General features: G+C 70.3%; 57 protein-coding genes (1 of these 57 cut by a window edge). 24 read left to right on the top strand and 33 right to left on the bottom strand.

Annotated features, from left to right (window positions below; genetic code table 11):
- The first annotated feature begins 489 nt into the window (after positions 1-489).
- The 3 genes from BY998_RS15270 to BY998_RS15280 all read left to right on the top strand — a co-directional run bounded on the left by BY998_RS15270 (position 490) and on the right by BY998_RS15280 (position 2,253).
- Positions 490-744 carry a hypothetical protein gene (locus BY998_RS15270; protein WP_110352470.1) on the top strand — a complete coding sequence of 85 codons (255 nt, stop codon included), beginning with the start codon at positions 490-492 and terminating at the stop codon, positions 742-744.
- Between the two features lie 7 nt (positions 745-751).
- Positions 752-1,645, top strand: a complete 894-nt coding sequence (locus BY998_RS15275; protein WP_110352471.1) for a DNA/RNA non-specific endonuclease — start codon at positions 752-754, stop codon at positions 1,643-1,645.
- A 227-nt stretch (positions 1,646-1,872) separates the two neighbouring features.
- Complete coding sequence (locus BY998_RS15280) at positions 1,873-2,253, top strand: response regulator (protein WP_110352472.1); 381 nt, start codon at positions 1,873-1,875, stop codon at positions 2,251-2,253.
- 63 nt (positions 2,254-2,316) lie between these two features.
- On the opposite strand, the gene glpX is transcribed toward BY998_RS15280, so the two are convergent.
- Positions 2,317-3,312 carry a class II fructose-bisphosphatase gene (glpX, locus tag BY998_RS15285; protein ID WP_110352473.1) on the bottom strand — a complete coding sequence of 332 codons (996 nt, stop codon included), beginning with the start codon at positions 3,310-3,312 and terminating at the stop codon, positions 2,317-2,319.
- A gap of 119 nt (positions 3,313-3,431) precedes the next feature.
- Positions 3,432-4,769 carry a homoserine dehydrogenase gene (locus tag BY998_RS15290; RefSeq protein ID WP_110352583.1) on the bottom strand — a complete coding sequence of 446 codons (1,338 nt, stop codon included), beginning with the start codon at positions 4,767-4,769 and terminating at the stop codon, positions 3,432-3,434.
- Positions 4,770-5,121: 352 nt separating this feature from the next.
- Here BY998_RS15290 and BY998_RS15295 point away from each other — a divergent pair, with 352 nt between their 5' ends.
- Positions 5,122-5,418, top strand: coding sequence for a hypothetical protein (locus BY998_RS15295; RefSeq protein WP_110352474.1), 297 nt, complete (start codon positions 5,122-5,124; stop codon positions 5,416-5,418).
- Positions 5,419-5,458: 40 nt separating this feature from the next.
- Here the strand turns inward: BY998_RS15295 and BY998_RS15300 are convergent, their stop codons facing one another.
- The 5 genes from BY998_RS15300 to BY998_RS15320 form a co-directional block, all read right to left on the bottom strand.
- Positions 5,459-6,448, bottom strand: coding sequence for a hypothetical protein (locus BY998_RS15300; protein WP_110352475.1), 990 nt, complete (start codon positions 6,446-6,448; stop codon positions 5,459-5,461).
- 129 nt (positions 6,449-6,577) lie between these two features.
- Entirely contained in the window at positions 6,578-6,901 is a 324-nt protein-coding gene (locus BY998_RS15305) for a hypothetical protein (protein ID WP_110352584.1), read from the bottom strand.
- A 66-nt stretch (positions 6,902-6,967) separates the two neighbouring features.
- Complete coding sequence (locus BY998_RS15310; RefSeq protein WP_110352476.1) at positions 6,968-7,630, bottom strand: methyltransferase; 663 nt, start codon at positions 7,628-7,630, stop codon at positions 6,968-6,970.
- 56 nt (positions 7,631-7,686) lie between these two features.
- Positions 7,687-8,385, bottom strand: coding sequence for a DUF2625 family protein (locus BY998_RS15315; protein WP_110352477.1), 699 nt, complete (start codon positions 8,383-8,385; stop codon positions 7,687-7,689).
- A 41-nt stretch (positions 8,386-8,426) separates the two neighbouring features.
- Positions 8,427-9,575: a glycosyltransferase gene (locus BY998_RS15320; RefSeq protein WP_110352478.1), complete on the bottom strand. Its 1,149-nt coding sequence runs from the start codon at positions 9,573-9,575 to the stop codon at positions 8,427-8,429.
- A gap of 97 nt (positions 9,576-9,672) precedes the next feature.
- Here BY998_RS15320 and BY998_RS15325 point away from each other — a divergent pair, with 97 nt between their 5' ends.
- The gene (locus tag BY998_RS15325; protein WP_110352479.1) at positions 9,673-10,839 is read left to right on the top strand and encodes a DNA topoisomerase IB; all 1,167 of its coding nucleotides are present in this window, start codon (positions 9,673-9,675) and stop codon (positions 10,837-10,839) included.
- A gap of 22 nt (positions 10,840-10,861) precedes the next feature.
- Here the strand turns inward: BY998_RS15325 and BY998_RS15330 are convergent, their stop codons facing one another.
- Entirely contained in the window at positions 10,862-11,941 is a 1,080-nt protein-coding gene (locus BY998_RS15330) for a methyl-accepting chemotaxis protein (RefSeq protein ID WP_110352480.1), read from the bottom strand.
- 262 nt (positions 11,942-12,203) lie between these two features.
- Between BY998_RS15330 and BY998_RS15335 the strand changes: the two genes are divergently transcribed.
- Positions 12,204-13,619 carry a cytochrome ubiquinol oxidase subunit I gene (locus BY998_RS15335; protein ID WP_110352481.1) on the top strand — a complete coding sequence of 472 codons (1,416 nt, stop codon included), beginning with the start codon at positions 12,204-12,206 and terminating at the stop codon, positions 13,617-13,619.
- A gap of 9 nt (positions 13,620-13,628) precedes the next feature.
- On the opposite strand, the gene BY998_RS15340 is transcribed toward BY998_RS15335, so the two are convergent.
- The 4 genes from BY998_RS15340 to BY998_RS15355 all read right to left on the bottom strand — a co-directional run bounded on the left by BY998_RS15340 (position 13,629) and on the right by BY998_RS15355 (position 16,364).
- Positions 13,629-14,315 (bottom strand): response regulator transcription factor, encoded by a 687-nt coding sequence (locus BY998_RS15340; protein WP_110352482.1) that lies wholly within the window; start codon positions 14,313-14,315, stop codon positions 13,629-13,631.
- A gap of 185 nt (positions 14,316-14,500) precedes the next feature.
- Positions 14,501-15,397, bottom strand: coding sequence for a diguanylate cyclase (locus BY998_RS15345; protein WP_110352483.1), 897 nt, complete (start codon positions 15,395-15,397; stop codon positions 14,501-14,503).
- Positions 15,398-15,501: 104 nt separating this feature from the next.
- Positions 15,502-15,942: a hypothetical protein gene (locus tag BY998_RS15350; protein ID WP_110352484.1), complete on the bottom strand. Its 441-nt coding sequence runs from the start codon at positions 15,940-15,942 to the stop codon at positions 15,502-15,504.
- A 176-nt stretch (positions 15,943-16,118) separates the two neighbouring features.
- Positions 16,119-16,364, bottom strand: a complete 246-nt coding sequence (locus tag BY998_RS15355; RefSeq protein WP_110352585.1) for a hypothetical protein — start codon at positions 16,362-16,364, stop codon at positions 16,119-16,121.
- Between the two features lie 448 nt (positions 16,365-16,812).
- Between BY998_RS15355 and BY998_RS15360 the strand changes: the two genes are divergently transcribed.
- Positions 16,813-17,643: an FTR1 family protein gene (locus tag BY998_RS15360; protein ID WP_110352485.1), complete on the top strand. Its 831-nt coding sequence runs from the start codon at positions 16,813-16,815 to the stop codon at positions 17,641-17,643.
- A 90-nt stretch (positions 17,644-17,733) separates the two neighbouring features.
- On the opposite strand, the gene BY998_RS25075 is transcribed toward BY998_RS15360, so the two are convergent.
- The 6 genes from BY998_RS25075 to BY998_RS15380 form a co-directional block, all read right to left on the bottom strand.
- Positions 17,734-17,865: a hypothetical protein gene (locus BY998_RS25075; protein WP_280952914.1), complete on the bottom strand. Its 132-nt coding sequence runs from the start codon at positions 17,863-17,865 to the stop codon at positions 17,734-17,736.
- Positions 17,866-17,973: 108 nt separating this feature from the next.
- Positions 17,974-18,099 carry a hypothetical protein gene (locus tag BY998_RS25080; protein WP_280952915.1) on the bottom strand — a complete coding sequence of 42 codons (126 nt, stop codon included), beginning with the start codon at positions 18,097-18,099 and terminating at the stop codon, positions 17,974-17,976.
- 10 nt (positions 18,100-18,109) lie between these two features.
- Complete coding sequence (locus BY998_RS15365; protein WP_110352486.1) at positions 18,110-18,583, bottom strand: low molecular weight phosphatase family protein; 474 nt, start codon at positions 18,581-18,583, stop codon at positions 18,110-18,112.
- A gap of 236 nt (positions 18,584-18,819) precedes the next feature.
- Entirely contained in the window at positions 18,820-19,335 is a 516-nt protein-coding gene (locus BY998_RS15370) for a UPF0262 family protein (RefSeq protein ID WP_110352487.1), read from the bottom strand.
- 142 nt (positions 19,336-19,477) lie between these two features.
- On the bottom strand, positions 19,478-20,773 hold the full coding sequence (hisD, locus tag BY998_RS15375) for a histidinol dehydrogenase (RefSeq protein ID WP_110352488.1): 1,296 nt from the start codon (positions 20,771-20,773) through the stop codon (positions 19,478-19,480).
- Between the two features lie 28 nt (positions 20,774-20,801).
- Positions 20,802-21,260: a DUF2948 family protein gene (locus BY998_RS15380; RefSeq protein WP_110352489.1), complete on the bottom strand. Its 459-nt coding sequence runs from the start codon at positions 21,258-21,260 to the stop codon at positions 20,802-20,804.
- Positions 21,261-21,467: 207 nt separating this feature from the next.
- Between BY998_RS15380 and BY998_RS15385 the strand changes: the two genes are divergently transcribed.
- Positions 21,468-21,845, top strand: a complete 378-nt coding sequence (locus tag BY998_RS15385) for a hypothetical protein (RefSeq protein WP_110352490.1) — start codon at positions 21,468-21,470, stop codon at positions 21,843-21,845.
- A gap of 89 nt (positions 21,846-21,934) precedes the next feature.
- On the opposite strand, the gene murA is transcribed toward BY998_RS15385, so the two are convergent.
- Entirely contained in the window at positions 21,935-23,224 is a 1,290-nt protein-coding gene (gene murA, locus BY998_RS15390; RefSeq protein ID WP_110352491.1) for a UDP-N-acetylglucosamine 1-carboxyvinyltransferase, read from the bottom strand.
- A 179-nt stretch (positions 23,225-23,403) separates the two neighbouring features.
- A complete protein-coding gene (locus BY998_RS15395; RefSeq protein WP_110352492.1) occupies positions 23,404-23,586 on the bottom strand; it encodes a hypothetical protein in 183 nt (60 codons plus the stop codon).
- A gap of 510 nt (positions 23,587-24,096) precedes the next feature.
- Here BY998_RS15395 and hemA point away from each other — a divergent pair.
- From hemA to BY998_RS15410, 3 genes are all read left to right on the top strand, one after another.
- Positions 24,097-25,485 carry a 5-aminolevulinate synthase gene (gene hemA / locus BY998_RS15400; protein WP_110352493.1) on the top strand — a complete coding sequence of 463 codons (1,389 nt, stop codon included), beginning with the start codon at positions 24,097-24,099 and terminating at the stop codon, positions 25,483-25,485.
- A gap of 205 nt (positions 25,486-25,690) precedes the next feature.
- On the top strand, positions 25,691-26,050 hold the full coding sequence (locus tag BY998_RS15405; RefSeq protein ID WP_245421607.1) for a hypothetical protein: 360 nt from the start codon (positions 25,691-25,693) through the stop codon (positions 26,048-26,050).
- Positions 26,047-26,505 carry a hypothetical protein gene (locus BY998_RS15410; protein WP_110352494.1) on the top strand — a complete coding sequence of 153 codons (459 nt, stop codon included), beginning with the start codon at positions 26,047-26,049 and terminating at the stop codon, positions 26,503-26,505. Before BY998_RS15405 ends, BY998_RS15410 begins: the two co-directional genes overlap by 4 nt.
- Here the strand turns inward: BY998_RS15410 and BY998_RS15415 are convergent, their stop codons facing one another.
- Positions 26,506-27,048, bottom strand: a complete 543-nt coding sequence (locus BY998_RS15415; protein WP_110352495.1) for a DUF2059 domain-containing protein — start codon at positions 27,046-27,048, stop codon at positions 26,506-26,508.
- A 59-nt stretch (positions 27,049-27,107) separates the two neighbouring features.
- A complete protein-coding gene (locus BY998_RS15420; protein ID WP_110352496.1) occupies positions 27,108-27,851 on the bottom strand; it encodes an MBL fold metallo-hydrolase in 744 nt (247 codons plus the stop codon).
- A gap of 308 nt (positions 27,852-28,159) precedes the next feature.
- On the opposite strand from BY998_RS15420, the gene BY998_RS15425 reads away from it, so the two are divergent.
- The 3 genes from BY998_RS15425 to BY998_RS15435 all read left to right on the top strand — a co-directional run bounded on the left by BY998_RS15425 (position 28,160) and on the right by BY998_RS15435 (position 31,301).
- Positions 28,160-29,308, top strand: coding sequence for a helix-turn-helix transcriptional regulator (locus tag BY998_RS15425; protein ID WP_110352497.1), 1,149 nt, complete (start codon positions 28,160-28,162; stop codon positions 29,306-29,308).
- 178 nt (positions 29,309-29,486) lie between these two features.
- On the top strand, positions 29,487-30,869 hold the full coding sequence (locus BY998_RS15430; RefSeq protein WP_110352498.1) for a 3-deoxy-7-phosphoheptulonate synthase class II: 1,383 nt from the start codon (positions 29,487-29,489) through the stop codon (positions 30,867-30,869).
- 201 nt (positions 30,870-31,070) lie between these two features.
- Entirely contained in the window at positions 31,071-31,301 is a 231-nt protein-coding gene (locus BY998_RS15435; RefSeq protein ID WP_110352499.1) for a hypothetical protein, read from the top strand.
- Positions 31,302-31,491: 190 nt separating this feature from the next.
- On the opposite strand, the gene BY998_RS15440 is transcribed toward BY998_RS15435, so the two are convergent.
- Positions 31,492-32,463: a PAS domain-containing protein gene (locus BY998_RS15440; RefSeq protein WP_245421608.1), complete on the bottom strand. Its 972-nt coding sequence runs from the start codon at positions 32,461-32,463 to the stop codon at positions 31,492-31,494.
- A gap of 453 nt (positions 32,464-32,916) precedes the next feature.
- On the bottom strand, positions 32,917-33,462 hold the full coding sequence (locus tag BY998_RS15445; protein WP_110352501.1) for a hypothetical protein: 546 nt from the start codon (positions 33,460-33,462) through the stop codon (positions 32,917-32,919).
- Between the two features lie 329 nt (positions 33,463-33,791).
- Between BY998_RS15445 and BY998_RS15450 the strand changes: the two genes are divergently transcribed.
- Positions 33,792-34,655 (top strand): YicC/YloC family endoribonuclease, encoded by an 864-nt coding sequence (locus tag BY998_RS15450; protein WP_110352586.1) that lies wholly within the window; start codon positions 33,792-33,794, stop codon positions 34,653-34,655.
- Between the two features lie 34 nt (positions 34,656-34,689).
- Positions 34,690-35,361: a guanylate kinase gene (gene gmk / locus BY998_RS15455; RefSeq protein WP_110352502.1), complete on the top strand. Its 672-nt coding sequence runs from the start codon at positions 34,690-34,692 to the stop codon at positions 35,359-35,361.
- A 15-nt stretch (positions 35,362-35,376) separates the two neighbouring features.
- Here gmk and BY998_RS15460 read toward each other — a convergent pair whose 3' ends face one another.
- Together BY998_RS15460 and BY998_RS15465 are read right to left on the bottom strand one after the other, a co-directional pair.
- Positions 35,377-37,125 (bottom strand): ABC transporter ATP-binding protein, encoded by a 1,749-nt coding sequence (locus tag BY998_RS15460; protein WP_110352503.1) that lies wholly within the window; start codon positions 37,123-37,125, stop codon positions 35,377-35,379.
- Between the two features lie 118 nt (positions 37,126-37,243).
- A complete protein-coding gene (locus BY998_RS15465) occupies positions 37,244-38,485 on the bottom strand; it encodes an MFS transporter (RefSeq protein ID WP_110352587.1) in 1,242 nt (413 codons plus the stop codon).
- A 314-nt stretch (positions 38,486-38,799) separates the two neighbouring features.
- Here BY998_RS15465 and BY998_RS15470 point away from each other — a divergent pair, with 314 nt between their 5' ends.
- From BY998_RS15470 to BY998_RS15485, 4 genes are all read left to right on the top strand, one after another.
- A complete protein-coding gene (locus BY998_RS15470) occupies positions 38,800-39,816 on the top strand; it encodes an Hsp33 family molecular chaperone (RefSeq protein WP_110352504.1) in 1,017 nt (338 codons plus the stop codon).
- A 248-nt stretch (positions 39,817-40,064) separates the two neighbouring features.
- Positions 40,065-41,894: a phosphogluconate dehydratase gene (gene edd / locus BY998_RS15475; protein ID WP_110352505.1), complete on the top strand. Its 1,830-nt coding sequence runs from the start codon at positions 40,065-40,067 to the stop codon at positions 41,892-41,894.
- Between the two features lie 152 nt (positions 41,895-42,046).
- Positions 42,047-42,664: a bifunctional 4-hydroxy-2-oxoglutarate aldolase/2-dehydro-3-deoxy-phosphogluconate aldolase gene (gene eda, locus BY998_RS15480; protein ID WP_110352506.1), complete on the top strand. Its 618-nt coding sequence runs from the start codon at positions 42,047-42,049 to the stop codon at positions 42,662-42,664.
- A 301-nt stretch (positions 42,665-42,965) separates the two neighbouring features.
- Complete coding sequence (locus tag BY998_RS15485) at positions 42,966-45,146, top strand: TonB-dependent siderophore receptor (protein WP_110352588.1); 2,181 nt, start codon at positions 42,966-42,968, stop codon at positions 45,144-45,146.
- Positions 45,147-45,194: 48 nt separating this feature from the next.
- Here BY998_RS15485 and BY998_RS15490 read toward each other — a convergent pair whose 3' ends face one another.
- Positions 45,195-45,578 (bottom strand): DUF2794 domain-containing protein, encoded by a 384-nt coding sequence (locus tag BY998_RS15490; protein ID WP_110352589.1) that lies wholly within the window; start codon positions 45,576-45,578, stop codon positions 45,195-45,197.
- Between the two features lie 437 nt (positions 45,579-46,015).
- On the opposite strand from BY998_RS15490, the gene bluB reads away from it, so the two are divergent.
- Entirely contained in the window at positions 46,016-46,684 is a 669-nt protein-coding gene (bluB, locus tag BY998_RS15495) for a 5,6-dimethylbenzimidazole synthase (RefSeq protein WP_110352507.1), read from the top strand.
- A 173-nt stretch (positions 46,685-46,857) separates the two neighbouring features.
- Entirely contained in the window at positions 46,858-47,373 is a 516-nt protein-coding gene (locus tag BY998_RS15500) for a L,D-transpeptidase (protein WP_110352508.1), read from the top strand.
- A gap of 60 nt (positions 47,374-47,433) precedes the next feature.
- Here BY998_RS15500 and BY998_RS15505 read toward each other — a convergent pair whose 3' ends face one another.
- Positions 47,434-49,539, bottom strand: a complete 2,106-nt coding sequence (locus tag BY998_RS15505) for a carbohydrate porin (RefSeq protein ID WP_110352509.1) — start codon at positions 49,537-49,539, stop codon at positions 47,434-47,436.
- Positions 49,540-49,844: 305 nt separating this feature from the next.
- Positions 49,845-50,387, bottom strand: coding sequence for a DUF2147 domain-containing protein (locus BY998_RS15510; protein WP_110352510.1), 543 nt, complete (start codon positions 50,385-50,387; stop codon positions 49,845-49,847).
- Positions 50,388-50,702: 315 nt separating this feature from the next.
- On the opposite strand from BY998_RS15510, the gene ndk reads away from it, so the two are divergent.
- Both ndk and BY998_RS15520 read left to right on the top strand, forming a co-directional pair.
- Positions 50,703-51,125, top strand: a complete 423-nt coding sequence (gene ndk, locus BY998_RS15515) for a nucleoside-diphosphate kinase (RefSeq protein WP_110352511.1) — start codon at positions 50,703-50,705, stop codon at positions 51,123-51,125.
- 146 nt (positions 51,126-51,271) lie between these two features.
- Positions 51,272-51,655, top strand: coding sequence for a hypothetical protein (locus BY998_RS15520; RefSeq protein ID WP_110352512.1), 384 nt, complete (start codon positions 51,272-51,274; stop codon positions 51,653-51,655).
- Between the two features lie 196 nt (positions 51,656-51,851).
- On the opposite strand, the gene BY998_RS15525 is transcribed toward BY998_RS15520, so the two are convergent.
- The 4 genes from BY998_RS15525 to BY998_RS15540 form a co-directional block, all read right to left on the bottom strand.
- A complete protein-coding gene (locus BY998_RS15525) occupies positions 51,852-52,973 on the bottom strand; it encodes a M48 family metallopeptidase (RefSeq protein ID WP_110352513.1) in 1,122 nt (373 codons plus the stop codon).
- A gap of 8 nt (positions 52,974-52,981) precedes the next feature.
- A complete protein-coding gene (locus tag BY998_RS15530) occupies positions 52,982-54,271 on the bottom strand; it encodes a YjgN family protein (RefSeq protein WP_110352514.1) in 1,290 nt (429 codons plus the stop codon).
- A 340-nt stretch (positions 54,272-54,611) separates the two neighbouring features.
- A complete protein-coding gene (locus BY998_RS15535) occupies positions 54,612-54,845 on the bottom strand; it encodes a YbdD/YjiX family protein (RefSeq protein ID WP_110352515.1) in 234 nt (77 codons plus the stop codon).
- Positions 54,846-54,854: 9 nt separating this feature from the next.
- Positions 54,855-55,057, bottom strand: the 3' portion of a protein-coding gene (locus BY998_RS15540) for a carbon starvation CstA family protein (RefSeq protein ID WP_110352516.1). Its footprint extends 1,855 nt past the window's final position; the window shows 203 of its 2,058 coding nt (coding positions 1,856-2,058); the start codon falls outside the window, past its right edge; it ends in the stop codon at positions 54,855-54,857.

Consider the following 55,057-nt stretch of genomic DNA (forward strand, 5'->3'; position numbering starts at 1 on the left):
GGCGTCGGCCACCCGTCGCAGCTCGCCTTCCGGCAGAAGCCGGAGACGATCCGGCGTCTCAAGACCCTCAAGGATCGTCGTGTCCGCTAGTGCCAATGCCTTCACCCGTCTCTTTTGCGTTCCCAACGGCGGCGTGGCCCTCGCGGAGCCTCGCGCCCGAATTCCTCGAACGCGGCCCATCCCGGACTTCGCCCGCCCCCGGGAACCGCTCGCCCCGGGACGTATGAGTGTCTCTCACGGCACGAACGCGGCATCGACGCCGGTGCGACGGACGCTTCGTGAGAACCTCCGAACGCCCATCCTACCGCGAAGCGGTCACGGGATACCATGATCTCGCTGCAACAGCGGCGGAGCTTTCCGAGGATTTGCTCGCCTCGTCTGCCTTCAGAGTTAAGGCAGCGCCGCCATTTCAGGCGTGACGTGCCTCCAATTATGGATGAAGGCTGCATTGATCAACATCTCGCCCCCGATCCGAGGCCGCCACCCCCGATGCCGTTCGCCGCAAAGACCATGGTTCCGGCCCTCCTGGTGCTGGTCCTGCTCGATGGACGTGGTGTGTTCGCGGCGGACATTGATCTTGCGCGGCCCGCGAGGGCGGTCTGTCTCGAGGATGCCCGCTGCCGCCGCCCGCCCGGACCGCCGGATCGCGACATCCGCCCGCTGATCGATCCGCTCGGCCGCCCCTGCGGCTACCGCTGGCGGGAGACGCCGTCCGGTCCTCGACGCGTCCGCGTCTGCTTCTGAGGCGGCGATGGCGCGGCACCCTCTCGGCGCGCTCGCCCTAGCGGGCTTTTTCGCCGTCGCGAGCCCTCTCGCGGCCGCCGCCGAGGCCGGGTTCGGCGCATCCGCCTGCCCGAACCTGTTCGCGCAGGGCCAAGCCCCCGTCCTCACGAACCCGAAGCTGTCCGACAGGACCGTCCCACTCTGTTTCAGCGCCTTCGCGGTGCTGCATTCCGGCCTCTCGCGCACGCCGCTCTACGCGGCCGAGCGGCTGACACGCCGGAGCGTCGCCGCCGCCCGCCGGGTTGAGCGGGCCGACGCCTTCCACGAGGAGGATCGCCTGCCGGAGGACGACCGGGCGAGCCTGTCGGACTACCTGCGCAGCGGCTACGACCGCGGCCATCTGGCGCCGGCGGGCGACATGCCGAGCGAGACGGCGCAGGCCGAATCCTTCAGCCTCGCCAACATCGTGCCCCAGAACCGCACCGCCAACCGCACGCTCTGGGCGGCGATCGAGGAGAGCGTGCGGCGGCTCGCCCTCGAGCGCGGCGAGATCTTCGTCGTCACCGGTCCGGTCTTCGAGGGGGCCTCAGTCGATGCGGTCAAGGGGCGCATCCTGGTGCCGAGCCAGCTTTTCAAGGCCGTCTACGATCCGCGCACGGGCGAGGCCGGTGCCTATCTTGCGCCCAACGAGGCGGGCGGGGCGTGGCGCGTCGTCTCCCTTGCGACCCTGCGGGACAAAGCCGGGCTCGACGTGTTCCCGGACCTTCCCGAGGCGGCCAAGGCCCGGGCGATGTCCCTGCCCGAGCCCCACGAATTCTCCCGCGACGGTCGCGGCCAGGAATCGTTTGCCGATTTCCTGAGACAGCTGGCCTACGACGCCCTGCGGCGGCTCTGGCGCGAGTTGCTGCGAGCGATCTTCTGAGCGCCGACCTCTTCGGCCTCACGCCCCCTTCGCGGCGGGCGCGTCGGCGCCGCAGCCTCGCGCAAACGTGGCGCTGGCCGGCCCGGAAAGTGCGTTGGGTTGTGTCTTGGCGGTCAAACCCCATTGTCAACAACTTGAAATCTGTGAACACCGCATTCCGGACCGTGTTGAACGGATTATGCTCTCGCCCGAATCGCGCCTGTCGAGGGAGAGCGAAGGAGGGGGCGATGCTGAGTCGAACTGGGGTCCTCGCCGGCCGGAACGTCCTCGTCGTCGAGGACGAATACTTCATCGCCGACGATATGCGGCGTGCCTTCGAGGAGAGCGGGGCCCGGGTGATCGGCCCCGTGGGGACCATCGAGGATGCTCTGTCGATGATCGAGACCTCCCCGCGCATCGACGGCGCGGTGCTCGACATCAACCTGCGCGAGGTCTTGGTCTTCCCGGTCGCCGACGCGCTCCGGGCGCGCGGCGTGCCGTTCGTGTTCGCCACGGGCTATGAGGACAGCGCCGTCCCGACCCGCCTGCGGGACGCGGTCCATTGCGAGAAGCCGATCGAGCCGCTGCGCCTCGCAGAAGCGCTGTTCGGCCAGCCCGCCGCCTGCTGAAGGCGGCCGGCGCAGGAGACCTTGGTCAGCGCGGAGGGTGTGTCGGGGATTATTGCCGGGGGATCAGCCCGGCGCGCTCTCCAGACGGCGGTGCTCGCAGGCGATCCGGCGCACCGTGCCGGTGTTCGAGCGGTAGACCACCGTCTCCGTCTCGATGATGCCGGGGCGGAAGCGCACGCCCGAGAGCAAAGCCCCTGTGGTGACGCCGGTCGCCGCGACGATCACGTCGCCGCGGGCCATGTCGTGCATGTCGTATTTCCGAGCCGGATCGGTGATGCCCAGCTTGGCCGCCCGCGCCCGCTTGTCCGCGGAATCGAGGATGAGCCGGCCCTGCATCTGGCCGCCGATGCAGCGCAGCGCGCTGGCGGCGATCACGCCCTCCGGCGCGGCGCCCGTGCCCATGTAGATGTCGACGCCGGTCTCGTCGGGCTTGGTGCAGTGGATGATCGCGGCGATGTCGCCGTCCGAGATCAGGCGGATGCCCGCGCCCGTGTCGCGCACCGCGGCGATCAGGTCCATGTGGCGGGGCCGGTCGAGGATGATCGCGGTGATGCCGGAGGGCTCGACACCCTTGGCCCGGGCGAGCGAGGCGATGTTCTGGGCCGGGCTCCAGTCGAGATCGACCGTGCCGGGCGGGTAGCCGGGGCCGATCGCGATCTTCTGCATGTAGACGTCGGGGGCGGCGAGCAGGGTGCCGCGCTCGGCCAGGGCCATCACGGCGATGGCGCCCGGCATGTCCTTGGCGCAGAGCGTGGTGCCCTCCAGGGGATCGACGGCGATGTCGACCGACGGCCCCTGCCCGGTGCCGACCCGCTCGCCGATGAACAGCATCGGCGCCTCGTCGCGCTCGCCCTCGCCGATGACCACGATGCCCTCGATGGGCAGTACCATCAGTTCGGAGCGCATGGCGTCGACGGCGGCCTGATCGGCCTCCTTTTCGCGGCCCTGGCCCCGCAGCCGGGCGGCGGCGATGGCGGCGGCCTCGGTCACCCGCACCAGTTCGAGGGTCAGGCCCCGCGCCGTGGGATCGCTGAAGATCCCGGTATTGGCCACTGCCATCGCCGCTCGTCCCTCATCCTCGGGCCCGGCCTGTCCCGGCCGGTGCCGCACCGATGTCATGACAACGCCTTCCTCAAGAATACGTTGTCTCCCGCAGGTTCCGGCCGGTCTCGGCCGCGCTAGTCGCGCTCAATGCGGATGAGCTGCGGCGCTTCCGCCAGGAGGCCGTCGCGGTCGATCGCGCTGAGCGCCTTGCGGACGTTCCCCTCGGTGGCGGCGTAGGTGATGAGCACCAGCGGCACCGGCTGGCCGGACAGGCCTTGCGGATCGCTCGACGCCGCCTTGGCGGAGCGGCGCTGCACGATGCTCTCGATGGAGATGTTGGCCTCCGCCATTCGGGTGGCGACGCCCGCGGCCACGCCGGTGCGGTCATGCACGGTCAGCCGGATGTAGTAGCCGCCCTCGTGGCGCTGCATCTCGACCCGCCGCGGGGCCGCGAGGCCCGAGACCGGCCGGCCGAAGGTCGGGCGCGCGAGCCCCGGGGCCGAGGACGACAAGGCGACGTCGGCGATATCGGCCACGACCGCCGAGGCCGTGGCCTCGCCGCCCGCGCCGGGGCCGATCAGGGTCAGCTCGCCCACCGCGTCGGCATCGACGGTCACCGCGTTGGTGACGCCCATCACCTGGGCGATGGCCGAGGCCTTCGGCACCATAGTGGGATGCACCCGCTGCTCGATGCCCTCCGCGGTCGCCTGGGCGACGCCGAGGAGCTTGATGCGGTAGCCGAGCTCGTCGGCCATGGTGAGGTCGAGGGGCTGGATCGCCGAGATGCCCTCGACCGAGACGCCCTCGGCGTCGATCTCCACGCCGAAGGCGAGGCTCGTGAGGATGGCGAGCTTGTGGGCGGTGTCGAAGCCCTCGACGTCGAAGGTCGGGTCGGCCTCGGCATAGCCCAGCGCCTGCGCGTCCTTGAGGCAGGCCTCGAAGGTCAGCCCCTCCGCCTCCATGCGGCTGAGGATGTAGTTGCAGGTGCCGTTGAGGATTCCGTAGACGCGGCTGACCTCGTTGCCGGCCAGCCCCTCGCGGATCGCCTTGATGACCGGGATGCCGCCCGCGACCGAGGCCTCGTAGGCCAGCGTCACGCCGTGCTCCTCCGCCGAGCGGGCGAGCGCCGCGCCGTGATGGGCGAGCAGCGCCTTGTTGGCGGTCACGACATGCTTGCCCGCGGCGAGCGCCGCCTCGACCGCATCCTTGGCCGCGCCCTCGGAGCCGCCCATCAGCTCGACGAACACGTCGATCTCGCCCGAGCGGGCCAGGGCCACGGGATCGTCGAACCATTGCACGGAGGCGAGGTCCACGCCGCGGTTCCGGTTCCGGTCGCGCGCGGAGACGGCCGAGACGGCGATCGTGCGGCCGGTGGCGGCGGTGAGCGCCTGTGCGCGACGGGCGACCATGCGCAGGACGGAGGCACCGACCGTGCCGAGCCCCGCAATGCCGAGGCGAAGGGTCTGCGTCATGGGAATTCGCACCATGATGGAAGTTGGCGCCGGGCCCGTCCCGGCCTTCGCCGGTCGGGCGGCCGGCGCCGCTCGGGCAAAGGCTTGGCGGCGCTTTGGCGAGAGGGGCGGGGGCACGTCCGGAACGGCGCGCACTTCTGCAACGATTTGGGGCGGCTGCGCAAGGAAACGGGGCCGGGGGAGCGCTCCGTCGTCCGCCGGCCCGCGGGACGAGGAGGCGGGACTGCCGAAGATCGGCCTCAAATCGCGCGCTCAGATGGCGTCCGGTACGGCCACGCTCGGGCCGCCGGCTCCCTCCGAGAGGCGGTGCGAGCGCGAGGTCGGTCGGCAAGGCAGTCAAGGAGGTTCGACGATGCGGGCAAGCCTTCTCGGCGGGGCGATGGCGGGCGCGCTGGCGCTCGGCGCGGCGCCCGCCGCTCACGCGCGGGACGGCATCGGTGCGGGCGGTGCGGCGGCACTGGGCGTGCTCGGCGGCCTCGCCCTCGGCGGCGCGATCGCGGCCGGAAACGATCCCTACTATCCGGGCAAGCCCGTCTACCGGGCGCCACCGCCGGTCTACGTCGAGGGCCCGATCTGCCATTTCGAGCGCCGCGAGACGATCGACCCCTACGGCGACATCTACATCCGGCGCGTGCGCGTCTGCGAGTGACGCCGGGCTTTTCTTCCCCGCCAGGGTGCGGGGAGGGGCCTCAGCGCAGCTGGACGCTGTCCACCACCTGGCGGAACAACGGCAGCATCTGCTCCCGCTGGTCGGCGCGGGTGACGCCGACCGCGCGGACGTAGCCGTCCGGGGCGAAGCGGATGGTCTGCGAGACCACCACCGGCAGGCCGGACGGGATGTCGGTGGCGCGGGCCACGATCTCGTGCCAGTCGATCCCGTTCTTGCGGTAGCTCTGCGAGCGCTCGATGAAGAACTCCTTCATCGTCTGGTTCGCGTAGAGCGAGGCGCGGGCAAAGCCGTCGCGCTGCTCCTGCGGGGTGGCCTGCTGTACCGCCTGGGCGATCACCAGGATCGGCTGGCTCAGGTTGATCACCTGATCCAGCGGCCCGAGCGTCAGCAGCACGGAATTGCCGGCCAGCACCCGCACCGGGCGGAAGCCGGCGAGGTCGTCGATGCGGAAGGGCAGGGCGGCGACCTGCTCGTCGAGGCCGAGCGCCCCGCGGATGCGCAGGCCGGTGAGCATGCCCCGCATCGTCTCGTCGGTCTCGGCGCCGACCGCGGCCTGGGCGATGATGATGCCGGTGACCTCCTTGCCCCCGACGATCAGCAGCCACTTGCGGGCGGCGGGCGTCTGGCCCTGGGCCGCGGTCTGCTCGCCGGTGAAGAGCACGCCCTCGGTGCCGCCGTCGAGCGTCACCGCCTCGCGGCTCTCCACGGTCAGACCCTGCGTCTTGAGGTTCTCGTCGGTGAAGCTCTGCTTGAGCTCCGGGTAGGCGGTGGCCGGCAGCTCCACCACCGAGAGCATCGCCCCGCCGCCGATCCGCTCGAAGCCGGTGAAACGCTTCGAGATCGTCATGTCGGAAGGCGGCGTGAAGCCGAAGCGGGAGCTCGGCGGGAAAACCACCTCCTGGGCCCGGGCCGGCAGGAGAGAGTGGGGCAGGGGAACGGCCCCGGTCAGCACGCCCGCCGCGAGGAAGACCGCGGCGGCGAGCCGGCGGGGGAACAGACGCAACAGCATCACAGGTTGTCTCCGGAAGATCCTTCCCGGGCGGGATCCGGTCCGCGATGGGTCGGCCGACATCGATTTTCTGTCAAGCGCGGCAATATGCCGAGGGCGGCGGCCCGGCCCGTCCGCCCGGACGCCGCATCAGCCGCGAGTGCGGCGCTCGCGCCAGCGCCGCCACTGGCGCTCGATCCAGCGGGCCGATTTCTCCATCGGCACCTTCAGGGCGGGCACGTCCTGGGCCAGGAGCGCAAGGCCCAGTGGCAGCATCCACAGGCCGAGCACCGGCAGGATCGAGAAGATGCCGCCGAGGATCAGCAGGATCGACGCGAGGAGCCGCAGGGGAAAGCGGGAGGGCTCGCGCAGCCAGTGGATGGCCCGCTGCACCCGCTCGGGAAGCTTGCGGCAGCCGCGCTCGACCCGCTCGTCCCAGTCCTGCGCCCTGACGGGCTGTGCCCCGGCCTCCATCGTCGACTCCGAATCCGCTCTGCCCGCGTCGTTCATCGCCGACATATGGGGCGGCGAGCGCGTTTCTCATCCGGTGGGCGGGGCGAAGCGCCAGACCGAGGAGCGCTTGATCTCGGCATCCTCCAGATCGCGGGTGACGGGGACTTCGTAGCGCGCGATCGGAATGAGCCGCTCGCGGGGCAGGTAGCTGCGCCCGGGATCGCCGATCAGCACCGTGCGGCCCCGGGCGTGCAGGTCGCCGAGCCAGGCGCCGACCCGCGCGCCGAGATCGCGCTCGTAGAAGATGTCGGCCGCCAGGATGCAGGGCGCATCCGTCCCGATCAGGTCGGTGCCGACCGCCGTGATGCGGTCCGCGACGCCGTTGGCCGCCGCGTTGAGGGGAATTGCATGCAGCGCGAACGGGTCGAGATCGCTCGCGGTGACGTGGGCCGCGCCGGCTCTGGCCGCGGCGATGGCCACCAGTCCCGATCCCGAGGCGAAGTCGACCACCTGCCGCCCCGCCACGGTCGCGGGATTGTCGAGGATGTAGCGCGCGAGCGCCTGTCCCCCGGCCCAGGCGAAGGCCCAGAACGGCGGGGGCAGGCCGATCGCCTCCAGCTCGTCCTCCGTTTTCTGCCAGAGCGCCGTCGCCTCGTCGGCGACGTGCAGGACGATCTCGGGGGCGTGCGGCACCGGGCGCAGGGCCGTGTGCTCGCGGATGAAGCGGACGGGGTCCTGGGAGGGCGTCACGGGATCGACCGGGAGGGCAGTGGCATGGGAACTCGAAAGCGCGTGAGGGGCCGGGCTCAGCCGGCAAGCTCGGATTTGAGCCGCCAGATCTCCTCGACCGGGACGACGCGCCGGTCGAGGCCGCCGCGGGCCGCCTCGGCCGACCAGGCGAAGGGATAGAAGGAATAGGCCCGATCGAAGCCGGGGAGGGGGCGCTCGCCCCAGCCGCACAGTCCGGACAGGTCGGCGTAGAAGGCGCTCGTGTCGCCGAAGAAGCACCAGTGCACGAAGTCGGCATGGCCGAGTTCGAGCGGCTCCCAGTCGAGTCCGTCCGGAGGCAGGTAGAAAATCTGCCCGAGCCCATCCGGGCCGAAGCGTCCGCCGTTGAGGGCGAAGAACCCGCCCAGGACGTCGTCGGCGACGAGGAGGAAGGCGGGCGCCGTGCCGGCGCCGGCATCGAAGGCCCCGGCCTCCTCGTTCCAGCGCACGAGGGAGCGGGTGCCGTCCCCCGCCTCCGGGGGGCGGCCCGAGCCGAGCAGGCGCAGCCATCCGTCGTGCAGCGCGATCCCACCGCTCTCGTGCACGATCGCGCCGAGGGTTGAGCGCGTGGTGACCTGCAGGCGCAGCAGCGCCGCGTCGCGGTGATCCGGATCGGGGGGCAGGATGCGGCTCGGATGGGCGGCGGGGTCGGCCGCCCAGGACAGGACGAGCGGCCAAGCCGGGTCGTCGCGCGCGATGAGCCCGTCGATGCTGCGCCGTCCGGCGGACTCGGTCATCGCGAAGGGCTCCCTGTGCCGGGTTCTGTCGGGACGATGCCTTATCGCAGCAGCTCCGCGTAGAGCCCGGCCACCGTCTCGGCGACGGCGGCCTCCGTGTAGCCGCCCTCGAGGATACGCGCCCGCGCCGCCGCGCCCATGCGCGCGACCTCGGCCGGGTCGGCGGCGAGCCGGGTCAGCGCCGCGGCCAGGGCGCCGGCGTCGCCCGGCGGCACGAGCAGGCCCTCGCGGCCGTCGCGCACGAGGTCGCGGCAGCCCGGCACGTCGCTCGTCAGCAGAGCCCGCCCGGAAGCCGCCGCCTCCAGCAGCGTGCGCGGCAGACCCTCGCCGCCGCGAGAGGGCAGGGCGCCGACATGGTGGGCGGCGAAGACCGCCGCCGCGTCGCCAGTGGGGCCGTGCCAGGTGACCCCGTCGCGCGACCAGTCGCTGAGGGTCGCCTCGGGGATGGCCCGGCGGTTCGAGGGATCGGGCGCGCCGTAGAGCGAGAGTTCGACCGATGCGCCCCCGGCGCGGGCCTGCCGCACGGCCTCCACCGCGACGTCGATGCCCTTCGACCAGAGCATCCGCGCGACGATGACGACCTTGAGCGGCGCGGGCGGCGGAAGCGGGCGCGGCGCGAAGGCGTCGGGATCGACGCCCGCCCCGCCCACCAGGGTCACGGCGGTGTCGGAGGGGTCGAGGCCGAGCGCGCGGGCATCGTCCGGGTTCTCGAACAGGAAGCGGGTCTGCCGGCTCGCCAGCGGCCCCCGGATCAATCCCTTGAGCGCGAGGCGCGACAGCCGCCCGGTCGCATCCTCCCGAGCGCCGAGCAGGCCGAGGCCGGTGAGCGCGAAGACCCGGCGCGGGATGCCGGCCATCGCCGCCGCCGTGCCGCCGACCAGGATGCCGCGCAACGCGATGCAGTGGACGATGTCGGCTTTCAACGCCTTCAGGATGCCCGAGAGCTGCCCGGCCGCGTAGCCCGCCGCCATCGGGTTGAGGCTGGAGCGCTCCGCCTCGAGCGGCACCACCCGGATGCCCTCGGCCTCGATCGCGGCGCGATGCGCGCGCACCCGCGTCACCACGCTCACCGCGAGCCCCATCCGCCGGGCGGCCCGGGCCATCGGCAGGAAGTGCGAGGCGAAGAACCAGTCCTCGGTGACGACGAAGACGAGGTTCTTTCCCGCATGCGGGTCGGCTGAGGCGGTCATCGGAAGGGCATAGCACGGGCGCCCCCCGCGGGAAGGGGCCTCGCGGAACAGCACCCGCGCCCTTGAGGTTGATGCCCAACGGATAAGGGAGGGCGACATGCTGTCGGACGAGGCGGGCGCCGGCGTGGTCGATCCCCGCGAGGCCGCCCGCGAGGCGGGCCTGCGCTACGTGGACGATTCGAAGCCCGGCCTGCGGCGCAAACGCAACGGCAAGGGCTTCCGCTACATCGACACCAAGGGCGCGACGATCCGCGACCCCGGGGAGATCGAGCGGCTGAAGAGCCTCGCGGTGCCGCCGGCCTATACCGACGTGTGGATCTGTCCTTACCCCAACGGCCACATCCAGGCGACCGGCCGCGACGAGAAGGGGCGCAAGCAGTACCGCTACCATCCCCGCTTCCGCGAGGCGCGGGAGGCCTCGAAGTTCCACCGCATCATGGCCTTCGCCGCGGCTCTGCCCGGCATCCGCCGACGGATCGACGCCGACATGAGCCAGCGCGGCCTGCCGCGCGAGAAGGTGCTCGCCACCGTGGTCCACCTGTTGGAGACCACCCTGATCCGCGTCGGCAACGACGATTACGCCCGCTCGAACAAGAGCTACGGCCTCACCACCCTGCGCGACCCGCACGTGAAGATCGCGGGTTCCGAGATGCGCTTCCGCTTCAAGGGCAAGAGCGGCAAGGAATGGTCCGTCTCGGTGCGCGACCGGCGCGTGGCCAAGATCGTCAAGGCCTGCCAGGACCTGCCGGGCCAGGAGCTGTTCCAGTATCTCGACGACGCGGGCGAGCGGCGCGACGTCACCTCCTCCGACGTGAACGAGTACCTGCGCGAGATCACGGGCGAGGACTTTACGGCCAAGGATTTCCGGACCTGGGCCGGCACGGTGCTGGCGGCAGTGGCGCTGCGCGAGTTCGAAGCCTTCGACAGCGAGGCCAAGGCCAAGAAGAACCTGCGCGCGGCGATCGAATCCGTGGCCTCGCGGCTCGGCAACACGCCGACCATCTGCCGCAAGTGCTACATCCACCCGCAGATTCTCGGCTGCTACCTCGAAGGCGCCCTGCTCCTGCAGATCAAGGACGCCGTCGAGGGCGAGTTGACGGACAGCCTCGAGGAACTGCGCCCGGAAGAGGCCGCGGTGCTTAGCCTGTTGCGCGGTCGCCTCGAAGAAGCGGAGCGAGCCGCCGAGGCGCCGCGCAGGACGGGCGGTCGCAAGGGCAAGGCATCGGGCGCCAAGCGCGCGTCTGGCGGGCGTAAGGCGGCTTGAGGCGTCGCCCGCCGGCGACCGCTCAGCCCTCGGTCTGGACGATGGCGCCGTACCAGCCGAGTCCCCGGTAGGTCTCGTATCCCGGCGTGCGGTGGAAGGCGGTGACGGTTCGCGACCGGGCATCGCGCGCGACCCCGCTCGCGCGCCCGTCGAACCCCGCCGGCAGCGTCTCGCCGAGCATGCCCTTGCCGTCGGAGGCGGCGAGGATGCGGCGCTGCCCGTCCACCAGCAGCACGCGGGTGCGGGCGCGGTCCGCCTCGCTGATGCGCACGCCCTGGACGATCGCCCGCGCCTGCGGCTCCCAGTCGAAATGGACGGCGAGGACGCCGCGGGCGGAACCGCCGTTGTCGCGGATCGCGGCGGCATAGGTCGCGACCGGCGCAGCCCCGAGCCGCGGCTCGATCCGCACCTCGCCCGGCACGTAGTCGTCGCCGCGCAGCGCCAGCGCGTCCCGGAACCAGCGCTCGCCCGCGACGCTGGCGCCGCGCAGCTGCGGGTAGCGTCCGGGCCGGCCGTTGGCGAGCACGGTGCCGTCGCGTCCGCACAGCCACAGATCGAGATAGACCGTATAGGCCGACAGGATCACCCCGAGCCGGGCCGCGGCATGGTCGGCGGCCTCCCGGTCGGGCCGCTCGGCGCAGGCGATCACGGCGGCGTCGGTGGCCCACCAGCGCACGTCGCAGGTGCGTTCGTAGAGATTGCGGTCGATCAGTTCGACGGCGTTGAGGGCGAGATCGACCAGGCGCTCCCCTTGCGTCCTGGCCGCCATCGCGTCGACGCTGCGCTGCAAGTCGGCGATGCGGCTGGAGAGGCCGCTCTCCAGTTCCTGCGCCAATCCCTCGATCGCCGCGCCGATCCCGCGCACCTCCTGGGCGACGACCGAGAAGCCCCGGCCGGCCTCGCCGGCCCGGGCTGCCTCGATCCGCGCGTTGAGGGCCAGCATCTTGGCCTGCGCGGTGATCTGCTGGATGCGGCCGATCTTGTCCTGAGCGATGCGCCCGACCTCGGCGGTCAGCTCCGCGATGGTCGCCGCCCCGCATGGCGCGCCGTTCTCCGCCTCGTCTTCAGGGCTCGAAGAGAATGCCAATGCTGGTGCCGCCATGGCGATGACCCGGTCTGCGTGTGGACCATCGTTTCAGCGAGTGCGATTAACATAGGTCTAATTCGGCGCGGATTCACCCGCAGGGCGGGTGACAAAGGTCAGGTCTCCCGCCTTTCGCGAGGATCGGAGCGTGGAAGAGGCGGGGCGAGGACGCATCGTCGCGTGCGCTGGTCGGGAGAACCCGCCGCCGCCGAGCCCGGTTGACGGATTAAGCCGGGCGGCGGACCGTGCAGGGACCGGGCCGGAATCGGGAAGGCATTCCATGGAACTCGATGCCCTGATGCTCTCGCGCATCCAGTTCGGCTTCACGATGGCCTTTCACATCATCTTCCCCGCCTTCACGATCGGGCTCGCTGCCTTCCTCGTTCGGCTGGAGGCGCAGTGGCTCTGGACGGGCAACCCCATGTACCGGGTGCTCTACCGGTTCTGGGTGAAGGCTTTCGCGGTCTCCTTCGGCCTCGGCGTCGTCTCCGGCATCGTGATGAGCTACCAGCTCGGCACGAACTGGTCGGTCTATTCCGACTTCACCGGCAACGTCCTGGGACCGCTGATCCAGTACGAGGTCATCACCGCCTTCTTCCTGGAGGCGGGCTTCCTCGGGATCATGCTGTTTGGCTGGGACCGGGTCGGCGACCGGCTGCACTTCCTGTCGACCTGCATGGTCTCGCTCGGCACGCTGATCTCGGCCTTCTGGATCCTGTCGGCCAATTCGTGGATGCAGACTCCGGCGGGCTTCACCATCGAGAACGGCCGGGCGGTGGCCACGGACTGGCTCGAGGTGATCTTCAATCCCTCCTTCCCGATCCGCTACGCCCACATGGTGCTCGGCTGCTTCCTCACCACTGCCTTCGCAGTGGCCGGCATGGCGGCATGGATGATCCTGCGCGCCCGCAAGGAGCCGCCGGAGAAGGTCGCGGGCGCCCGGGTCTCGCTCTCCATGGCGCTGTGGTTCGCGGTGATCTTCACCCCGATCCAGATCTTCGTCGGCGACACCCACGGCCTGGGCGTGCTCAAGCACCAGCCGACCAAGCTCGCGGCGATCGAGGCGAACTGGGACCGGCAGGCCAACATGCCGCTGCTGCTCTTCGCGATCCCGAACATGGAGGCGGAGCGCAACGACTTCGAGATCGGGATTCCGCGGCTCGGCTCATTCATCCTCACCCACGACTTCTCGGGGGTGGTGCCGGGCCTGAAGGACGTCACGCCCGACAAGCGCCCGCCGGTCTGGCCGGTCTTCTACGCCTTCCGCGCCATGGTCGCGATCGGCATGGCCATGCTGGCCCTGAGCCTGTGGAGCCTGTGGCTGCGCCGGAAGGGCACGCTGTTCACGAACCGTGCCTTCCTCACCTGCGCCATGCTGATGACGCCCTCGGGCTTCGGCGCGGTGATCTTCGGTTGGTTCACCGCCGAGATCGGGCGCCAGCCCTACATCGTCTACGGCCACCTCAAGACGGCGGATGCCCACTCGCCGCTCACCGCCCAGGCGGTGACGACCTCGCTGATCGCCTTCATCATCGCCTACGCGATCATCTTCGGCTTCGGCAGCTACTATCTCGCCAAGCTCCTGCGCAAAGGCCCCGAGCCGTTCGAGCCCTCGGTGTCTGGCGAGGAGGTCGGCCGCAAGCCCAAGCGTCCCCTCTCGGCGCTGGACGAGCGCCTGGAGCCGCGCGCGACCTGAGGGCCGCGTTCAGGCGCGGGCGGCGGCGGCGGCGTGGCGGGCGCTGCCGCGGGGCATCTCGCCGTCCAGCACCGGGGCGAGGCCGAGCTGGCGGGCGAGGGCGACGAGATCCTTGAGCCGGCCGGTCTGCGTCTTGCGGCGCAGGTTCAGCCGGTGGGTCTCGACGGTACGCACGCTGAGCGAGAGACGCCGGGCGACCTCCTTGTTGCTGAAGCCGGCGCTGAGGAAGCGCAGCACCTCCGCCTCGCGGGGCGTGAGGCCGACGCCGTCGTGCTGCGTCCCCTCCTCGGCGACGGGGCGGGGGGCGAGCGGCCGGGCCTCGGCCAGGGCGAGCACGTTGGCGCAGACCTCGTCCGCCGGCAGGCCCCCGCCGAGGAAGGCGTCGGCGCCGGCCGCGATCAGCCGGGGCATCGCCTGCGCATCGAGGGCCCGCAGCACGACGAGGATGCGCAGCCAGGGGCGTTCCTCGCGCAGGGCGGCGATCCGGGCGCAGCCCTGGTCGAGCCGCCGCCCGTCGACACAGACCAGTGCGACGACCGGCGCCGGGCCGCCCTCCGACAGCTCGTCCTCGCCGATGGTGCGCAGGGCCGGGGCGTGTTCCAGCCCGGCCCGCATCCGCGCATCCGGGGCGGCCGGCGCCTCGACGATCAGAACCGCGACGGCCCGATCGGTGATGTGATGGAGGGCCTGACTCATGCCGCTTCCCCTTTTCCGTTCCGCCGCGGTACGAGGCGGCGTGTGCGGACAAGGAAGAACAAGAGTCGTTCCAGCGCTTTAGGGGTGGCTGGCGGCCCCGAATCGCCCCGTTGCGGGCAGGCGGGGGCCGCTTGCGTCCCGCATCGGGACGGACGGCGTCCGGCCGTCTCCCGGCGGGCGTCCGCTCAGCCGGCCCGGCTGAGTACGAGGTCGGTCATCGCCGAGACGACGCGGTTGCGGCCGGTCGTCTTCGCCTCGTAGAGCGCGATGTCGGCCCGCTTCAGCAGCCCCTCGACGGTCTCGCCCTCGGACCATTCGCTGACGCCGAAGCTGCAGGTCAGGCGCACCGGGCCCTTCGGGGAGCGGATGCGCAGGTCGGAAGCGTTGAGCCGCAGGCGGGAGGCGACCGCCTCGGCCTGGGTCAGGCTGTGGCCGGGCAGAACCAGCGCGAATTCCTCGCCGCCCAGGCGGCCGGCGATGCCCTCCCCCTCGATCAGGCCGGACACGGCCTTGATGGCGAGGTCGCCCACGTCGTGGCCGTGCTCGTCGTTGATGCGCTTGAAATGGTCGATGTCGAGGATCACGGCGCAGATCTGCCCGAACGAACGCGCCTTCTGCGCGGCCTCCCGCGTGCGCTGCAGGAAGGCGCGGCGATTGAGCAGGCCCGTGAGCGGGTCCGTCTCTGCGAGCCGGATCAGCTCGCCCTGGAGCGTGGTCAGCCGCTCCGCAGCCCGCAGCCGGGCCTGCAGCTCCTCGGCACCCGGGGGCTTGTCGATGAAATCGTCCGCGCCGCTGTCCAGCGCCTCGGCGAGGTTGCGGGCGTTCCGGGCCGAGGACATGGCGATGATCGAGAGCGGTCGGCTCGACTCGGCCAGCAGGCGCGCCGACCAGCACAGTTCGAGCCCGCTCAAGGGGCGGACCTCCAGGCTGGTGATGAGCGCGCGCACCTTGGGGTTTTCGGCGACGTAGGTCAGCGCCTCGTTCGAGTCGGTGAATTGCGACACCACGTGCCCGCGCGGTTCGAGCATGCCCGCCACGATCCGCAGGACGACCCGGCTCGAATCCACGATGACGATGTGCACGGCCGCTTCTCCCGCTCTCCCGAACGGAATTGTGCACAAGACAAGTTAAGAGGGCCTCACGAAATCGCGCGGCCTCCTCCGCTCTCGCGGCAGCCTCGCAGCCCTCAGCGGGCCGGAACCCGCACCGAGACGACCCGGGCGCCGGTCTGCTCCGCGTCGGAGCGGGGGGACGGCTCGGTCCAGGTGCCGCCTGGCTCCTTCGTCAGCACCCGGGCGCCGCGGCGGGCGACGGTCCGCCGGGCCGCGGCCGGCCGGTCGATGACGGTCAGCGTCGGGCGCGCGGCGGGTGCGTCGCGGATGCCGGCGACGGTGGGCACGCCGTAGGTGCCGTAGCCCCAGGCCGGGGGGACGAGCCGGCTCGTGCTCGGAAGCCGGGTGAAGGGGGCGCCGAGATACGCTCCCTCCAGCGCCGGACCGGCGAAACGGTATCCGGCATGGCCGTAGCCGTGAGAGCCGTAGCCGGCGGCGTAGTAGGGGTCGGCCAGCGCGGTCGCGGGCAGGGCGAGGGCGAGCAGGGCGGCGAGGCCGACGGAGGATGTGCGCATGGGTCGGGGCTTCTCCGGACCGTGACGTGTCCCCGCGGGACGAAGGGTTCGAGAATCGAAAGCGGGAGACCCCATGCTCGTTCCCCGCGCCCCTGCGCCGCCAGCCGATGCAGAGTGCTGAGGCGAGCAAGATCCGGGCTCGACGCGGCGCCCGGCCCACACGGCCCGCCTGGGGATCAGCGGCAGATGGTGACGCGGCGGACGATCCAGCCCTCGCCCTCGATCCACAGGCGGCGGCGCTGCTTGTTGCAATTGGCGCTGTCCTCCTCGCTCTCGGAGGCGGTCGTGGTCTGGGAGACCTGGGCCACCTCCGCGACCTGCGTCGCGCTGCGGGTGGCGGGCGGAGCGGCCAGGGCGGGTGCGGCGGTCACGCCGATCAGGACGAGGCCGGCAAAGGCGGCCGCGACGGAGGTTTGCGCGATCATGGTATCCTGCCCGCGCGTCTCAGCGAGACGCGCTCCGTGGATTCGGTGGGGCGGCCGGTGGCCTGGGCTGCAGGCGCGGACGCGTCTTTCCTCAACAATCCCCAACGTGGCCGTTAGGTTTCGCGGCCCGCCCGTGAAAACGGCGAAAATTTGTCGGCGCGTCGGGAGCCTGCATGCGTCGCTTCGGCGCGATCTTCCGGAGCCGGTTCGGTGCTTGCGGCCAGGGTGCAAAGAGTTGTACTGGCGCAAGCAAACGATCAAATGTCCTCGTGCCGCGCTCTAGAGTGCGGCTGTTCTTTTCGAGAACGTTTCTAAACTGTCATTCGCGTCGAGTGATCATTGCCGCATGACAAGTATTGCGGTGCTGTCGATCAAGGCGCCGCAAGCGAAAATTCGAGGTTCGGCGTCGGAAATCCGGCCGGACCGGACCGGGAGTGTTCGGGTAATGGACGGATCGATCTTCGTACAGGCATTCATGATCCTGTTCCGCGAGGGACTGGAGGCGCTGCTGGTGATCGCGGCGCTCGCCGCCTTCCTGCGCCGGGCGGACGCGGCGGAGCGGATCCGGCCGGTCTATCTGGGCGCGCTCGCGGCGGTGGTCGCGAGCATCGGCATGGCCTGGGTGTTCGAGACCTATTACGACGGCAACCACAGCGACCTGTTCGAGGCCGCGGTGATGCTCGCGGCGGCCGTGCTGCTGTTCTACATGAGCGGCTGGCTGTTCATCCGGCAGGATCCGAAGGCGTGGCAGGCGGACCTCAACCGTCTCGCGGAGCGGGCCCTCGGCGCGGGCACCGTGCTGTCGCTGGCCGGCATCGCCTTCCTGGCGGTGTTCCGCGAGGGCGCCGAAACGATCCTGTTCCTGCACACCCTGGCCAAGAGCGGCAACGGCTTCGACGGCTCGCTGCTGGCCGGCTTGGCCGTGGCGACCCTTGCGCTCGGGGCGATGTTCGTCGCCATGCAGTGGCTGGCCCTGCGCCTGCCCCTGCGCCCGATGTTCATCGTGACCTCGGCCTTCCTGTTCTTCATGGGCCTGCGCATGGTCGGCGAGGCCTTCCAGGAGCTTCAGGAGCAGGCCTTGATCCCCTTCACCACCGAGGGCGTGCCCGCCTTCGTCTCCGATTGGGGCCTGAGCAACGGCAGCTGGGAGGCGCTCGGCACCCAGATCGCGATCCTGCTCGTGGCGGTGGCGGCCTGCCTCGTCAGCCTGACGCGCAAGGGCGGCAAGAGCGCCAAGGCGGCCCGCGAGGGCCGGCCGGTCTCGGCGGCGTCCTGATCCGCGAGCCGGCGCCCGCCCCGAGACGCGGCAGGCGCCGGTGGTCGAGAGAGAGAACGGCGAGCGGCGGCCCGGCGGCGGCCTCCGCGCTCAGGTCTCGGGCCGCTTCCCGTCGAACAGGTCGACCACCGGCTCGACGCTTCGCGCCTCCGCCTCGATGATCTGCGAAAGAGTCGTCCACGATCCGCCCGCGAGCCCCGCCCCGATGCGTGGGAGGGCCACCCGCGAAGCCGTCGCGGCGGGCGCGGTCCTCGATCTCGCGCAGGACCGAGCGTACCGCTTCGTATGCCACGTTGACGCGCCCCTTCGCCCGTCCGTCGTCGCCCTGCGTCACCGCGTTGACGATGAGGCGCCCGTCGGCGCCTCGGGGCCCCAGGTCGTGCTGCCGAGCGGCAGGCCCGCCGCCGGATCGTCCGGTCCTGCGAAGATGTCGCCCTCGACGGAGCGGATCTCCATCAAGGCGCCCTCACGACTTCAGCCGGGACTTGATCCGGTAGGTCAGCCCGTCGCGCACGTCGCGGTAGCCGTCGAGGCGCTGCTCGCGGGTGCCGTCCTGCACCAGCGTCGGGTCCGGCGTCGGCCAGTACTCGACATCCGCCGCGACCGTGTGGGTCAGTTCGAGCGCCCGGTGGTGGGCCTCCGGCGAGAGCGTGATGATCAGGTCGAAGTTCAGCCCCTCCCAATCCTCCAGCTGCTCGACCGTGCGCGGCTTGTGGCGGGCGGCGTCGATGCCGATCTCGTCGAGCGCCGCGACCATGAAGGGGTCGCTCGGCTCGCCCGAGCGCACGCCCGCCGACTGCACGTAGATCGACTTGCCGAAATAGTGCCGCGCGATCGCCTCCGCCGCCAGCGAGCGGACCGCGTTGAAATTGCACATGAACAGGACGGACTGTACCCGCCGCTTCTTCGGCCCGGTTCCCGGGATCGCGTCGTCCGCCATATCCCGCCTTAGAGCCTCGTCCCCAACGGGGACGGCCGACGTTCGGAGGGAGACGATGCGAACACGATGTCCTCTCGCGACAGGCCCGCGCGATCGCGAGCGGGGCCGATGCAACCAAGATCGGGCGTTTCGTGAGGTGCTCTTGCGCAAGTCCGTATAGGACCGCGCGCCGCGTCCCGAAAGCGCATCGTTCTGCCGGACGCCCTCGCCCATCCGGCAGCATGATACCGGAAGCCTCAGCCTTTCCAGTGCAGTGCGAAGATGAGGGTGAACAAGCGCCGGGCGGTGTCATGGTCGAGGTCGACCTTGCCCTCGAGGCGCTGCCGCAGCAGCTCCGAAGCCTCGTTGTGCAGGCCGCGCCGGCCCATGTCGATCGCCTCGATCTGCGTCGGCGAGGCCGTGCGGATCGCGCTGTAATAGCTCTCGCAGATCATCTCGTAGTCGCGGATCACCCGCCGGAACGGGGTGAGCGAGAGCAGGTGGGTCATCACCGGCTCGCCGGCTTCCGTCGAGATCGCGAAGGAGAGCTTGTTCTCGACGAGCCCGAGCACCAGCCCGTAGGGCCCGGCATCGCGCTCGGGAATGATGAAGACGTTCTCCTCCAGGATGTCGTAGATCGCGATGGCGCGCTCGTGCTCCTGGTCGGGATTGCCGCGGCCGATGGAGGCCTCGTCGAGGCGCACCGCCGCCAGCCGGTTCCGCGGCCTGCCCGGTGCCCCCTCCTGCGCCTCTTGCTTCGCTTCGGCCTTCATCGCCGCCGCCTTCCCGAGTCGGCGCCCGAACCCCCGGGCGCCCGATTGCCGTCACATGAGCCGAAAGCTGCCCTCTCAGGCAAGCTTTGCCGCTGCCGAAGTCCGCAACGTGATCGCCGTCCTCCCGGGAAAAGCCGTCCCGTCACAGGTTGAGGCGGATCGCCACGGACCGGGCATGCCCGTCGAGCCCCTCCGACTTGCCGAGCGCGATCGCCGCGGGGCCGAGGGCCCGCAGGGCGGCCGGATCGCAGCGCAGGATCGTGGTGCGCTTCATGAAGTCGAGCACGCCGAGGCCGGAGGAGAACCGGGCCGAGCGGGCGGTGGGCAGGACGTGGTTGGGGCCGCCGACATAGTCGCCGATCGCCTCCGGCGTGTGCGAGCCGAGGAAGATCGCCCCGGCGTTCCGGATCTTCTTCGCGAGGGCCTCGGCGTCCTGCGTCTCGATCTCGAGGTGTTCGGGGGCGATGGCGTCGACCAGCGGCACCGCCTCGTCGAAGTCACGGACGCGGATGATCGCGCCGTAGTCGCGCCAGCTGGCGCGGGCGATTTTCTCGCGCGGCAGGGTCGCCAGGGCGCGTTCCACCGCAGCTTCCGTCGCTTCGGCCAGTTCGTCCGAATCGGTCACGAGCACGGACTGCGCCGCCTCGTCGTGCTCGGCCTGGGCGAGCAGATCGGCGGCGATCCAGTCGGGGTTGGCGTGGGCGTCGGCCAGGATCAGCACTTCGGAGGGACCGGCGATCATGTCGATGCCGACCTGCCCGAACACCCGCCGCTTGGCCGCGGCGACCCAGGCGTTGCCGGGGCCGACGATCTTGGCCACCGGGGCGATGGTCTGCGTCCCGTAGGCGAGTGCTGCCACGGCCTGCGCCCCGCCGACCCGGTAGATCTCGGTGACGCCGGAGAGGTGGGCGGCGGCGAGCACCAGCGGGTTGAGGTGGCCCTCAGGGGTCGGCACCACCATGACGATGCGCGGCACGCCCGCCACGCGCGCGGGCACGGCGTTCATCAGCACCGAGGAGGGATAGCTCGCCGTGCCGCCGGGCACGTAGAGCCCGACCGATTCGAGCGCGGTCCAGCGCCAGCCGGCGGTGACGCCGAGATCGTCGGTGGAGAGGTGGTCCTCGGGGATCTGGCGGCGGTGGAAGGCCTCGATCCGCTCGGCGGCCAGCGACAGGGCCGCGCGGGCCTCGGCCGGGCAGGCGTCCACGGCGGCCTCGACCTCCTCCGGGGTGATGCGCAGGGAGGCTTCCGAGAAGTCCTGGCCGAGCCGGTCGAAGCGGCGGGTGTAATCGACGAGCGCGGCGTCGCCGCCGGAGACGACACCGGCGATGATCCCGCGCACGGTCTCGTCGACATCGTCGGCGATCTCGCGCTTGAGGCCGAGCAGGCGCTTGAACGCCTCGCCGAAATCGGGGGAGCGGCTGTCGAGGCGGATCATCGGAGACAATCGTTCGGTCGGAGGAAGGTCATGACGGGCGGTTCTCGACGAGGCTGCGCACGGCCTCGTGATCCGGGCGGCCGTCGGCCTCCCAGATCGGTCCGAGATCCTTGAGGCGGACCTCGACGCATTCGAGTTCGAGCCGGATCGCGGCTCCGCCGGAGAAGACCAGCGTGGCGATGCCGGAGGGCGCCTCGGTCTCCTCGAAGGTCACCGCGAGAAGGCTCAGAGGCTCGTCGGACGGGGTGCCGGGCGTGATGCCCCTGGCCTTGACCGAGAGCACCCGCTCGAAATGCACGCCCGTGAGCCGGCGCCGGGGCGGCTGGCCCGGAGGCACGGACCAGTCGAAGCGGCGGGCCGCCAGGGCGAAGCGATGCTCGTTCGGCAGCCATGCCAGATCGTCCGCCCGCAGGATCGCATCCTGGAGGTGGGCGGAAATGACGGCCAGATCCTCGGCGTCGAGGGCGGCGAGCTTGAGAAGCTCCATGCGGATACGCTCCGGGCTCCCCGACCGGATGCGCGGGGAGCGGATTTCGAGGCGTAGGTAGCGAGGCCACCCGGTCGCGGCAACCGCCCGCCCGGTCGTCGGGCGAGGCGATGGGGCGCCGATGGCTCTTTCGGGCTCATCGCGCGTTCATGAGCGCACGGCTACGGTGACCGGGATGGACTGAGCCGTCTGGAGGGGAAGCGGACGATGCGTAACGGAATTCTGGCCGCGGGGCGGGCCCTGGCGGTCACCCTGGCTCTCGGGTTCGTGGTGAGCCCGGCGAGTGCCCAGTATTATGGCGGCGGCTACGACGGCCCGCGCCGGTTCGACGACGGTGGCCGGCGCTACCGCGACGATGACGACGGCTATGGGCGCCGCCGCTACGGCGAGGATGACGGCCGCCGCCGCGGCTACGACGAGGAAGACGGTCCGCGCTTCCGCGGCCCGCCGCGCGGCGGTCGCGGCGCTGGCAGCATCTGCGTCACGGCCCGCGGCAATTGTCCGACGGGCTTCGCGCCGGTCAACTCGCCCTGCGCCTGCGACATCCCCGGCTTCGGCGTCAAGCGCGGCGCCGTGGCGCGCTGATCGCGCGCCGTCCTCGCGAGAGGGTCAAGCTTTTCCCTCGCCCCGGGTCGGGGTGAGGGGGAACGCAATCGGAGACTTTGCCGGGCGGTTCAGGCCCGCACGCGCTCGATCTGCGCGCCGCAGCGCCCGAGCTTGGCCTCCAGGGCCTCGAAGCCGCGGTCGAGATGGTAGACGCGGTTGATCTGCGTCTCGCCCTCCGCCGCCAGGGCGCCGATCACCAGCGAGACCGAGGCGCGCAGGTCCGTGGCCATCACGGGGGCGCCCTTCAGGCGCTCCACCCCCTCGACCACGGCGAGATCCCCGTCGAGGCGGATCTTCGCGCCGAGGCGGGCCAGTTCCTGCACGTGCATGAAGCGGTTCTCGAAGATCGTCTCGCGGATGCGCGACTGGCCCTTGGCCAGCGTCATCAGCGCCATGAACTGAGCCTGGAGATCGGTCGGGAAGCCGGGGAACGGGTCGGTGGTCACGTCGACGGGACTGATCCCGCCGCCGTTGCGGCGCACGCGGATGCCGTCGGACACGGACGTGACCTCGGCGCCGGTGGAGGCGAGGGTGTCGAGGGCCGAGGAGAGCAGGTCGGCCCGGGTGTTGACGAGTGTGACGTCGCCCCCGGTCATCGCCACCGCCATGGCGTAGGTGCCGGTCTCGATCCGGTCGGGCAGCACCTCGTGGCGGGCGCCGCCGAGGCGGGCCACGCCCTCCACGACGATGCGCGATTGGCCCGCACCCTCGATGCGCGCGCCCATCTTGATCAGGCACTCGGCGAGATCGACCACTTCCGGCTCGCGGGCGGCGTTGTCGATCACGGTCGTGCCGTAGGCGAGTGCGGCCGCCATCAACGCCACGTGCGTGCCGCCGACCGTGACCTTGGGGAAGTCGATCTCGGCACCGCGCAGGCCGTTCTTGGTGCGCGCCACGACGTAGCCGCCGTCGATCTCGATCTCGGCCCCGAGCCGCTCCAGCGCCATGAGCAGCAGGTCGACGGGACGGGTGCCGATGGCGCAGCCGCCGGGCAGGGAGACCTTGGCCTCGCCGAAGCGGGCGAGCAGCGGCGCGATCACCCAGAAGCTCGCCCGCATGGTCGAGACGAGTTCGTAGGGGGCGGTGGTGTCGATGATGTTCGAGGCGGTGAGCCGGATGGTCTGGCCGGTCTCGGCAGTCTGACCCGGGCGCTTGCCGACGACCATGTGGTCGACGCCATGATTGCCCAGGATGCGGGTCAGCGCCGCGATGTCGGCCAAGCGCGGCACGTTGATGAGTTCGAGCGTCTCGCCCGTCATCAGGCTCGCGATCATCAGCGGCAGCGCCGCGTTCTTCGCCCCCGAGATCGGAATGGTGCCGTTGAGCGGCGCGCCGCCGGTGATGTGGATGCGATCCATCGGGGTCCTCGGGGCGCCTCCCGGCCCGAAGGGCGGAGGTCGCTCGCGTTCTCGGGGGCGCGACGCCCCACGTTTCGAGGAGGAGGTATAGGCGGTATCCGGCAAAAAGAAGAAGCGTGGCCGCAACGCGTGGGGCGCGCCTTCGGGGGGCGCCTTCACGGCTTTGCGGAGACGCGCTCCTAAGTGCCGTCCGTGCGGGGCCCGGACGGCGATCCGGGGGCTGGCTCGGGGGGAGACTCGGCCGGCCCGTCCTCGGCGCGGCTCCGGGCCTGTGCCTTGCGCCGCCGCAGGTTGTCGCGCAGGGCCGCCTTGAGGCGGGCGGCGCGTTCCTCGTCCTTGGTCCCCATCCCGTCCCGGTTCATCGTTCCGTTCCGCCGAACCGTGGCCGGCCCGGTAGCGCTTCGCTCGATCGCGGCCTGATCCTAGCAGGAGATCGACCGACCTTCGATGCCGGCCTCGGCCCCTCGGCGGGCGCCTCGCGACGGGCCGGTACGCGACCGCGACCCTTCGTCACCGACCCGTGAATAGGTGCTCCCGAGAGGGGCAATCTGCGTCGATAAGCCGGCGCAAAGCAGGAATGTCTCGAACTCACCTTGAACCAGTTCGAAAATACCTCCTATCTTGCGGTCCCAGCGGCACCGGCAAGAAACGCGTCCAAGGAACGCGTCCTTGAGAGGAAGCGGGCGCCGCCGGTCGATGGAGATGACGCGCGGTTGACGCCGCGTCGCTCCCCGGGGGCTGAACCTCGGGAGATCATCGCTGCGGCCGCGAACGGCTCGGCAATGCCCCGAACGGGGCAGGAGCCGGGCCCGAATTCTTTACCCGAGGCGTCCCGAGAAGAACGCCCGGCCAGCCGAAAGCGTCGAGGACGGATGCCCGTGAACCTGATGCCCGTGAACGCTGCCGACAGCGCCCCCGTGTCCGACGAGTCGATCGTCGGCGGCGATGGCGGCGTGGACGAGTCCGGCGTAAGCAACGGCCGGGCCAGGATCGAGCGCCCGCTCGCGCGACCGGCCGGTCCGCGCACCGATTACGACGGCCACTTCCGCTCTGCCCTCGACCGGCTGCACAGCGAGCGCCGCTACCGCGTCTTCGCCGATATCGAGCGCATCTCCGGCCGCTTCCCCCAGGCCACGTGGCGGCGCCCCGAGGGCGGCACCCGCGAGATCACCGTGTGGTGCTCCAACGACTATCTCGGCATGGGCCAGCACCCGGAGGTGGTCGGCGCCCTGACCCAGACCGCCGCTCGCTGCGGCGTCGGCGCCGGCGGCACCCGCAACATCGCCGGCAACAACTCGCCCCTGGTCGATCTGGAGCGCGAACTCGCCGACCTGCACGGCAAGGAGGCGGGCCTCGTCTTCACCTCGGGCTACGTCTCGAACCAGGCCGGCATCTCGACGATCGCCAAGCTGCTGCCGAACTGCCTGATTCTGTCGGACGCCTTCAACCACAACTCGATGATCGAGGGCGTGCGCCATTCGGGCTGCGAGAAGCGGGTCTTCCGCCACAACGATCTGGAGCATCTCGAGCAGCTCCTCGCCGAGGCCGGCGACCGGCCCAAGCTGATCGCCTTCGAATCGGTCTACTCGATGGATGGCGACGTGGCGCCGATCGCCGCGATCTGCGACCTCGCCGACGCCTACGGCGCCATGACCTATCTCGACGAGGTGCACGCGGTCGGCCTCTACGGCGAGCGCGGCGCGGGCATCAGCGAGCGCGACGGGGTGATGCACCGCGTCGACGTGATCGAGGGCACGCTGGCCAAGGGCTTCGGCTGCGTCGGCGGCTACATCACCGGTTCAGCCACGCTCTGCGACGCGGTGCGCAGCCACGCCGCCGGCTTCATCTTCACCACCGCCCTGCCGCCGGCCATCGCCGCGGCGGCCCGCGCCTCGGTGCGCTACCTCAAGCGCTCGAAGGCCGAGCGCGAGGCGCATCAGCGTCAGGCGGCCCGCACCAAGGCGGCGCTGGAAGCTGCCGGCCTGCCGGTGCTCGCCACCGAGACCCACATCGTGCCGGTGATGGTGGGCGACGCCGAGCTGTGCAAGGCGGCGGCCGACCACCTGCTGGAGCGCCACGGCATCTACATCCAGCCGATCAATTATCCCACCGTTCCCCGGGGCACCGAGCGCCTACGCATCACCCCCTCGCCCTTCCACGACGACAGCCGCATCGCGGCGCTGACCGCCGCCCTGGTCGAGACCTGGGACACGCTGGACCTGCCGCGGGCGGGCACGGTGTTCGCGGCCGCGGCGGAGTAGGCTTTTTTCAGGACCCAGGCGGCCGCTAGAGTCTCGGCATGGCTCAGGTCTTCGATCGGACGCGCCTCGTCGAGGCCTTCGAACTGCTCGGCGCAGATCTCTCCGCGCGGGGCCTGTTCGTAGAGCTAGCCGTCTACGGCGGCGGCGCGCTGATGCTGCAATTCGCATGGCGTCGGGGCACCGACGACCGCCCTCGGTCGCTCACGTGGCCGAGCGGCTGGGTCTGCAGACCGACCGGCTCAACAAGGCGGTGGGCATGTTCACGCCCCTCGACGAGGACGAGGGGCTGTTCACGGCCTCCGGCCTCTACCCCGCCGACGGGACGCCCGGCCTGCGAACCTTCCTCGCGAAGCCGCAATACCTCCTGGCGATGAAGCTGCACGCCCTCAGGAGCCTCGACCGCGGCGAGCGCGACCTGCGCGATGCCAGGGCGCTCGCCCAGCATCTCGGCATTCGCGACGCGGCGGCGCTCCACGAACTCTGCGTCTCGGTCTACGACGAAGACCCGCCGGTGGAAGCAGGCCTTCGCTTCCGGTCCGTCTTCGACGCGGACGCCCCGCGATGAGGCCCGCCTCCCTGCGCGAGGTCGTCGAGCGGGCACGGGAGGACGGTGACTGGGATCATCACCTGCAGAACTTCCTCGACGCCTTCTACGCCCGCGACGGCGATCTCACCGCCCAAGCCGCGATGATCGCCGAGGATCCCGGCTTTCTGGGGCAGGCCCAGCCGGATGCCTTCCTCGGCGGGGTCGGCGAGCATCTTGCCCGGCGCTGGCGCCTGCCGTCCATCCCGTCCTGGGTTCGCCACGAGGCGCGCTACCTCATGACCGCGATGTTCGTGCCGGACGAGCGGAACCTGCGCCACTATCTTCTCTGCGTGAGTCCGGTCTCGTTTCGCCCGCGCCAGATCTTCACCGGCCCCGATCCGCTCCAGCGCGCCCGCTTCCCCTACCATCGCGGCGTGATCCGGATGCCGTTGACCTTTCCGCCGAATCGGCAGGTGCCGGCCGGCGGCGCGTGATCAGCGCGGCTTGGCGCCGTCCGTCCAGCCATGGGCCGCGGCGGCCTTGGCGATCCGGTCCTTGATCTGCGGCATCAGCCCGCCCATCCATTGCTGCATGCCCGTCAGCATGGCCTGGCTCAGGAGCGGCTGCGCCTTCACGAGGTTCTTGCCCGCGGGGGTGGCGTAGAAGGCGGCGATCGCCTTCAGGTCCTCCTTGGTGAGGACGGAGGCAAAGGAGAGGGCCTGGATCGAGAGCAGGTCGTCGTAGTTCTCCGAGAGCGTCGGCATCACGACCTCGTCCACCATCACCTGGGCGCGCTGCGGGTCCTTGAGGCCCATCTGCTGCATCATCCCGCCCATCGGCGCCTTCATGGCCGCCAGCACGGCGGCCCGATCGCCCTGCGAGGCCGCGACGACCTCGCGGGCGGCAGCCAGGCGCTCGGGGTCGGCGGTGACCTGCGAGGCGGCGGGGTTCGGCGGCGTCTGGGCCGTGGCCGGCATCGCGGCCGAGCCGAGCAGCAGGCCGAGGCAGCCCAGGCCGTGAAGGTAAACCGTCCGCATGATGTGCTGCTTCCTCGATGGGCGTGGGGGGCGATGAAGACGCCAGATGGCCGGTGCTGTCAAAGCGCGAGCACGAGCCCGTCCTCGGCGGCGATGTAGCCCTCCGGCGGATGGGCGATCATCTCCGGGCTCATATGGGTGAGCATCAGGCGCTTCGCGCCGATCTCGGGGATCCGCCGCCGCAGCGTCGCCCAGTCGAGGTGGAACTTGACCGGCCGCTCCACGGTGTAGCCTTCCGCGATCAGCAGGTCCGCGTCCCGCCCGGCCTCGATGATCGCGTCCACCCATTCGGTGTCGCCCGTATAGCTCACGACCCGGCCCGCGCTCTCGATGCGCAGTGCGTGCGCGGGGGCGCCGGAGGGATGGCGCATCGTGAAGGCGGTGGCCTTGGCGCTTCCGGCCTCGACCGGCTGCCCGGCCTCCATCTCCACGACCTCGACCCTGAAGCGGCGCTCGGCGGTGCTGGAGCCGGGAAACAGCACTTCCATGGCTGCCGGCAGGCGCTCGGCCGTACCCGGCGGCCCGACGATGGTCAGCGGCTCGGTGCGCCCGCTGACGAGCTGCCCATCCAGGATCAGCCAGGGCAGGCCGCCGAAATGGTCGCCGTGGAGATGGGTGAGGAAGACCGTGCCGATGCGGTTCGGCGCGACGCCGAAGCGGCGGATCGCGATGAGCGAGGAGGCGCCGCAATCGATGAGGAAGGCGCTGCCGGAAGCATCGTCCTGCGGATCGACGTGGAAGCAGGTGTTGAAGCGTCCGCCGGAGCCGAAGGCGTCGCCGCAGCCGAGGACCTGGAGCCGCATGGATTCTCCCTCCCGTGTCCGTCACGGCCTTCGATGTCGGTCGCCGGCCCCCGCCGGCAAGAGGTGGTGGTGCGAAGGGACGGCGAGGCGTTCCGCTCTCACCCGAGACCGATGCGGCGCATCTGCGCAGTCCTATCGGTGTGGATACTCGGGGGAGGCGCAGGATTGTCTTCCGAGGCTCGGTTAGGGTTCGGGGCCGGGCGATGCCCGCCGCCTTTCGATAGGGCGAGGACTCGGCCGGATAGCCTGCCCGCTCGGATGCGGAATCCGCTCCGCGACGATCGCCCCCCCTCGAACCCTCCGGACCCATGTCGATCCCGCCCCACCCCATGCCCTCCGTGATCCGCTCGGCCGCAGCCGAAGCCGCGGGCGCCCTTCCGGCCGGAGCCGCCGGGCTGATCGACCGGATCTACGAGGCGGCGGCGGTGCCCGAATTGTGGCGTCAGGTGCTGGCGGACCTCGCCCGGTTCGCGGGAGCCCCGCAGGCGGTGATGGTCGTCACGAGCGGCACTCATTTCCGCGGCTGGGTGACGTCCTCGCCCGAGTTCGACGAGTTGGTGCTCACCCATTTCGAGCGCTTCCCCGACAACGTCCGCTTCGGGCGGCTGCTCGGGATGCGCCATCCCGGCTTCCTGACCGATCTCGACGTGGTGTCGGCCGAGGAGGTGGCGGCGTTGCCGCTCTATCAGGACTTCCTGATTCCTGCGGGTTACGGCGCGGGCACGGCGACGGTGGTGCTGGCGCCGAGCGGCGACAGCGTCATCGTCCATTGCGAGCGGTCCCGGGCAGCGGGCGATTTCGGGCCGGACACGATCGCCGATCTCGATACCCTGCGCCCGCACCTCGCCCGGGCCTCCCTGCTCTCGGCCCGCCTGGAGATGGAGAGGGTCACCACCACGACGCAGACGCTCGAAGCACTCGGCCTGCCCGCCGCGGTGCTCGGCAGCGGCGGGCGCCTCATCGGCGCCAATCCCTCCCTCGTGGCGATGATGCCGCACACCCTGAGCGACCAGCCCACGCGTCTCGCCGCCGTCGATCCCGCTGCCGACAAGCTCCTGCGCGAGGCGGTGGAGCGCCCGGCAGAAGAGCGGTCGGTGCGCTCGATTCCGATCGCGGCGCGCGAGGAGCGGCCCCCGGTCATCCTGCACCTCGTGCCGATCCGCGGCGCGGCCCACGATGTCTTCGCCCGCGCCCGCTTCGTGCTCGTCGCCACCCCGGTCGTCGCCCGCGACGTGCCGGGCGCGGAGGTGGTCCAGGGCCTGTTCGACCTGACGCCGGCCGAAGCCCGGCTCGCCGCCCTGATCGCGGCGGGCGACGCGCCGATCCCGGCCGCGGCCAAGCTCGGCATCACGCCCAACACCGCCCGCACGGTGCTCAAGCGCGTGTTCCAGAAGACCGGCGTCTCGCGTCAGGCCGAACTCGTCGGCCTGCTCGCGGGCACGGCGCTGCCGCGATAGATCCGTGCCGCTCGCTCGCGTTCGACGAAAAGATCCGCTGTTCCGAGGTCGGCGGAGACTTGCGGGACTCGCAGGCCTCGCCGCTCGCAACTTGCAAAGATCCGCTCTATAAGCCCGGCTTCGCGCGAGGCGGGAGGGCCCGCGCGCATCACCCGGTGGGGTGAGCGGAGAGAAGATCATGGCCGAGCGGTGGACCCCCAAAACCTGGCGCAACCTGCCGATCCAGCAGGTCCCGTCCTATCCGGACGCGGGCGCTCTCCAGGCCGTCGAGGCGCAGCTCGCGAGCTTTCCGCCGCTGGTTTTTGCCGGTGAGGCCCGCAAGCTCAAGGCGGCCTTGGCGCGCGTCGGGGCGGGCGAGGCCTTCCTCCTGCAAGGTGGCGACTGCGCCGAGAGCTTCGACGAGCACTCGGCCGACAACATCCGCGATTTCTTCCGCGTCTTCCTGCAGATGGCGATGGTGCTCACCTTCGCGGGCGGCTCGCCCGTGGTGAAGGTCGGACGCATCGCCGGGCAGTTCGCCAAGCCGCGCTCCTCGCCGACGGAGACGCTCGACGGGGTGTCGCTGCCGAGCTACCGCGGCGACATCGTCAACGGCCTGACCTTCACCGACGAGGCCCGGATCCCCGATCCGAAGCGGCAGCTCGAAGCCTACCGGCAATCGGCGGCGACGCTGAACCTGCTGCGCGCCTTCGCCACCGGCGGCTACGCCAACCTCGAGAACGCGCATCGCTGGATGCTCGGCTTCGTCAAGGACAGCCCGCAATCCTCGCGCTACCGCGACGTGGCGGAGCGGATGTCGGACGCGCTCGACTTCATGCGCGCCATCGGCATCAACCCGGAGACGCACCAGGAGGTCCGCACCACGGACTTCTACACCAGCCACGAGGCGCTGCTGCTCGGCTACGAGGAGTCGCTGACCCGCGTCGATTCGACGAGCGGCGACTGGTACGCCACCTCCGGCCACATGCTCTGGATCGGCGACCGCACCCGCCAGCCGGACCACGCCCACGTCGAATATGCCCGCGGCATCAAGAACCCGATCGGCCTCAAATGCGGGCCCTCGACCACGGCCGAGGGGCTGATCCGCCTGATCGACCTCCTCAATCCGGAGAACGAGGCCGGCCGCCTCAGCCTGATCTGCCGCTTCGGCGCGGACAAGGTCGGCGACCACCTGCCGGGGCTGATCCGCACCGTGCAGCGCGAGGGCCGCAACGTGGTGTGGGTCTGCGATCCGATGCACGGCAACACCATCGCCGCCGGCCGTTACAAGACCCGGCCGTTCGAGCGGGTGATGCAGGAGATCGAGGGCTTCTTCGGCGTGCACCGCGCGGAAGGCACGATCGCCGGCGGCATCCATCTGGAGATGACCGGCAAGGACGTCACCGAGTGCACGGGCGGCGCCCGGGCGTTGACGGCCGACGACCTTCAGGACCGCTACCACACCTATTGCGACCCGCGCCTCAACGCGGAGCAGGCGCTGGAAGTGGCCTTCCTGACCGCCGAACTGGTCAAGCGCGAGCGCGCCGAGATCGAGCGCCCGCGCCTCGACGCGGCTGAATAGGGCTCCCTCCGCAGGGGCTCGCCGCTCGCCGGACGGGTAAAGCAAAAGGGGCGGACGCGATCACGGGATCGCGTCCGCCCCTTCGCGTTCGAGGGGAGGGCCGCGAACGGGCACGCCCCGGCCGAGAAATCGTCGGCGAAGCACCACATCGGCCCGCGTCAAGAATGTTTCTGCGGTCCAAGCTTGGTTAACGCTTCGTGCATGATCGGTTTCGGGGACGGCATGGCGGCGCGGGCAATCAGGAAGACCTCACAGATCCGCAAGCTCTGGCCGGGCCGGGACGTGCGATCGCCCCCCGCCGCGCCCCCGCCGCCGGAGCGGGCCGATCCCTCCTTGGGCGAAGGGCCGGCGAAGCCGTCCCCGCACGAACTCACCGCGCACGAACTCATCGCCATGGCCCGCTCCGCCCGCTCGCGCCGCAGCCCCGCCTGAGAACAGCCTCGTGCCGCGACGCTTCGCGCAACGCCGTGCAATCAGCCCGCCTCCCCGCCGCGGATCCGGCCCGGGAGGCCCACGATGTGTGCGCTCGGCTTCATGGGCGTAACGCTGCCGCGTCAGGCCGGAGAACGCGCTCGCCCCCACTCGGGGGCGGCATGGGCTCGGCCGCGCGACGGCGTCGGGATCACGGCTTGCCGAGTGTCAAGGTTCCGTCGTTCATGAAGGAGAAGACGACTCCGTGCTCGCGAAGGGCCGCGAGCGCCGAGCCGCGGGCGTGCCCGGACGCGCTCGCATCGTCGTCTTCCAGTCGGCGGACCGTCGAGTAGGACAGCCGGGCGGCGGCGGCGAGTTCGTGCATCGACCAGCCGAGCAGGGCACGCCCGGCCCGCAGGTGCCGGCCCTGGACGAAGCGTTCCAGGCTGTCGCGCATCGCGCTGGGCGCGCTTCCCGCCAAGTGGAGCGGGGCGATGTAGTTCATCCATCTCTCGATGCCGCCGCCAGGGCCGAACATCGGCACCATGACCATGCGGTAGGGGATGGTCTCGCCGCTCGCCAACAGGAGGCGCGGCTGGGTGTGGACGACCTGCTTGGTGAGATAGAGTTCCCGTCCGTGGTCGCGCCAGCGCGCGCGCTCCTCCTTCAGGACGGGCAGGGTCGGCTCGTCGAGCAGAACCTGCTTCGGCTGGCCGACCAGTTCCAGCCATTCGGGCGAGAAGTCGGTGTAGGGGTAGTTCAGCGTCACGGAGGTGAAGGCGCCGGCCTGCTCGAAGATCTTCCGCTTGCGCCGCCGCTCCGCCGCCTGCGCCCGCGCCAGGATCTCGCGGTCGCTCACGTCGAGCAGCACGCCTATGGCCTGGACCGGGCGCCCATCCGGTGCCGCGACGATCTCGCCGCGGCTCATCACGGTGCGCAGCGTCCCGTCCGGGCGGAGGATGCGAAAGGTCTGCTGGGCCATCCGGCCCGCCTGCAGCATGTCCGCGGACGAGACGACGCCGGCGCAATCCTCCGGGTGAACGAGTGCGAGCAGGAGGTCGTACGCAGCCCGGGTCGAGCCGGAATCGAGGCCGAGGATGCGGAACAGGCCGGGCGACCAGATGTGCTCGTTCGTGGCGAAGGTCCAAGACCACGTCCCGGTCAGCCCGAAGCCTTTCACCATCCTGAGGATGTTGTGAGGCAACGGAGAACTTGCGGTCTGGAGCATCGCCGGCACGTGTCGACCGATATCGGGCGAATTTGCGTCCGCTCGCGACTTCGTTATCTGCCCGTTTGCACCTTGGCTGGAAAGCGGCTTTTGCAGTCCCGGAACAAGCCTTGCCACGCTGAAAATGCATTATGTATCAGCAAGCAGGTGCGGCTGCCGAACAGCTTGGCATGTCGGCTGTGTTGGAGAGGCGGAAGGCCTTCTGCGCCTCCGTCAGCAAGATAACGTTGCCGCTTGGTCCGGCTGTAGCGCTGCGCGCATCGCGCGAGGAATCGGGCAGCGGTGGATAGCCGAGGCGGCGCCCCCACCGGCAGCCGTGACGAAGCCGCTCCCGGCGGCGCGGGCCGGCCTGCCGGGCCCGCGGGCTCGGGATCACCGCCGACGAGGATGCGGGCGGAGGCGCGTCGGTTACTGCACCAGCGCGAGGCGCCCACGGACGGAGGGGGTGTCGGTCCGGATCGGCGGCTCGGCGTGGCCGGCGAAGAAGTCCTCGACCATCTCCCGCAGCACCTCGGCGAGGTCGCCGCCACGATCCACCTCGACATGCACGTCGTTGCCGACGGAGCGGCCGAGGCCCGGCGCGGCGCTGCTCACCAGCGCGACGAGCCGCTCGTTATACTCCGCCCCGAGCCCCGTCACGGCGATGAAGTTGCGCCCGCCCAGGACGGGGCCGTACTTCACGATGATGCGGTGTTCGTGGTCGGAGCCGTCCTGCAGCGTGGCGGTGACGCTGACGAAGTCGTCGCGATCCACCTCCGGGCTGGAGCACACGATCCGGCCATGCTCGATGCCGTCCTCCTCCAGAACTTCGGCCATGAGGGTGAGGGCTTCCGTGATCGGCGTGAGCGCCCGCGTCCCCTCTTGGAGAAGCTGGGCACGGACCCGGTTCTTCTGTGCGTCGGCCGCCCGAAGGCGGGCGCGAAAGCGATTCTTGATGTCGAAGGGGTTCGTCATGGAGGGGCCCCGTCTCGAATGTTCGGTGGTGCCGGATTGATTCCAAAGCTATGAAGCTGACCAATAAACGTCAAGCTGATGCACAGTATTCATGCCTGCTTCGACGGTGAGCTATTGCACGCTTCCATGGCTTGCCCAATTTTTGAGCAAAATGTTCCGCGTCGATATTTGCTGCGTCGCACGCGGGGGCTCGATCGTGGCCGACCGCAAGGCAGCGGCCGCGCATTGCGCCCTCTCGGGGAAAACGCGTATCCGAGGTGCCTGTTGTCCGCCCCGCACCGCGGGGACGAGCCGGGAGAGAGGCGGAGTTGAGCGCCACCATCGCGAGCATGACGGGCTTTGCCCGCGCCGCCGGCACCACCGGTCCGGTTCAGTGGCTCTGGGAGATCCGCTCCGTGAACGGGCGCGGGCTCGACATCCGAGTGCGGGTGCCGAACGGCTTCGAGGCGGCGGGCGAGGCCGTCCGCGCCGGCCTGTCCAAGGCGCTCTCCCGCGGCCAGTGTCAGCTCGGCCTCACCCTGACGCGCCCCGAGGCCGGGGTGCGGGTGCGCATCGACGAGGATCTGCTCGCGCGCCTCGCCGCGGCGGTGGCCCGGGTGCCGCGCCCCGAGGGCGTCGGCCCCGCCACCCTCGACGGGTTGCTCGCCCTGCGCGGCGTCGTCGAGACGGAGGTCGAGGCCGGCGCCGATCCCGACCGGCTCAACCGTGATCTCGCCGCCGGCGCCGAGCGCTTGGTCGCCGACCTCGTCGCCGCACGTCGGGCGGAGGGCGCGGCGCTGCGCAGCATCGTGGAGGACCAGCTCGGCCAGATCGCCCGCCTGACGCAGGCGGCCGAGGATTGCCCGGCCCGCCGGCCCGAGGCCGTGCGCGCCCGCCTCGCGGAAGCCGTGGCGGCGCTCGCGGGCGCCGGCGGCCTCGACGCCGACCGGCTGCACCAGGAGGCGGTGCTGCTTGCCGCTAAGGCGGACGTGCGCGAGGAACTCGACCGGCTGCGCGCCCATCTCGCCGCCGCGGGCGAGCTGCTGGCCCAGGGCGGCGCGATCGGCCGGCGGCTCGACTTCCTGGCGCAGGAGCTGGGCCGCGAGGCCAACACGCTCTGCGCCAAGGCCGGCGACATCAGCCTGTCGCGGATCGGACTCGACTTGAAGGCCGTGGTGGAGCAATTCCGCGAGCAGGTGCAGAACGTCGAGTGAGGACGTTCGACGTGCGCAGCGGAGAGGACGGTCGATGACGCAGGACGCCACGCAGGGGAGGCCGGACATCGCCCGGCGCGGGCTGATCCTGATCCTGTCCTCGCCCTCGGGCGCGGGCAAGACGACGCTGACCCGCGCCATCGCCCAGGATGGCGGCTGGGGGCTCGATCTGTCGATCTCGGTCACCACGCGGGCGCGCCGCCCTTCGGAGATCGACGGCCGGCACTACCGCTTCATCGAACGGGAGGCGTTCGAGGATCTGCGCGCGCGCGACGACCTGCTCGAATGGGCCGAGGTCCACGGCAATTTCTACGGCACCCCGCGCCGCCCGGTGGAGAAGACGCTGGGCCAGGGCCGGGACATGATCTTCGACATCGACTACCAGGGCACCCGGCAGGTCCGGCAGCGGCTGCAGGACGACGTGGTGACGGTGTTCATCCTGCCGCCGAGCTTTTCGGAGTTGCGCAACCGCCTGGAGCGCCGGGCGGAGGATTCGCCCGAGACCATCGAGCGGCGGCTGGCCAACGCCCGCAACGAGATGCAGCGCTGGAGCGAGTACGACTACGTCATCGTCAACGACGATCTCGACGAGTCCTTCCGCGCTCTGCAGGCGATCCTGACGGCCGAGCGCCTCAAGCGGTCCCGCCGCACCGGCCTGCCGGGCTTCGTGGACGGGCTGCTGGCCGAGGCCGAGCGGGGCGCCTGAGGAGCGGAGGGCGGCTCACTCCGCCGCCGTGCGCGGCGCGCCCGGCAGCGCCTCCTCCACCTGCGCGGCGTGGAGGCGCCGGTAGTAGCCGTCGCCCGCCATCAGAGCGTCGTGGCGGCCCTGCTCGGCGATGCCGTTCTCCGCCACCACGACGATGCGGTCGGCGTAACGGATCGTGGCGAGGCGGTGGGCGATCACCAGCGTCGTGCGCCCCTGCGCCAGCTCGAACAGAGAGGCCTGGATCTCCCGCTCGGTCTGGGTGTCGAGCGCCGAGGTCGCCTCGTCGAGGATCAGGATCGGCGGGTTCTTGAGGAAGGCCCGGGCGATGGCCAGCCGCTGCTTCTGGCCGCCCGAAAGCTTGACTCCGCGCTCGCCGATCACCGTGTCGAGCCCTTCGGGCAGCGCGGCGATCAGCGTATCGAGCCGGGCGCGGGCGGCCGCCTCCATGATCTCGGCCTCGCTGGCGCCGAGGCGGCCGTAGGCGATGTTCTCACGGATCGTGCCGGCGAACAGGAACACGTCCTGCTGCACGATGCCGATCTGGCCGCGCAGGGAGGCCAGCGTCAGGTCGCGGATGTCGTGGCCGTCGATGGTGATGCGCCCGGCCTCCGCCTCGTAGAAGCGCGGGATCAGCGAGAGCAGCGTGGTCTTGCCCGCGCCCGAGGGACCGACGAAGGCCACCGTCTCGCCCGCGTGGATGGTCAGGTCGATGTCGGAGAGCACGGGCCGGTCCGGGCTGTAGCCGAAGCGCACGCCCTCGAAGCGGATCTCGCCCCTGAGCGGCGGGGCAGGAATTGCGCCGGGCCGGTCGGCGATGTCGGCCTCCGTCGCCAGCAGCGCCTGATAGCGCCGGAACCCGGCGATGCCCTTCGGGTAGGTCTCGATGACGGCGCCGATCTTCTCCAGCGGCCGGTAGAATACGCCCACCAGCAGCAGGAAGCCGACGAAGCCGCCCGCCGAGAGATCGCCCCGCACCACGAAGGCGGCGCCGCCCAGAAGCACCACGATCTGCACGAGGCGCAGGCCGAGATAGTTGATCGAGAGCGCGCCGGCCATGAGCCGGTAGGCTTCGAGCTTGGTGGTGCGGTATTTCAGGTTGTCGGCGGCGAAGAGCGCCCGCTCGTGCGGCTCGTTGGCGAAGGCCTTCACCACGCGGATGCCGCCGACATTCTCCTCGATGCGGGCGTTGAAGGCGCCGACCCGCCCGTACTGGGTCTGCCAGTTGCGGGTCATGCGCCCGCCGTAGCGGATCGTCACGAAGGCGATCAGCGGCAGGATCGCCACCGTCACCAGGGCGAGCGGCGGGTGGACGAGGAACATCAGCACGAAGGCGCCGATCAGCGTCATCACGGCGATGAAGAAGTCCTCCGGCCCGTGATGGGCGACCTCGCCGATCTCCTCCAGATCCTTGGTGACGCGGGCCACGAGATGGCCGGTCTTCTGCCCGTCGAAGAAGCGGAACGAGAGCTTCTGCAGGTGATCGAAGGCGCGGGCGCGCATCTCGGTCTCGATGTTGATGCCCAGCACGTGGCCCCAATAGGTCACCACCACCATCAGGCCGGCATTGGTGACGTAGAGGAGCGTCAGGCCGGCGGCGGCGAGCAGGATCAGGCCCCAATCCTGCTGCGGCAGCAGCCGGTCGACGAAGGCTTTGACGGCCAGCGGGAAGCCGAGTTCGAGCAGGCCCGAGAGCACGGCGCAGCCGAAATCCACCAGGAACAGCGTCCGGTGCGGCCGGTAATAGGCGAGGAAGGCCTTCAGCATGGCGCGGATGTGATGTGCATTCTGGCCCGGACGAGGGCGGCGCGGCGAATCTCCGCCGTTCCCCCGCGCATAGGGGAGGGCGCGCCGATGCGCCAGGAGCGGTGACGCGGGGCGGACCTCATGCCGCTGCCCGATCTGCCGCTTGGTCCGCCTCGAGCGTGCGGGCGATCGCCCGGCGCAGGAGCAGCACGGCGAGCCCGTAGAGCGGCACGGCCAGGGCGAAGTAGGTCGGCCAGCCCAGAGCCCCGGCGAGTGCCGGGGCGCCGACCCGCAACGGCATGGCGGCGAAGAAGGCCGCGCCGAACAAGAGCGCGTAGTCGGTGGCGGGCTGCGGCCCCTGCGCCCAGCGGTAGATCATGTTGAAGACCGGCACGCCGAGCCCGCCGCCGCACAGGATGCCGAGGATCGCCGCCGCGATGCCGAGGCCGGGCGAGCCCGCCGCGGCGGCTGCCAGCATCAGCAGGCCCGAGGCCGCCACGCCCGCAGCGGAGACGGTGATGAGCGGCAGCGTGCCGACCCGCCGGACGAGAAAGCCGGAGACCAGGGCCATGACGAGGTTGATGCCCGAGGAGAGCCCTCCGGTGACGAGCCCCACCTCGGAGAGCGGCACGCCGAGATCGAGCAGCGCGAGGTTGTTCGAGCCCGACAGCGCGAAGATCGCCGCGAAGTAGAGGCCGAGCACCGCGACGCGCCCGCCGAGAAGGCGCAGGCGGCCGAAATCCAGCGCGCCGCGCGCCGAGCGCGAAAAGCTCAGGCGCAGCCGCCGCTCGGGATAGAACAGCATCGGCAGGAGGCAGAGCGCGTTGAGGACCGCCACGGCGAGGACGGAAACCTCCCAGCCGAGACGGTCGTACTCGGCGATCAGGACGCCGGCGCCGAAGATGCCGCCGAGCGAGGCGCCGCAGAGCTTGGCCGAGGCGACGTAGGGCCGCCGCTCCGGGCCGACCGTCTCCACCACCAGGGCTTCGAGCGCGATGTCCATCGTGGCGACGCAGAAGCAGGTGGCGATGGCGAGCGCGAACTGGGTCGGCAGCGGCCAGGCCTCGCCCCGGCTCAGCACGGCGAGCAGGGCGATGGCGCCTCCCTGCATCAGCACGATCCAGCCGAGCCGGTGGGGCAGGCGCGGCAGGCGCAGGCGGTCCACCAGCGCCGCCCAGAGGAAGGTGAGCCCGACCGGCAGGTTGATGAGCTGGAGGAAGCCGACTTCCGCCAGTTCCACGCCGCGCGCCCGCAGGATCAGGGGCGCGCCGCTGATGAGGAAGCCCAGCGTAGTGCCGAAGGTGATGTAGAGACAGAAGAACGGCGCGAGCCGAGCCAGCGCGGTCAGGCCCGTTTCCCGGGGGAGGGCGCTGTCGCGCACGGCCTCGAGACCGGACGCACTCACTGTCGCGGGCCGGGCCGCAGCCGGGTATCCATGCGCAGGACCGTGGTTGGAAGGGGCTGGTGCGGAGATACAGGCGTGGGGGAACGCCGTCGATCCGCTGCGCGGGCATGGCAGGCCCGACCGGTCTCGTCCGGCAGGTGTCCTCGGACGGCTCTCGCGTTGCGGCGCGGCAATACCCATATCTGGGAACACCGAAGGACTTGCGCTGCCGAGCGCGGATCGGCCTGATGGCGTTTCGCCATACGCCGGCCGGCCTTCCCTTTTTCGCTCAGCCCGGACACGGAGAGCCCATGAGCTCCGGACACGCCCCGACTTCCTCCTCGCCCGCCAACGCCGCCCTCGAAGGCGGCGACGACGCCGTGCTGCCCTTCGCCGTCGAGGCCCTGGACCTGCGCGGCCGCGCGGTGCGGCTCGGACCTTCGATCGACACCATCCTGCGCCGCCACGGCTATCCAGACGCGGTCGCCCGGCTGATCGGCGAGGCGGCGGCGCTCACCGTGCTGCTCGGTTCCTCGCTGAAGCTCGAAGGCCGCTTCCAGCTCCAGACCAAGACCGACGGGCCGGTCGGCATGCTGGTGGTCGATTTCGAGGCGCCCGACCGGTTGCGCGCCACGGCCCGCTTCGAGGCGGAGCCCGTCGCGGCCCTCGGGCCGAAGGCGCGCGCCGCCGACCTGATGGGCCGGGGCCACCTCGCCATGACCATCGACCAGGGGGCTTCGCAGAGCCGCTACCAGGGCGTCGTCGCGCTGGAAGGGCAAAGTCTGGAGGAGGCGGCGCACCAGTATTTTCGCCAGTCGGAGCAGATTCCGACGCTGGTGCGCCTCGCCGTGGCCGAGCAGATGGAGGGTGGCGAGAGCCGCTGGCGGGCCGGCGGCCTGCTCGTGCAGTTCCTGCCGACCTCGCCCGACCGGCTGCGCCAGGCCGACCTGCCGCCGGGCGACGCGCCGGAGGGCCACGAGATCCTCACCGGCGGACCCGGAGAGGACGATGCCTGGACCGAGGCACGCAGCCTCGTGAACACCGTGGAGGACCACGAACTGGTCGATCCGGCGGTGTCGAGCGAGCGCCTGCTCTACCGGCTCTTCCACGAGCGCGGGGTGCGGGTGTTCGATGCGCAGGAGGTGGTCGAGCGCTGCCGCTGCTCACAGGAGCGGGTGATGGGCATGATCCGCTCCTTCTCGCCCGAGGAGCGCCGGGACATGGTGGCCGATGACGGCAGCATCGGCATCACCTGCGAGTTCTGCTCGCGGCGCTACGTGCTCGATCCGGCCGAGGTGGAGCGGGAGATCGCTGCACCCGGAGCGTGAGGGGATCGGCTCGAATGCCGCGACGGAGAAGTACGCGATCGCGATGGTCTTGTGATCACGCGCTCGCGTCCGCATCCACTTCGCGCGATAGGCGATGAAGGAAGTTCGGTTCGCCGACCGAAGCTTTTCAGTCGATGAAAACGTTCTCACAAGCGTGATGCGACCCCGATCCGCTCCATGCTAAGGAGACTGCGGGCCTCCTTGCGGAACCGCCCATGCCGTCGATACCCGAACGAGGCGAACGAGCCATGCCGGAGCTTCACCCCGTGGTCGCCGCGGTCACCGAGCGCGTGATCGCGCGCTCCCGCGACAGCCGCCGCGCCTATCTGGAGCTGATCGAGCGGGAGAGGGAGGCGGGCGTACATCGCCCGATGCTCGCCTGCGGAAATCTCGCCCACGGCTTCGCGGCGTCGGGTGAGGACAAACCGGCGATCATCGCCGGGCGGGCGATGAACATCGGCATCGTCACCGCCTATAACGACATGCTCTCGGCCCATCAGCCCTACGGGCGCTATCCGGAACAGATCAAGCTGTTCGCCCGCGAGGTCGGGGCGACGGCGCAGGTGGCCGGCGGCACACCCGCCATGTGCGACGGCGTCACGCAAGGCCAGCGCGGCATGGAGCTGTCGCTGTTCTCCCGCGACACCATCGCCCTCTCCGCCGCGGTGGGCTTGAGCCACGGCATGTTCGAGGGCGCGGCCCTGCTCGGCATCTGTGACAAGATCGTGCCGGGGCTGATCATCGGCGCGCTGCGCTTCGGCCACCTGCCGGTGATCCTGATCCCGGCCGGCCCCATGCCCTCTGGGCTCGCCAACAAGGAGAAGCAGCGCATCCGCCAGCTCTATGCCGAGGGCAAGGTCGGCCGGGCGGAACTGCTGGAGAGCGAATCCGCCTCCTATCACGGAGCCGGCACCTGCACCTTCTACGGCACCGCCAATTCCAACCAGATGATGATGGACGTGATGGGCCTGCACATGCCCGGCGCCTCCTTCATCAATCCCGGCACGCGGCTGCGGCAGGCGGTGACGCGCTCGGCGATCCACCGCCTGACCGAGATCGGCTGGAACGGCAACGACTACCGCCCGCTCGGGCGCTGCATCGACGAGAAGGCGATCATCAACGCCATCGTCGGCCTGCTCGCCACCGGCGGTTCGACCAACCACGCGATCCACCTGCCGGCCATGGCGCGCGCCGCCGGCATCGTCATCGACTGGGAGGATTTCGACCGTCTCTCCGGCGTGGTGCCGCTGGTCGCCCGGGTCTATCCGAACGGCGCGGGCGACGTGAACCACTTCCACGCCGCCGGCGGCATGTCCTACGTCATCGCCTCGCTGATCGATGCCGGGCTCCTGCACGACGACATCCTCACGGTGGCGGGCACGCGCCTGCGCGATCACGCCCGCGATCCCAAGCTCCTGGGCGAGGGCAACGACCTCACCTTCGAGGATGCGCCGGCCGAGTCCCTCGACGACACGATGCTGCGTCCGCCGGCCAACCCCTTCCAGGCGGATGGCGGGATGCGGCTGGTCAAGGGCAATCTCGGCCGGGCCACCTTCAAGACGAGCGCGGTCGAGCCCGAGCGCCGCACCATCGAGGCGCCGGCCCGGGTCTTCTCCGATCAGGACGAGGTCATCGCCGCCTTCAAGGCGGGCGAGCTGGAGCGGGACGTGGTGGTGGTCGTGCGCTTCCAGGGCCCGCGGGCGAACGGCATGCCGGAACTGCACAAGCTCACCCCGCCGCTCGGCGTGCTTCAGGATCGCGGCCACAAGGTCGCCCTGGTCACCGACGGGCGAATGTCGGGCGCCTCGGGCAAGGTGCCGGCGGCGATCCATGTCAGCCCCGAGGCGGTCGGCGGCGGTCCCATCGGCCGCATCCGCGACGGTGACGTGATCCGCCTCTCGGCCGAGGGCGGGCTCCTGGAGGTGCTGGTCGATCCGGCCGAGTGGGAGAGCCGCACCGATGCGGCCCAGCCGCCGCCCGGTCTCGGCACCGGCCGCGAGCTGTTCGCCTTCATGCGCCACGGTGCCGACGACGCCGAGCGCGGCGGCTCGGCCATGCTGGCCGCGGCAGGGCTTTGACCAAAGCGCCGTCCTTGCGAGCGTGAACGAAGCCTTTCGGCGGCAGCAACTCTCGCCGAGAGGTCGGTACCCGATGGCTTGCGCCGAGCCTCGCCATGACGGAGCGTGACTCCAAGGCACTCGGACACAGCACGGAGAGTGGAGAAACCCACATGAGCACCATCGACGCGCTGATGCGCTCCGTTTCGGTCATCCCCGTGCTGGTGGTCGAGGACGCCGCCGACGCCGTACCGATCGCCGAGGCGCTGGTGGCCGGCGGCCTCACCGCCCTCGAAGTCACCCTGCGCACCCCCGCGGCGCTCGACGTGATCCGCGCCATGGCCAGCGTCGAGGGTGCGGTGGTCGGCGCCGGCACGGTGCTGAACGCGCGCGACCTCGACGCGGCCATCGGCGCGGGCGCGAAATTCATCGTCAGCCCCGGTCTGACCGCACCGTTGGCGGAGGCGACCATCGCCTCGGGTGTGCCCTACCTGCCGGGTGTCGCGACCTCCGCCGACATCATGCGCGGCCTCGACCACGGCCTCGACCGCTTCAAGTTCTTCCCGGCGGAGGCCGCGGGCGGGCTGAAGGCGCTGAAGGCCCTGGCCGCGCCCTTCGGGGCCGTGCGCTTCTGCCCGACCGGCGGCATCACCGAGGCGAGCGCCGGCGAATGGCTCGCCCACCCCTCCGTGCTCTGTGTCGGCGGCAGCTGGGTGGTGCCTGCGGGCAAACCCGATCCCGCCAGGATCCGCGCGCTTGCCGAAGGCGCCGCCGGCCTGCGCCGGAGGTGAAGGCGCCTCGTTCAGGCATCGCCCGCGGCACGCATCCGGCCCGCGTTTAGGGCCCTGTCAGGTGTCTTAAAACTGCAACATAAATTGCTTTTGTGCCTTGCGCTCGAACGCGCCGATCGCGGGACGGCCGCACCGATTTCAAGGAGTTGATGCGTCTTTTGTAATCAGTCTTGTAATGACTAAAATCTGGCTTTGTTGATACAAAGTCTCCTCAGCTTGATCTTTGATGAACGGCGTCGCCATGCCTGCCGCGACGACCGCAAAGCGTCGTCAATCCCATAAGAAGACGGCGGGCTGGGTGATGATACTGAACGGATATACTGGGCTGCGCTATGCGCTGCTCACGGGCGCAGCGTTGACTTCGACGTTGCCGGTCCAGGCGCAGACGATGGTTCCCGTCATCGGGGAACCTGCCCTGGTTGCCCTGGATGAGCTGCACGTGCAGGGGCAGGGCGTGGGCGGCGGACCATTCCGGGCCGAGCCGCAGGGCGGTGTCACGGTCGGCTATCTGACCAAGGCGACCCGCAGCGCGACGAAGACCGCGACGCCCCTGATCGACACGCCGCAATCCGTCAGCGTCGTCACGCGCGAGCAGATCCTCGATCAGGGCTTCCAGTCGATCGGCGAGGCCCTGCGCTACGTCCCCGGCGTCGTCCAGGCTCAGGGCGAGGGCAACCGGGACGAACTCGTCATTCGCGGCCAGCGCTCGAACGCCGACTTCTTCGTCAACGGCATCCGCGACGACGTGCAGTACTATCGCGACCTCTACAACACCCAGCGCATCGAGGTGCTCAAGGGGCCCAACGCGATGATCTTCGGCCGCGGCGGCGGTGGTGGCGTGGTCAACCGCGTGCTCAAGGAAGCCGACGGGTTGCCGATCCGCGAAGTGGTGGCGCAGGGCGGCCAGTTCGCCAACAAGCGCGTGGCGCTCGATGTCGGGGATCGCGTCTCCGACAGCGTGTTCTTCCGCATGAACGGCGTATTCGAGGATACCGGCACCTACCGCGACTTCGTCGATATCCGCCGCTACGGCGTGAACCCGACGATGACCTTCCTGCTCGGGCCGCAGACGACCTTGCGGTTGTCCTACGAATTCTTCCACGACGACCGCACCACGGATCGCGGCCTCCCCTCGCAGTTCGGCCGGCCCTATCGCTACCGCGAGAACACCTCGACCTATTTCGGCAACCCGTTCCTGTCGCCGACCTACGTCAACGCGCATATCGCGACGGCGCAGCTCGACCACGTCTTCGAGAATGGCGTCGTGATGCGCAGCCAGTCGCGCATCGCCGATTACGAGAAGTTCTACCAGAACGTCTTCCCCGGCGGCGCGGTGAACGCGGCCGGCACGGCCGTCAACATCTCGGCCTACAACAGCCAGACCAACCGGACGAACTACTTCAACCAGACCGACTTCACCTACCAGTTCGTCACGGGGCCCTGGAAGCATACCCTGCTGGGCGGCTTCGAGCTCGGCTACCAGGAAGGCCTGAGCCTGCGCGAGGACGGCTTCTTCGCGACCACCGGCACGCAGACCCTCGTGGTCAACCCGCTCGCGCCGCTGACCCGCGTCGGCGTCACCTTCCGCAACATCGCCAGCGGCGCCAACAGCACCTACGACCTCGGCCTCGCCGCCGCCTATGTGCAGGACCAGATCGAGCTGAACGAGTACGTGCAGTTCATCGGCGGCCTGCGCTACGACCATTTCGACTTCGCGGCGACCGACCGGCGCACCAACGTCACCAATGCCCGCGTGGACGACCTGATCTCGCCGCGGGCCGGCCTCGTCGTGAAGCCGCTGCCGAACCTCGCCTTCTACACGAGCTACAGCATCTCCTACCTGCCCTCCTCGGGCGACCAGTTCAGTGCCCTGACGCCGGGGCTCGTCATCGCCCAACCGGAAAGGTTCGAGAACACGGAAGTCGGCGTGAAGTACGACGTTTCGCCCGTGCTCCAGCTCACCGGTGCGCTGTTCAACCTCGACCGCACCAACCAGCGCCTCGCCGATCCGAACCGGCCAGGCTTCTTCCTGCTCTCGGGCCAGACCAACACGCAGGGCGCGGAGATCGGCGCCAACGGCTACGTCACCGACTGGTGGTCGATCGCGGGCGGCTACGCCTTCACCGACGCGCGCATCACGAACCGTCTCTCGGATACGATCGTTGCCGGAAACTTCGTCGGCCTCGTGCCGCTGAACTCGTTCACCCTGTGGAACAAGTTCGACATCGACCGGCACTTCTCGGTCGGCGTCGGCTTCATCAACCAGTCCCACTCCTTCGCGACTTCGGACAACACGGTTCGGCTTCCGAGCTACTCTCGCTTCGATCTGGGACTGTTCTACAGGATCAGCGAGAATGCGCGCGCGCAGGTCAATATCGAGAACCTGTTCGACCGCAGCTACATCGTCTCGGCGCACAACAACAACAACATCCTGCCCGGCGCTCCCCGAACGGTTCGGGCGCAGGTCATCGTGCGCTGGTAGCGGCGGTCCGCACCGATCCCGCGTCCGGCTGACATCCGGAAGGCGGGATCACACCGCGCGCAACGGCTTCTCCAGAACGCCGATCACGCGGGCGAGGTCGTTGCCGCGCTTCATCACGAGTCCGCTTGCCGCGATCACCGCGTAGGCGCCCTGGCGGTTGGCGAGCTTGGGATCCTTCTCGATCCGGTAGAGCGGCATCTCCGAGGCGCGGCGGTAGATCGAGAACACGGCCTTGTCGCGGCGGAAGTCGAGGGCATAGTCGCGCCACTCGCCCTCGGCGATGCGCCGGCCGTAGAGGTTGAAGATGGTCCGCAGCTCGTCGCGCTGGAAGGCGACCTGCGGCGCGGAGGAGGGCGGGAACGGGATCACCTGCGGCGGCGCTTGAGCATCCCGCTCGCGTGAGCGCTGATCGACGCTCTGTCCTTCGCTCATCGTCGCTCCCGTATCGGTGCCGTCACCCGGCGGCGTGAGGGAGATGATGGGCTCGTGGGCGGGCGCCCGCAAGGTGCTTCGCCGGCCATCCAAGCCGGCGGCGGCCGCGGGCGGCCTGTCCGCCGATGTGCGTCCCCGCACGGTGAGGTGGCAAACATCACGGTCTCGCCGCGATCTCGCCTTGCCAAGGTCACGGCGAAAGGCTTGTACTGTGGCTTGAAACCTCGTCGGCCCGGTTACCGCGGCGGCGCCCGAAACCCGAGCTCCCCAGCCCTCGGGCGGTGCCGTGGACCCGATCGGTCCGACATCCGGAGGTTTCGAGACCCAAGGACTTCAGGCGGCCTCTTCGGAGCGCCGCCCTTTTTTCGTCTCGAAGCCCGGCGGCACCCCCTGATGCCGCTTGGCAGCCGCGCCCGACGGCGCGACAAGCGGCGGCAATGTCCGAGCCCGCCCCTCCCGCGCGCGAAAGCGAGCCACCCGTCTTCGACGACGCCTTTCGCGGGCGTCTGGCCGACCTGCTCGCCTGGCGCCGGGACGTGCGCCGCTTCCGCACCGATCCGCTCGACGAAGCCGTCCTGCGCAACTGCCTGGATCTGGCGGCGCTGGCGCCCTCCGTCGGCAACAGCCAGCCCTGGCGCTTCGTGCGGGTCTCGGACGCCGGTCGGCGCGCGGCCGTGGCCGAGAGCTTCGAGCGCTGCAACCGCGCCGCCTGCGAGACCTATGAGGACGAGCGTCGCACGCTCTACGCCCGGCTCAAGCTCGCGGGCCTGCGCGAGGCGCCGATCCACCTAGCCGTGTTCTGCGATGCCGGCACCGAGACCGGCCACGGCCTCGGCCGGGCGACCATGCCGGAGATGCTGCGCTACTCCGTGGCGGCCTGCGTCCACGCCTTCTGGCTGGCGGCCCGCGCCCACGGGATCGGCGTCGGCTGGGTCTCGATCCTGGAGCCGGCGACGGTAACGGCGCTGCTCGACGTGCCGGAGACCTGGGAGCTCGTGGCCTACCTCTGCGTCGGCCTGCCGGTCGAGGAGCACGCCGACCCGGAACTCGTCCGCCACGGCTGGCAGGAGCGCCGTCCGGACGCCGCCCGTCTGCACGAGCGCTGAGGCGGCGCCCGCCTGTTACTTAAACTTTTCCGGAAATCCCGAGGGCAAGATTCGCCTTGCCGCGAACAGGCCGTGCATGACGCGCGAATTCCGCCCTGCGTAAAGCAGAGCGGAAAGCTGGAACGTTGGATCGTCTTCGTCAGTTGCGCTTCAGCTTGGAAAGGCGATCTTCGATGTTCGGAATAGGGAAGTACAGGGTGCGTCTCGCGGGCGCGCTCACGGCGGTGCTGTGCGCGGCGGGCGCCGCACAGGCGCGGGAGATCGTCCCCTTCGCGGAAGGCATCGGGCCGGGCAGCATCGTGGTGCGCACCGGCGAGCGCCGGCTCTACCTCGTCAACGGCGACGGCACGGCGATCCGCTATCCCGTCGCGGTCGGACGGCCGGGCAAGCAGTGGAGCGGCGCGACGCAGATCGACGGCAAGTACTACCAGCCCGACTGGTCGCCCCCGGCGGAGGTGAAGCGCGACAACCCCCGTTTGCCGAACCTCATCCGCGGCGGCTCGCCAAGCAACCCGATGGGCGTGGCGGCGATGACCCTGCGCGGCGGCGAGTACGCCATCCACGGCACCAACCGGCCGAACTCGATCGGCACCTTCGCCTCGTACGGCTGCATCCGCATGTACAATCAGGACATCGCGGACCTGTTCGAGCGCGTCCCGGTCGGCACGCAGGTCTACGTCACCCGCTGAGGGGCGGTCCTCGTCATCGCGTCGTCGCCTCGCGATGACGGGCGCGATGACGGGGATGTCTCAAAAGTCCGTGTGCAGACGCGTCCCGATGAAGTCTGCCGGGCCGCGGTCGCGGTTGTAGGCCGGGTTCTCGACGTGCTGGTAGTCGAAGGTCATCGTCACCGCCTTCGTCAGGTTCAGCGCGTAGTAGACCTCGACCGCCCGCTCGGGCGCGTAGGTCAGGCGCCCATCGCCGATCAGCAGGCCCAGGCCTCCGTTGGCGAAGTAGTCGCGGTGGGAGGACGAGATGCGATTGGCCGCGGCGCCGAGGCCGATCGTGTCTTGCGGCCGGCCCCAGGCCGTGCCCTTGAGCGACAGGCCGCCCGAGACCGAGCCGTCGATATCGGTGAAGGACAGGCTCTCGTTGCGCCCGTCATTGACGCTTGCCCGGGCAAACAGGCCGAGATCGGGGGTGAGCGCCTGCTCCAGATTGACGTAGACGCCGCTCTTGCGCCGGGGCTCCCGGCTCGCCGCGACGGCGGTGTTGATGTCGGCGAAGGCGCCGGTCTGGGTCAGCGCCACGACCTGCCGGAAATCGGCGGTGTTGCCGACATTCGAGAACAGGCCGAGCCTTAGCTTGCCCGGCTGTTCCAGCACGGGGAGGGCGTAGCGTCCCTCGAACTCGACCACGGCGCCGGCCCGCTCGAAGATGCGCGGGTCGAGCACGTCCGAGGAGGGCTCCTTGGGCACCTGCGTGTAGGCGGCGCGGATCGCGAATTCCGCGCGGTTGTACTCGACCATCAATCCTTGCGTGAAGCCCGGAAGGTTGGCCGGGAAGTCCCAGGCCGCCGAGGCCCATATGCCCCAGTTCATGAAGTCGACCCGCGGGTCGTGGGCGTAGATGTTGCCATCGAAGAAGTCGCCGAGCGCGAACTTGCCGGCGATGACGGTGATGCGCTCGACGTCGCGGGTTCCGGCGATGGAGTTCGGGCCGTCGGGCACTTCCTCGGTCTCGCCGCCCAGGCCGAAGGTCTGGCGCAGGAAGTAGCGGTTGGAGCGCAGCTTCGGGAAGGGCGCGCCCGCCTTCTGCGCCTCGCCGTTGACGAAGCCGGCGACGCCCAAAGTCCGCGAGAGTCCGAAGCCCTGGCTGAATTCCGGGTTGTAGTAGAGCTCGGTGTTCTCGAAGAGCTTCAGGCCGAGGAAGAGCGTCGCCGTGGTCGTCGCCTGCGCTTGGTCCGGCACGAGGCTCTGAGGACCGCGATAGGGCGAGCGGAAGCCGGTCACGCCCTGGTTCACGAAGGTGGTCTGGCCGTGCAGCGAGAAGCGCGCGTCCTTGACCGGCTCGTCCTCGTCGTCCGGCACCAGGGCCAGCGACTCCGGGTGCCAGATCAGCCGAGCCATCATCTGGTTCGAGACGAAGCCGGTCCGAGTCGTCACCGCGCCGCCATCGGCCCCCGGCACGGCACCCAGGCCGAAGCGGCCGCTCTCGCCGAGATCGCTGTAGCGGTAGTCGATTCCGAGCGAGAGATGAGGGTCGACCGCGAACTGCACGCCCGCGCCCAGGGTGAAGCCGAGATAGGACAGGGTGCGGGACGCGGTCGCCGTCGGACCGCCAGCGAGATCGGGATAGGTCGCGAGCACACGCCCGTTGGCCCCGGCAAGCCCGAATGTCGCGTAGATCAGATTGTTGCCGAAGGCGTAGCCGAACCGTCCGCGGGCGGCGCCGAACAGGTCCGTCTTCTCGCGGATCAGGGCGAAGGGCGGGTCGAGCGCCTCGTAGCCGAAGCCGAGCGCGTCGGAGCGGGCGCCGCGCTTGAGGTTCGAGCCGACGAGATCGGCCTCGATTCCGTAGACGAGAGCGCCGTCCTGCCAGGTCCAGCCGGCGAAGGCGCCGCCGACCACCGTGGTGGCGTCGCTGCCGAGATCCCGGCTACCGGTGGCGTCGCCGGTCGAGACGGCGGGCACCCGGCGGGTGCCGATCGTGGTGGGGCCGAAATCGTAATTGCCGAACGAGGCGCCGGCACTGCCCTGTACCCCGGCATAGCCCCCCGACCAATCGAGGAAGCGGGGGCGCGCCGGTGCGAGATCCGCGGCGAGGGCGGCTCCGGCCTGAACGCCGAGAAGTGCGGCGAGACCTGCCGCGGCCGCGCACCGATGCCCGCTCCGTCCCGCCCGCTTGATGAGCACCGCGCCAGCCCCCTGCCGCCACCATTCAGCGGACTAGCAGATGCCGACGCCGCCGCAATGCGCCCGCATCGCGCCGAAGCAAGAGGCTTCGTCACGGTTGCGCGGGCGCCACGGCGGTGACGTTGAACCCGTCACCCCGACAGGAGGATGACGGTGGCGTGCGTGGGGTGGGGAAAGCGGTGCCGAACCCCGTTGCCGCGGGCCGGCGTGGCCCTACTTCAGCGGGGCTTGGACCCCCATCAGGTTCGGCACAGACTTCAGGGCGCGTCCGGCAACGGCGCGCCCTTTTTGCTGCGTGCCGGCGCTTACTGCGCCGGAGCGACCTTGGCCGGAGCCTCCTTAGCCGAAACCTTGGCGGCGGCTTTCGGGGCCGGCTTGGCCGGCGCTTCGACCGGCGCCGCCGCGGCCTGCTGGTTCACGTCCGGCACCCGGGTCCAGGTCTGCGAGCCGCACAGCACCTTGAGCATGCAGCCCTGCACGGCCAGCTCGCTCTCGCTCTCGCGCTCCAGGGTGACCTGATAGATCTTGCCCTCGTCGGCATTGTAGATGTCGCCCGCGAAACCAGCGTCGTCGGGCTTGAGGTTGTCGAGCAGCGTCAGGCCCATGACCGGGCGGGCGCGCTTCTTCGGATCGGGGTTCTTCAGGTCGGTGCGCGGCGTGCCGGAATCATCGGTCGGCGACTTGAGCCACACCACCTTGCCGCAGGCATTGCCGCCGGCCGGACCGCAGCGGTCGATGCGGATCTTGGCGCGGCCGTCCCCGGTGAGCCAGGTTCCGGAAAGATCCTTCGGTGCAGCGATGGCGGCGCTGGAAACCAGAAGGGCGGCGCAGGCGAGGGCGAGACGCATGGAAGGCTCCTGAGGCTGGACCCGGTGACGGGCGAGGGCTTGCGGAGGGGCCGTCCCGGCGGGCCGGGGCGGCGGAACGTCGCTCGAATACGCCCCTGCAATCGGGCGATTTTTCGGCGGTGTTGCGTAGAAGCCATGGCGGAGCCGAAAAACGCCACGCTCTTCATCCGGCTCCCGGTGTTCCCCGGCGTCGGTTGAGGGGGCCCGGCTCCACGGCTATAAGCCCGGCGCGCCGACGGCCTCCCCGGTAGGGTCGAACCCGCCATTCTCAGCGCGTCGCGCGACCCCTTTCTCCAACGACATCGGACCGGACCCATGGCCCTCGAGCGCACCTTCTCCATCCTCAAGCCCGACGCGACCCGCCGCAACATCACCGGCGCCGTCAACGCCGTGATCGAGGCCGCCGGCCTGCGCATCGTCGGCCAGCGCCGCATCCAGATGACCCGGCAGCAGGCCGAGAAGTTCTACGAGGTGCACAAGGAGCGCCCGTTCTACGGCGAGCTCGTCGAGTTCATGACCTCGGGTCCGGTCGTGGTGCAGGTGCTGGAGGGCGAGAACGCCGTGGCCAAGTACCGTGAGGTGATGGGTGCGACGAACCCGGCCCAGGCCGCCGAGGGCACGATCCGCAAGCAGTTCGCGGAGTCGGTCGGCGAGAACACGGTTCACGGCTCCGACAGCGCCGAGAACGCCAAGATCGAGATCGCGCAGTTCTTCACCGACGGCGACATCGCCGCGTAAGCGGAACGCTTGCCGGTTCCGGCTTCGGCCGGGGCCGGCGACGCGCATTCCGGCCCGGTGTGACTCTGCTGCCCTAGCGGCGCAGGGCCTTGCCACCGGAAACAGGGTCCCTCGACGATTTCCCGTCACTCTCGGATCCCGCTTCCATGCGCCTCACGTTTTCGCGCAGCGGCCGCCTGCTCGCCGCGGCCGGCCTCGTTTCCCTGCTGGCCGCCTGCAACTCCGCCGGCAGCACCGCGCAGTACAGCTCGCTCGACGGCTTCGTGCCCGATCCGGCGCTGAAGACCGCCTCCAAGAGCAACCTCACCGGCCGCGTCCGCCACGCCTGCACGGTCACCCAGGCCAAGCTGCAGAAGGTCGAAGAGACGGCGCTCGCCGCGCCGTGCGGCTGCTACGCCGAGCGCACCCTGTCCGCCCTCGACCGGGACGAGGTCGCCTCCTACCGCGCCACCGGCTACTTCAACGACAGCGCCCGCGCCAAGGCGCTGAGCGCGCTGGACAGCTGCAAGCTGCCGCGCCCGGTGGTCTGAAACGGCGTCCGACCGACCTCGTCTCATCAGCGCGCGGCGAAGCCGAGGCGATCCTGAGCGCAAGCCTAGCCGGCATCGTCGCGCCCTGGACTGCTTCGCTCCGCTCGCAGTGACGCGGAAGGGGCCGAAGCCTTCGACCAGACTGCCATGATCTGCGTCGCCGCCGGGCCGAGGCCTGGCGGTGACGGGGGTGCGCTCACAGCTTCTCCACTGGCGCCGGCGCCTTTCCCTCCGCAGGCTTCGGCTTCGGCGGACAGATCTTTTTCAGCACCTGCCACTCCGCCTCGGACAGGATGCCGGGGCCGGCCGGCATCTCGCCCGCCAGCGCCCGGATCCGCGCCGCCCGCTCGGCCGTGAAGGGATGGGAGCGCAGGAACGACGTCGCTCCCGGCTTCTCGTCGTCGGAATCGGTGATGCGCTCCAGGATCGCGGCGAGCGCCCGCCCATCCCCGCCGGCCCGACCGACCGCCGCCACGGCAAAGGCGTCCGCCGCCCGCTCCGCCTCACGCGAATAGCCCGCCGAGATCGCCGCCTGACCGACCGCCACGAGCACGGTCGAGCCCGTGAGATCACCCAGCACGAGACTCAGCAGAAACGAGGTGCCGCCCGCGGTGATGACCGCCCGCATCGGATCGCGGGCGGCGACGTGGCCGAACTCGTGGGCGAGGATGCCGGCGAGTTCGTCCCCGTTCTTCGCCTTGTCCAGGATGTCGGAGAGCAGGATCACCCGGCCGCCCGGCAGGGCGAGCGCGTTGGCGATGGCGTGGCGGCGCACGCTCACCTGCGGGATCGCCGGCAGCGCCATGCCCTCGGTGAGCCGCGCCGTCAGCCGGTCGAGCACGGCGCGCGCCTCCGGCACCTCGCAGCGCGGCGGATTGCCGAGCAGGCCGACGATCTGCCCGTCCACGCCCTTGGCCAAGCGGGCCTCGACCGATTGCGGCACGAGAGGCGCAATCACGCCGGAGGCGGCCGGCACGCCGTAGATGGCCGTGAGCAGGACGGAGATGCCGGCGGCGATCGACCAGAGCACGAGGCGGGTAAGTCCGCCCTGGCGCTCTGTCCGGCCGAGATCCGGGCAGCGTGTGTCGAGCACCTCCGCGAAGTCGGCATCCGCGAACTCCACGCTTTCCGGCCCGGGCGCGTGGAGGATCCGGGTCAGCGGCGGAGCCGCTTCGGACCGGCGCAGATCGAGCAGGCTCCAGTCGCGGCGCACGTCGCCGCCGACGATCTCCAGCCGATGCGTCAGCCGCAGGGTGACCGGATGCGGCCGGGCGCTGAGTCCGTCGAAGAAGGTTCCAGCCGTGGATCGCGCTTCCATCGCCCGGCCTAGAGTCCGATCTCGAGGGCGCCGCCCACGTCGAGCGCATCGGCGAGCCCCTCGTTGAGACCGCTGCCCGGCGGACGCGCCGAGGCCAGCACGGCTTCCAGCGCCGGCAGGTTCTCGATCTGCGTCGTGCTCGCCACCGCGTGCCACAGCCGAACCGTGATGGCGCGGACATAGAGCACGGCCGCGCCGAGCATGGCGCCGAGATAGAGCAGCACGATCGAAACCACGAAGAAGGTCTGCACGCCGGCGTTCGGGTTCTCGGTCGCGAGCAGCGGAACCAGGATGGCGAAGATGATGCCGATCACGATGACGAAGCCGACGACCACCAGCATGTAGAGGATGTAGGGCCAGTAGAACTGGCGAGCCCGCAGCGACGAGGTCAGACGCGCCTCGCCCAGATGCGCCGCGCGCATGAAGGCGCGGGTTTCACGGGCGCGGTAATAAGGGAACAGGATCAGCGCCAGCGGGATCGACACGCTCGCGACCGCCGCGACGATGCCGCTGTAGAGCGCGAGCGGCGTGTCCGCGTAGGCCGGATTGAAGATCAGCTTGCTCTCGCGGCCGGTGGGATCGTCGATCATCAGGTCGACGGGCAGGTCGAAGCCGTTCGCGGCCAGCAGAGCCAGAACGCTAATCAGGATCGGCAGTAGCCCGACGGCGTAGAGCGTCAGCCAAGGCAGCAGGATCGAGCGCCCGGTGGCGGTCGAGTGCATCCGGCTCTGGCCGACGAGCGTGTGGTTGATGCGGTAACGCTCCAGCGAGGCGCGCTGAAAGGGAAAGGTGAGGCCGAAGGTGACGAGGGTGGCGAGCCACCACAGGCTGGCCCGGCCGGCATAGGCGAGCCCCGATCCGTCCTGCGCCAGCCGGATGCCGCGCCAGCGGGTGCGCGAGGCGCGGTAGCGGCGGCCGCGGAACAGAGCGTACTGCCCGAGCACGAACAGGAAAAGAAAGGAGATCGGTGCTGCGAGCGCGGCCAGAACCGGGCTGGTGAAGCTGAGCAGGAAGAGGATGAAGTAGATTGGCACCAGGATGGCGAGCGCCACCAGGAAGCCGAGGAACAACTCCTTGCCGGTTCCGAGATACTCGGCCGGACTGCCGGCCACGAGCGTTCGACTCCAGAAGAAGCGCCGCAGGTTGGTGATGTACCAGAACCGGTAGATCGAGAAGGTGACCAGCGAGAGCAGGAAGCCTTTGACGACGATGCCCGTCAGCCCGTGCGCCCGTCGATCGAAGGCGATCACACCGGTTTGCGCCGGAGCCGGGCTCGGCACAGCTTCGTACTGATTCATGCTTGGGGTCCCCTCCGACGCGGGAGGAGACTAGAACCCTGTCTGGTTGCAGTGCAATCGCCGCTGCCTCTGACAGTCGCTCGCGGGCTTCCTGCCGGTGGATAGGGGCGGCGCGGTGATAGGCTTAATTTCACGTGAAAACGACGGGGCCCGCCATGTCTCGCGCTGGCACGGCTTGGACATGATCCGGACTGGCCCAGCCGATCATACCGAACCCGTCGGTTGGAGGACGGACCCACGCCCTGAGTCGGCTGGGCTCGCGCCAGACAGGGATATCAGGGCCTGAAACGAAACGAGCGGGCCAAGGCCCGCTCGTTTGTCCGTCTTGCTGAAAGCCGCCTCAGCAGCAGCGGAAGCCCGATGTGTTGCCGACCCCGAAGCGGGCGTTCTCGCGATTGCGAAAGAACTCACGCTCCGTCATCGGCGCCTGGTCTGGATGGGTCTTCTGGATGTGGGCGACATAGGTGCCGTAATCGCCCTGACCCACCATCAGACGCGCGCCGTCGCAGACGCACTTGTTGAAGGCCCGGAGGCGATCACGAAAGTTGAGCGACGGCGCTGCAGTGCTCGACATGAGGCAACCTTACTCTGCGGGTGCGAGCTTCGGGTCGGCTTCGAGAGCGGTCCAGCGGTCGGCGCGGTAGGCCTTCACGCAGGCCATCACGCCGAACACCACGATCGCGATCACGAGGCCGACGAAGAACACGGCGAGCGCCGCATCGATGCGGTCGTTGAAGACGATCTTGTGCATGTCGTCCATGCTCTTGGCCGGCCCGAGCACCTTGC

The sequence above is a fragment of the Methylobacterium sp. B4 genome (assembly GCF_003201865.1).
GTDB lineage: Bacteria > Pseudomonadota > Alphaproteobacteria > Rhizobiales > Beijerinckiaceae > Methylobacterium.

Coding starts and splice junctions, on each gene's coding strand:
- BY998_RS15270 (WP_110352470.1), top strand. CDS start 490: ATGCCGTTCGCCGCAAAGACCATGGTTCCGGCCCTCCTGGTGCTGGTC.
- BY998_RS15275 (WP_110352471.1), top strand. CDS start 752: ATGGCGCGGCACCCTCTCGGCGCGCTCGCCCTAGCGGGCTTTTTCGCC.
- BY998_RS15280 (WP_110352472.1), top strand. CDS start 1,873: ATGCTGAGTCGAACTGGGGTCCTCGCCGGCCGGAACGTCCTCGTCGTC.
- glpX (WP_110352473.1), bottom strand. CDS start 3,312: ATGGCAGTGGCCAATACCGGGATCTTCAGCGATCCCACGGCGCGGGGC.
- BY998_RS15290 (WP_110352583.1), bottom strand. CDS start 4,769: ATGACGCAGACCCTTCGCCTCGGCATTGCGGGGCTCGGCACGGTCGGT.
- BY998_RS15295 (WP_110352474.1), top strand. CDS start 5,122: ATGCGGGCAAGCCTTCTCGGCGGGGCGATGGCGGGCGCGCTGGCGCTC.
- BY998_RS15300 (WP_110352475.1), bottom strand. CDS start 6,448: ATGCTGTTGCGTCTGTTCCCCCGCCGGCTCGCCGCCGCGGTCTTCCTC.
- BY998_RS15305 (WP_110352584.1), bottom strand. CDS start 6,901: ATGGAGGCCGGGGCACAGCCCGTCAGGGCGCAGGACTGGGACGAGCGG.
- BY998_RS15315 (WP_110352477.1), bottom strand. CDS start 8,385: ATGACCGAGTCCGCCGGACGGCGCAGCATCGACGGGCTCATCGCGCGC.
- BY998_RS15320 (WP_110352478.1), bottom strand. CDS start 9,575: ATGACCGCCTCAGCCGACCCGCATGCGGGAAAGAACCTCGTCTTCGTC.
- BY998_RS15325 (WP_110352479.1), top strand. CDS start 9,673: ATGCTGTCGGACGAGGCGGGCGCCGGCGTGGTCGATCCCCGCGAGGCC.
- BY998_RS15330 (WP_110352480.1), bottom strand. CDS start 11,941: ATGGCGGCACCAGCATTGGCATTCTCTTCGAGCCCTGAAGACGAGGCG.
- BY998_RS15335 (WP_110352481.1), top strand. CDS start 12,204: ATGGAACTCGATGCCCTGATGCTCTCGCGCATCCAGTTCGGCTTCACG.
- BY998_RS15340 (WP_110352482.1), bottom strand. CDS start 14,315: ATGAGTCAGGCCCTCCATCACATCACCGATCGGGCCGTCGCGGTTCTG.
- BY998_RS15350 (WP_110352484.1), bottom strand. CDS start 15,942: ATGCGCACATCCTCCGTCGGCCTCGCCGCCCTGCTCGCCCTCGCCCTG.
- BY998_RS15360 (WP_110352485.1), top strand. CDS start 16,813: ATGGACGGATCGATCTTCGTACAGGCATTCATGATCCTGTTCCGCGAG.
- BY998_RS25080 (WP_280952915.1), bottom strand. CDS start 18,099: ATGGAGATCCGCTCCGTCGAGGGCGACATCTTCGCAGGACCGGACGAT.
- BY998_RS15365 (WP_110352486.1), bottom strand. CDS start 18,583: ATGGCGGACGACGCGATCCCGGGAACCGGGCCGAAGAAGCGGCGGGTA.
- BY998_RS15370 (WP_110352487.1), bottom strand. CDS start 19,335: ATGAAGGCCGAAGCGAAGCAAGAGGCGCAGGAGGGGGCACCGGGCAGG.
- hisD (WP_110352488.1), bottom strand. CDS start 20,773: ATGATCCGCCTCGACAGCCGCTCCCCCGATTTCGGCGAGGCGTTCAAG.
- BY998_RS15380 (WP_110352489.1), bottom strand. CDS start 21,260: ATGGAGCTTCTCAAGCTCGCCGCCCTCGACGCCGAGGATCTGGCCGTC.
- BY998_RS15385 (WP_110352490.1), top strand. CDS start 21,468: ATGCGTAACGGAATTCTGGCCGCGGGGCGGGCCCTGGCGGTCACCCTG.
- murA (WP_110352491.1), bottom strand. CDS start 23,224: ATGGATCGCATCCACATCACCGGCGGCGCGCCGCTCAACGGCACCATT.
- BY998_RS15395 (WP_110352492.1), bottom strand. CDS start 23,586: ATGAACCGGGACGGGATGGGGACCAAGGACGAGGAACGCGCCGCCCGC.
- hemA (WP_110352493.1), top strand. CDS start 24,097: ATGCCCGTGAACCTGATGCCCGTGAACGCTGCCGACAGCGCCCCCGTG.
- BY998_RS15410 (WP_110352494.1), top strand. CDS start 26,047: ATGAGGCCCGCCTCCCTGCGCGAGGTCGTCGAGCGGGCACGGGAGGAC.
- BY998_RS15415 (WP_110352495.1), bottom strand. CDS start 27,048: ATGCGGACGGTTTACCTTCACGGCCTGGGCTGCCTCGGCCTGCTGCTC.
- BY998_RS15420 (WP_110352496.1), bottom strand. CDS start 27,851: ATGCGGCTCCAGGTCCTCGGCTGCGGCGACGCCTTCGGCTCCGGCGGA.
- BY998_RS15425 (WP_110352497.1), top strand. CDS start 28,160: ATGTCGATCCCGCCCCACCCCATGCCCTCCGTGATCCGCTCGGCCGCA.
- BY998_RS15430 (WP_110352498.1), top strand. CDS start 29,487: ATGGCCGAGCGGTGGACCCCCAAAACCTGGCGCAACCTGCCGATCCAG.
- BY998_RS15435 (WP_110352499.1), top strand. CDS start 31,071: ATGATCGGTTTCGGGGACGGCATGGCGGCGCGGGCAATCAGGAAGACC.
- BY998_RS15440 (WP_245421608.1), bottom strand. CDS start 32,463: ATGGTGAAAGGCTTCGGGCTGACCGGGACGTGGTCTTGGACCTTCGCC.
- BY998_RS15445 (WP_110352501.1), bottom strand. CDS start 33,462: ATGACGAACCCCTTCGACATCAAGAATCGCTTTCGCGCCCGCCTTCGG.
- BY998_RS15450 (WP_110352586.1), top strand. CDS start 33,792: ATGACGGGCTTTGCCCGCGCCGCCGGCACCACCGGTCCGGTTCAGTGG.
- gmk (WP_110352502.1), top strand. CDS start 34,690: ATGACGCAGGACGCCACGCAGGGGAGGCCGGACATCGCCCGGCGCGGG.
- BY998_RS15460 (WP_110352503.1), bottom strand. CDS start 37,125: ATGCTGAAGGCCTTCCTCGCCTATTACCGGCCGCACCGGACGCTGTTC.
- BY998_RS15470 (WP_110352504.1), top strand. CDS start 38,800: ATGAGCTCCGGACACGCCCCGACTTCCTCCTCGCCCGCCAACGCCGCC.
- edd (WP_110352505.1), top strand. CDS start 40,065: ATGCCGGAGCTTCACCCCGTGGTCGCCGCGGTCACCGAGCGCGTGATC.
- eda (WP_110352506.1), top strand. CDS start 42,047: ATGAGCACCATCGACGCGCTGATGCGCTCCGTTTCGGTCATCCCCGTG.
- BY998_RS15485 (WP_110352588.1), top strand. CDS start 42,966: ATGATACTGAACGGATATACTGGGCTGCGCTATGCGCTGCTCACGGGC.
- BY998_RS15490 (WP_110352589.1), bottom strand. CDS start 45,578: ATGAGCGAAGGACAGAGCGTCGATCAGCGCTCACGCGAGCGGGATGCT.
- bluB (WP_110352507.1), top strand. CDS start 46,016: ATGTCCGAGCCCGCCCCTCCCGCGCGCGAAAGCGAGCCACCCGTCTTC.
- BY998_RS15500 (WP_110352508.1), top strand. CDS start 46,858: ATGTTCGGAATAGGGAAGTACAGGGTGCGTCTCGCGGGCGCGCTCACG.
- BY998_RS15510 (WP_110352510.1), bottom strand. CDS start 50,387: ATGCGTCTCGCCCTCGCCTGCGCCGCCCTTCTGGTTTCCAGCGCCGCC.
- ndk (WP_110352511.1), top strand. CDS start 50,703: ATGGCCCTCGAGCGCACCTTCTCCATCCTCAAGCCCGACGCGACCCGC.
- BY998_RS15520 (WP_110352512.1), top strand. CDS start 51,272: ATGCGCCTCACGTTTTCGCGCAGCGGCCGCCTGCTCGCCGCGGCCGGC.
- BY998_RS15525 (WP_110352513.1), bottom strand. CDS start 52,973: ATGGAAGCGCGATCCACGGCTGGAACCTTCTTCGACGGACTCAGCGCC.
- BY998_RS15530 (WP_110352514.1), bottom strand. CDS start 54,271: ATGAATCAGTACGAAGCTGTGCCGAGCCCGGCTCCGGCGCAAACCGGT.
- BY998_RS15535 (WP_110352515.1), bottom strand. CDS start 54,845: ATGTCGAGCACTGCAGCGCCGTCGCTCAACTTTCGTGATCGCCTCCGG.